The organism is Halorubrum ejinorense, from assembly GCF_055389685.1.
This window is the reverse complement of record NZ_AP043777.1, coordinates 893,603-947,400: the sequence shown is the minus strand read 5'-3', so window position 1 is coordinate 947,400 and position 53,798 is coordinate 893,603. Positions and strand designations below refer to the sequence as shown.

The following is a 53,798-nucleotide window of genomic DNA, read 5'->3' as shown; positions in this document are numbered from 1 at the left end:
TCCCGGGCGTGAACTTGACGAGTTCGACGTCGCCGTCGAGGTCGGGTGCGACGCCGACGGCGTCGGCCGTGTCGGCGCCCTCGTCGCTCCCGTCGGTTCCGCCCCGCGGGAGCGGCTCGCGGCGCCACTCGATCGCGGCGTCGGCGGCGTCGCCGTCGGCGCCCGCCTCGGCGGCGGCCTCGTAGTGGACCAGTCCGAGCGGTCGGGCACCGACCGTCTCGAACGCGTCCCGGCGGGACGTGTGGTTCTTGCGGACGCGCGTGCCGCGGTGGAGCGCGCAGGCGTCGTCGGAGGGGGCCGCGTGCATACAGACCAGCGTCTCGGCGTGGTCGGCCTTCGCGGCCTCGACCGCGCAGACCGCGTTCATCACGTTGTCGGAGGAGGGGCGGTCCGCGGAGCGCTGGCTCCCCGTGAACACGACCGGCACCGGCGAGTCGAGCATGAAGGAGAGCGCGGACGCGGAGTACTGCATCGTGTCGGTGCCGTGCATCACGACGACGCCGTCGGCGCCCGCCTCGACCTCCTCGGCGACCGCCTCGGCGAGCTCGCGCCAGATGGACGGATCCATGTTCTCCGAGAGGATGTTCGCGACGACTCGACCGCGGTAGTTCGCGCGGCCGGCGAGCTCCGGGACGGCCCGGAGGACGTCCTCGGCGTCGAACTGCGCCGTGACGGCGCCGGTCCGGTAGTCGACGGTGGAGGCGATGGTCCCGCCGGTCGAGATGAGCGAGACCGTCGGCAGGTCGTCGTCGAAGGTGATCTCGGAGGTCGCGTCGCCCGCGTCGTCGGTCTCCGCCGCGGGGTCTACCTCGCGGACGCCGGACTCGACTACCTCGACGTCGGCCGCCTCGCGGTCGACGCCGACGTTGTAGCCGCCGTCGAGTTTGACGACGAGGTGGTCGCGCGTCGTGGAGGGGAGCAGTACGCCCTCGTTGGTGACGCCCCCGCGCTCGACGCGGACGCGATCTCCCGGTTGCATACGACCGGGTTCCGCCGGGGCGGACTTGAATCCAACCGTTCGCGGTCGGTTCGGCGGACGCGGCCGAAACGGAGCGGTCGAGCGAGGCGCTTTGAGGACGCGACGACGGTGCGGGAACGGGAAACAGAGAAGGGGGGACAGCCGAGCCGGCGGCTATCGGCTGGGTGCGGGGGTGGCGGCCGGCCGCGTCAGTGCTCGATGTACTCCGCTTCCCAGTCGGTGCGCGCCTCGATCTCGCGGCGGCCGCGACGGGTCAGCGTGTAGTAGTTGGTGCGGCGGTCGCGTTGGCCCTTCTCGACGAGTCCCTTCTCGACGAGCGTGTCGAGGTTCGGGTAGAGGCGGCCGTGGTGAATTTCCTTCTCGTAGTACTCTTCGAGTTCCTCTTTGATAGCGAGCCCGTGCGGCTCGTCGAGCCCCGCGATCACGTAGAGCAGGTCACGCTGGAAACCTGTGAGGTCGTACATACAACTGTCGAGACATACCTTTCGAGAATAAATAAATATACCGTTATATCAGTCTCCGTACGACCAAACAGCGGGTTGTGCGTCGTCGTAACAGACGGGTTCGTTCTGTCAACTCCGCAACTGTCACGGGAGAGCGGGGCCGTCTTCGGCGGTCTGAGGTTGTTACTCTCAACTGAGATATGTGTGTCGAGTCGGCGGTCAGTACGCGTGTGTCGGGGCCGGTCACCGAAGGCGCGCGGCGCGCGGTCGAACGACGCGACGAGCGATAAGCCGTCGCTACCTGGTCGAGTATCGGAAGAAGGCACGCCCGACGCGGAAAAAAGCCGCGTCGGGCCTGCCAATTGGTCCCCGCTGACGCTTCGGCCCTCCAGACGAAGCGTCACCCGACGATACACCGTCGGGAGTGATAAACGTGTCGTACGCCGCTCACATGTGTTCTTCTTCTAACACCCAGCCGAGCGCGCGCTTGTAGTGAGTGAACAGCTCCTCGACGCCGCGGTGATTCATTTCCTCGTCCGCTAACTGCTCGCGGAGGAACTCGTACTGCTCTCTGATCTCCTCTTCGGAGCGCATGTGAAGTGATACGGAGCCGTCCCCGATAGTGTTGTGGCCGAGGGGATCGGGGCGGTTGAGAGTTATCGGTACCACGCGACGAGCACGCCGGCTGTTAGCAATACGCCGACGGCGGTCAGGACGCCGCCGAGACGCACCGACCCGTCGAGCGTCGTCGTTTCGAGTACCATCGCCACGCCGATCATCGCCGTCAGGGCGCCGGTTATCAGGAACACGGCGCCCCACACGACGTCGGGGACCAGCTTGGCTACCTCGCCGATGAGCACGTCGAATATCTCGTCGAGCATGGGGATCAGCCGTGTGAGGCGGACGATCCCGGCGGGCAAAATACCGTCGACGGTCGCCCGCGAACGGTAACGTTGATACGTCGACCGCGGGTACGAAGGGAGACGATGAACGACCGGACTCGCGAGTACCTCCGGGGGCGGTTCGGCGACTACTACCGGTCGGTCTCGCTGTCGCTCCCGCCCGACGCGAACCTCCGCGAGTGGGGCCACATCCCGTGGACGCCCGGGTCCGGAACGACGATGGTCCGCCACCAGTCGCTGTTCGACCTCGGCGACGTCGACACGTTCTTCGCGGACAACGCGCCCCGCCACGCCTACTTCTCGGCCGCGCGCTACGACGATCCCGGCGCGGCGACGATGGGGCAGAAGGGGTGGCGGAACGCCGACCTCGTCTTCGACTTGGACGCCGACCACCTCCCGGGCGTCGACCCCGAGACCACCTCCTACCCGGAGATGCTGGCGGCGTGCAAGGACGCCCTCCTGCGGCTTTTAGACTTCATCGACGACGACTTCGCGTTCGAGGACGTGACCGTCGTCTTCTCCGGTGGCCGGGGATACCACGTCCACGTCCGCGACGAGAGCGTCCGCGAGTTGGACAGCGACGCGCGCCGCGAGATCGTCGACTACGTGCGCGCCATCGACCTCGACACCGACGGCCTGATCCGGACCGTCTCCGACCGCGGGACGACGAAGCGCGTGCTTCGGACCGAGGGGGGCTGGGGCGCGCGCGTCCACGACGCCCTGATCGAGTACGCGGACGACCTCCGCGAGATGGACGACGAGGAGGCGCGCGAGCGACTGACGGAGCTCGACGGGATCGGCGACGGGCGCGCGAAGACGATCCGCGGCGCGTTCGAACGGAACCCGACCGCGGTCCGCGAGGGCAACGTCGAGGCGGGCGGCCCGGGCGTGCGCCGGCTCGTCTCCGCGCTCGCCGCCCGCGTCGCCGCGGAGGACGCCGCACCGATCGACGAGCCGGTCACCACCGACACCCGTCGGCTCATCAGGCTGCCCGGAACGCTTCACGGCGGCTCGGGACTCGTCGTCACGCCGCTCGACCGCGAGGAACTCGACGACTTCGAGCCGCTGCGCGACGCGGTCCCGGACCGGTTCGTCGGCCGCGAGATCCGGATCGAGACCGAGGCCGACCGGACGGTAGAATTAAACGATGAGCGCGTTACAGTCCAATCCGGTAGAAACACCGTGCCCGAGTACGCGGGGGTCTTCCTGATGGCCCGCGGCGAGGCGCGGAAAGCCCCCGAACCATGACCGACGAATGAACCTCGACGAACTCCGCTCCGCGCAGGCGAAGGAACGCCGGAAGGACAGCCTCCAGCACCTGCGAGACTCGTTTTACGACGACGTGGGCGCGTACGTCGCGGACCTGCGCGCCGCCCGCGACCGCCGGGCCGAGCAGGTGGAGAACCCCTTCGAGGACGACGACATCCGCCGGCTCTCGGACGAGGTCGAGACCGCGGAAGAGGTCGCCGAGGCGCTCTACGAGCGGCGCGTCGGGAAGGTGGTCAAGCTCGCCTCCTTCGCCGCGGCAGACATGTCGGTCGACGAGGACGGGATGACGGCCGAGGAACGCCGGCTGTTCGACGACCTCGTCGAGCGCATCACGGCGAACAAATCGCAGGTGCTCGACGTGCTCGCCGGCGAGTCTCCGGTGTCGGACGATACTCCAGTGCCGGACGATACCCCGGTGTCGGACGAGCCCGGAACGGCGGACGCCCCGCCCCTCGCGGAGGAGTCGGCGCAGGCGAGCGGGGCGGAGGCGGACCGCGCGGGTTCGGAGCCGACACCGGCCGCCCGGGAGTCGGCGTCGACCGACCGGCAGCCGACGAGTGCGGGCTCGCAGACGGCTGACGCAGAGGGCGCGTCCGCCGACGCGAGCGCGTCCGCCGACGCGGGCGCGCTCGCCGGTGCGATGGGCGGCGACGGAGGAGACCCGACCGGCGGCGACGGCTCGACAGACCTGGCCGACGGCGACGCGGTATCCAGCGCTCCGGACCCGGACGACGCCGAAACCGGCCCCCGGGAGACGACACGGGACGGGGCCTCGGACGGGGAGGCGGAAACGCCGGTCCCCCCCGAACCGGCACCGCCGGGAGCGGTCGGCGTCGGCGACGAGACCGACGACACCGGCGAGGCCGACGGGCTGACGGCCGACGCTCCCGCGGACGACGCGGAAGAGGGCCCGGGAGCGACCACGGACGGTGGCTCGATGCCCGAATCACCGGCGGGCGCCGCTCCGGGCGCCGGGTCCGACGCGTCGACCGACCGGACGACCGTGCGGATCACCCGCGACGTCGGGGCCATCTTCGGCGTCGACGAGCGGGAGTACGACCTCGCGAGCGAGGACGTCGTGTCGCTCCCGGTCGAGAACGCCGACCCGCTCGTCCAGCGCGACGCGGCCGAGCGCATCGACTGAGCGCGGTCGATGCCGCCTCTTCTCGGCGGTGATCGGTCGGACTCCGGCGGCAGCGCCGGTGACCGCGAAATCGAGCGCGTCGCGGCCCTGCTGGGCGCCGCGGCGACGCTCCTCGCGCTCGGCGGGATCGCGCTCGCTGTCTCGCTCGACCCGACCTTCTCGTGGACGACCGACGCGCTCTCCGATCTGGGGGTCCGCGAGCGGAGCGCCGCGGCGTTCAACCGAGGGCTGATCGGCGGCGGGGCCGTCGGCGCGTGCTACGCGGCGGGTCTCGCGTTCGCCGAGACGAGCGGCCGCGGCGACGGGACGATGGAGCGAGTCGGCGGCGCGGTCCGAACGCTCCTCCTCGCGCTGTCGATGGTCGCGATGGCGGGGGTCGGCGTCTTCGATCTCACCGAACCGCTACACGGACCGGCCGCGGTCGGGTTCTACGGGCTCATCACGCTGGTTTTCGCGGTCGACGGCTGGCTCAGGCGAGACCGGACGACCGGCCGCGTCGCGCTCGCGTTCGCCGTCGCTCACGTCGCGGTCTGGGCGACGTTCGCCGCCGGGTGGTGGCCGGTGACGGGGCTCGCGCTGCCGGAGCTGCCCGGCGCGCTCATGCTCGCCGCGTGGGTGTGGGTCGTCGGACCGGCGCCCGTCGTCGAGGCGGTTCGGCCCCGTCAGAGCGCGTCACAGGGCCCGACCGACGAACACTAACCGCGCGGGTGGCTACGGGCGATCGATGGAGTTGGAGTTCCTCGGCGGTGCCCGCGAGGTCGGCCGGAGCGCCCTCCTGGTCGACGGCGCGCTACTCGTAGACTACGGACTCATGACCGCCGAGCCGCCGCAGTACCCCGTCCGAGACCCCGAGCCGGAGGCGGTTGTCGTCTCGCACGGGCACCTCGACCACGTCGGCGCCGTCCCCGCGCTGTTGAAGGGCGACCGGCGGCCCGCGATCCACTGGACGCCGCCGACCGGCGAGCTCGCGCGGACCCTCGCCGAGGACACGCTAAAGCTCCACGGCAACAGCCCGCTGTGTCCGTTCGGCGCCGAACACGTCGCTCGGCTGGGCGAGGTGGAACGCCGTCACGGATACGACGAGCCGTTCGCGGTCGCCGGCGGGGTCGACGACGGGGGCTACGAGGTGACGCTGTTCTCGGCGGGTCACATCCCCGGGTCGGCACACGTCCTCGTCGACGACGGGGAGACGCGGCTGCTGTACACCGGCGACTTCCACACCGACGACCAGCGCCTCGTCGCGGGGACGACCGCGCGGCCCGACGCCGACGTCGTGGTGTGCGAGTCCACCTACGCCGACGTGACCCACGAGGACCGCGCCGCGGTGGAGTCGTCGTGGGGCGACCGCGTCGAGCGGACGACGTGGGAGGGCGGGACCGTCGTCGCGCCCGCGTTCGCCATCGGTCGGACGCAGGAGCTCCTCCTCGTCGCGGCCGCGAACGGGCTCACGCCGTACGTCGACGGGATGGGCGTCGGCGTGACGAAGATGCTCCGGCGGTACCCCTCGTTCCTGCGCGACCCGGAGGCGTTCCGCGAGGCGATGGGGCGAGCGCGGTTCGTCACGGGACGCGACGGCCAGCGGAAGCGGATCGCGGCCGAGAACGCGCTGATCGTCACCACGTCCGGGATGCTCGCCGGGGGCCCCGTCCACACGTATCTCCCCGAGATCCGCGCGAACCCGACGAACCTGGTGACGCTGACGGGGTACCAAGTGGAGGGGACGCCGGGACGCGAGCTACAGGACCGCGGTCAGTTGGAGTTGAACGGGCGGGTTCAGCCCGTGAGCGCGCGGGTCGGGTCGTACGACTTCTCCGCGCACGCGGACCGGGGTGGACTGGAGTCGTTCCTCGAGGAGTACCGCGACGCGCGGGTGCTCGTGAACCACGGCGACCGGTGCGAAGCGTTCGCCGCGGACCTGCGTGCGGACGGGGTCGCGGCGAGCGCGCCGGAGATCGGGGAGCGGATCGAGGTGTGAGGCGGGTCACACTGGCGAGAACCGAAGACAGTCGATACGAACGTCGCGCGACGGCCGACGCTCGAGCAACAATGACCGGGGATCCCGATTTCGAAAAAACTGGGTCCTCAGACCGGTTTAGCGGGGCCGGAAGCCGCTACTCCCCGCCGTCGGTGTACGCCCAGTCGTCGAGCACGCGCTCGGCGACCGCGTTCGCTTCCGCGGGCGTGGGGCAAGAGCCGTCGACGACCTCCTGAGAGAGCTCGCCCGCGAGGTCGTACACGACGCTTCCGTCCGCGCGCTCGGCCACGCGCTCGAACGTGGGCCGGTAGCCCGCGGCGGCGCGCTGACCGATCTCGTCGAGCGAGGCGTCGATGGTGTACTCGAGCTGACGGACCGCTTCCTGAGGTTCCATATACGTCTCATCAGGTTGGAACTACTTATAGGTACTCGGATTCGGAACTGAGTTAATTCCGACTCGCGCCCGGTCGCGGATCGACGTTTATACGCCGTCGGAGAGCCGACCGGGGGCATGACCGATCCAGACGAGTCCGACGCCGACGCGGCCGGACGGGACGCCGAGGCGGCCCCGCCCGTCGCGGACCGTGCGGACGACGTCGCCGAGCGCGCCGCGGTCGCGAGACGCGCCGCGGAGGCGGGCGCGGCCGTCGCCCGCGAGAGCTTCCGCAGCGACATCGCGGTGGAGACGAAGGGCGAAGACGACGTGGTGACGGAGGCCGACCGCGCCGCCCAGCGCACCGTCATCGAGTCGATCCGCGAGTCGTTCCCCGACGACGCGGTCGTCGGCGAGGAGGAGGACGAGCGCAAGACCGTCCCCGAAGCGGGAGCCGCGTGGGTGATCGACCCCATCGACGGCACGAACAACTACGTGCGCGACATCCGCGTGTGGGCGACCGCGGTCGCGGCCGTCGTCGACGGCGAGCCCGTCGCGGCCGCAATCGTCGCGCCCGCGCTCGGTGACACCTACACCGCCGACGCCACGGGCGCGTACCGCAACGACGAGCCGATCTCCGTCAGCGACACCGCTGACCCGCGACGCGCGACCGTCGACCCGACGATCTGGTGGGACTACGACGCCCGCGACGAGTACGCGGCCGCCTGCGAGGCGATCGTCACCCGCTTCTCGGACATGCGTCGGTTCGGCGCCGCGCAGGTCGTCCTCCCGACCGTCGCGGCCGGCGGGCTGGAGGGAACGCTCACGAACCTCCGCGCGAACCCGTGGGACACGGTTGCGGGGGTCTTCGTCATTCGGCAGGCGGGCGGTCGCGTGACGGACTTGGAGGGGGACCGCTGGCGCCACGACTCGACGGGGCTCGTCGCCTCGAACGGGACCCTCCACGACGAGGTGCTCGCGGCCGCGAACGAGATCGAATCGGACTCGTAAGCGATTTTCGGGGCGGTCGCGAGTCGACTTCGTGTCGATGGGAACCAAGCCGAGGCTGGCGATCGGTCGACGGTGAAGACCTCCGAATCCCCAGCCGCTCGTTTATAAATATCTGACAGCGGATCGGTGGAGAACGCCTCCAAAGCCCCAGCCGCGTGGAGGGGGGGCAGGCGACGTAAGCACCGCAAGGAGTGAGCGAAGCGAACGACTGAGGAGCGTGGTTCGAGAGAGCGGAGCTCTCTCGTCATCACGAGACGCCGAAGGCGTCTCGAACGACAGCGAGCGTGCCCCCTCCACGCGGCTACCCCTTTGAGTCCCGCCCGACCGCACCGCAACCGCAGCCTCACGCCTCCCCAACCTCGTCGGGCGCATCCTTCGGGCTCCCTTCGGTCGCCCTCGGAGCGCCCGACTCCCTCGCGCGTGCGACTCGCGCCCTTCGAGCGCTCGTCGGCACGCGCCGCGGCATGGTGTTGGGTGGTTAATGGAGCGGTCGTATTCCGGAGCCGAGGGTTCAAATCCGGGGCCGGCGAACCGGGGCGTATGTACGCGGTCGTCGGCTGCAACGAGTGCGCCAACATGTGGCTGGTCACGGACCCCGAGACGAGCGAGACGGCGAAGTGCTCGCGGTGCGGGAAGACCCACCGGACCGCCAAGCTCAAGCGCTTCTTCGAGTCCGAGGACCGGGCGGCCGCCCGCGAGGCGCGGTCGGCGCTGCTCGCGAAGAAGCGCGGCGACAGCGCGGCGTTCGCCGAGGTCGACCACGTCGCCGACCTCGAGGCCGCCGTCGACGACGCGGGCGTCAACGACCGGGAGTACCTGGAGGCGTCGGGCATCGACGCCGACGCGGTCGACGAGGCGGGCGACCGGGCGGCGGGCGGCGGCGGCGACTCGCGGAGCCGGACCGAGGTCGTCCGCGACGCGGTCGACGCGGTCGACGAGCCCACCGAGGCGGCCGTGGTCGACCGCGCGAGCGAGGCGGGGGTCCCCGCGGAGAAGGCCCGCGAGATCCTGACCCGCCTCGCGCGCCGCGGCGAGCTCACCGAGTCGAACGGCCGGTATCGCGCCCTCTAAGCCCGGTTTCGCGGGGCCCGGACCGGCGACTGGACAAAGCACTTATATTACGCTCGTAACGGGTCGCACATGGACACCCGCACGGCCCTCCTGACGGCCGCGGTCGCCCTCCTCGTCCTCGGGGCGGTCGGCGCCGTCGCGGCGCCCGACGCGCTCACCGACCCGCGCGAGACGGACGAGCCTCCCGGACGGATCGACATCGCGGGCGCGACGGTCGCGCCCGGCGAGGTACGCGGCGAGACCGCGGAGCTCCGGCTCGGGACCGACCTCCGGCACCGGGGCGGAGCCGTCGAGAACGTCACCGTCCGCCACCGCGCGATCGGCAGCGAGTCGGGGCTCCTCGTCGACGAGACGACCGTCACGGTCGGCGACGTCGACTACGAGGGCGAACGCACCGTCAACGGCACCGTCGACATCGAGCGCGAGGGCGGCTACCGCATCGAGACCGTCGTCTTCGCCGACGGCCAGCGCCGGGAGGAGCAGACGACCCGCATCGCGGGCGTCGCGGCGCTCACCCCCGACTACGCGGACACGCAGGTCGGCTTCACAGATGGGACGGTCTGGCCCACTGTCGCGGTGAGCGTCGTCGAGGCCGACAACCGGACGGCGACGCTGTCGGCGTCGGTGTCCGTGACGAACCGGGGCGACGAGGCCTCCGAGGACGTCGACCTCCGCGTGCTCCTCCGGCAGTCGGAGTCGAACGTGATCGCCGCGGAGGCGACGGAGACGGTCGGCACCGTCCGCCCCGGGCGCACCGACACCGTGACGGCGACCGTGGAGGTCCCCGCCGGGTACAACTACTACGTCGACGCCGCGCTGTTCGACGACGACGTGCTCGTCGACGAGACCCAGGGCGTTGCGAACCTGAACCCCCGCGAGACGATCACCGCGGACGAGACGGTCCGCGACGTCGAGTTCTCCGTGGAAGACTTCGAGCGCGAGGACGGTGAGGCGGGAGACGACGGGGCCGGCGACGACGGCTACCAGAGCCCGGACGCCAGCGACGACTCGACGCCCGGGTTCGGTCCCGTCGTCGCGCTCGTCGCGCTCCTCGCGGCGGCGCTGACCGCACGGAGGCGACGATGACCGCCGACCCGCCCGCGGACAACGCGAGCGAGGACCCGCTCGGATCGAGCGGCGAACCGACCGACCGCAGTCGAGACCGCGACCCATCACAACACATGACGGACGACACCGACGCGACCGACCGCACGGCGACCGCCCCCGGCCGCACCGACACCGACGAAGAGCGAGAGGCCGCCGACTCGTCGGGGGTCACTCGCCTCTCGACCGACCGCCTCCGGGGACTGCTCGACCGGGTCGGCCTCGCGGCGCTGTCGCTGCTCGCGGTGGTCGCCGGCTGGGGGTTCTACAGCCAGTCCGGGAACGCGATCCGCATCTGGTTCGACTCGGCGTACCAGTCCGCGGCGCTCGCGGTGTTCAACCTCGCGGTCCTGCTCGTCGCGCTGGCGGGCGTGGCCCACCAGCTCCGTCGGATCCGCGCGACGGAGTCCGGCGGCTCGGGCGAGTAGCCCTCACGGCAAGCGGTCGGCGGCTATTCGTCGGGGATCTGGTCGGTGTCCGCGGGGATCTGTTCCACCTGTCCGGCGAGCGTCGCGGCGTCGCCGGCGACGGTGGAGGGCTCGACGCCGGCCTCGGCGGCGACCAGTCGGACGTGGGCGGCGAGCAGCGCCAGCGCCCTGAGCCCGGCGCCGTCGGGCTCGTCGTCGGTGCGCTGGGCGAACGTGGTGTCGACCTCGCCGTCGCGGACGACGCCGACGTGGACCGCGTCGATCCCGTCGCCGTCGAGGAGGTCGCGGGCGCGGGCGAGTTCCGTCTCGAACTCGTCGTCGCTGGCGTCGTCGTCTCCGGAGGTGTCGTCGCTCATACCCGCGACTCGGACGGGCGGCGGTAAAAGCGCCGTGGCGACGGCGAGTCGAGTGAAGGCCCGTACAGGGGTCGAACTCGGGTTCGAACGGTGAAAGAGCAGAGAAGGGCGGGGACCGGACCGGTCGGCGAGCGCGACGCGGCGCTACTCCTCCGGCCGGGGGCGGGCGATGAACAGCGACTCTTCCAAGGTGAACGGGTCGTACACCGACTGGTGACAGACGCAGTAGGTCCCGTCGGCCGCGTCGTAGCGGGCGGACTCGCCTAACACCTTGTAGCCCGGGATGCAACAGAAGTGGGTACAGACGTTGAGGTACGCCAGGAATCCCTGATCGGTCGAGGCCTGGAGCCACTCGTCGTTCTTGGCCGCCTCCTCGATCTGCGGCGAGCGGATGACGACCGCGTTGAGGTTCGTGTCGGCGTCCTCGGAGCGCCACGTGACGGAGGCCGGCTTACCGACGCCGTCGCTGCCGATCCCGTTGCCCCACTCGGTGTAGTCCTCGAAGTCGTCGACGTGGATCTTGTCGCCGGCCGAGTACGTCTCCGACTGCCAGTCGTACGGCGGGCCGCTCGCGGACCGGAACACGTTATCGGACTCGAAGTTCGGCTGGACGTTCTCCTGAGACTCGACGCCGCAGTACTGGAACCACGCGCCGGCGTAGGTCTTGCCGCCGAGGTCCTGTTGGGCGACCTCGATCTCCTGTCCCTCTTGGGTGACGGTCGTCGTCTCGGGCCAGATGCCTTCGATGAACCCGTCGTCGTTGACCTGAAGCGGGATCTGCGGGAGGCCGCGGGGCGCGGGACCGCCGGTCTTCGCGATGGTCGTCGCGATCGTCGACCCGCCCCCGACGCCGCCGGCGGTCGTCAGGGTGTTCACGGTCGCCGACCCCATCGCGCCGACCCCCGCGAGGGCCGCGCCGCCGACGACGCCCTTCACGAAGCGGCGCCGGCCGGACTCTGACGGATACTTGTCGGACGCACTCATGGCCGGAACTGAGGGTGGATCGGTAAAAAGGGTGACGAACCCTCCATCGCGGCGGGAATCGACGCGCCGCGACCGCTCCCATCGAAGTAGCGGCCGGGTTCACCGACGGCCGTACGGTCGGCGCGTCACCGACCCACAGGAACTTTCGTGCGGAATTTACTCGGCGCCGAGGCAAACATTCGTCTAGACCGCGGTTTTTAACCCCCGGCACCCGGAGACGTGTGGTATGAAGTTGCACAATCGGAACGTGCGGACGGACGTTCGAGAACTCGGGGCGCTGGTGGGGGATGTTCTCGCCGCACAGGCCTCGACCGATGCGTACGAGACCGTCGAGGCGCTCCGCAACGCAGCGATCGGGTACCGACGCGGGGACGCCTCGGACCGCGACGCCCTCCACGAAACTGTCGACGGCCTCTCGACGACCCGCGAGGAGGTCGTCGCCCGGGCGTTCACGACCTACTTCGAGCTCATCAACCTCGCGGAGGAACGCGAGCGGGTCCGCGCGGTCCGGAACGCCGACGACGGTTCCGCCCTCCACGACTCCTTCGACGCGACCATCGCCGAGTTCGCCGAGGCGGGCGTCGAGGCCGACGAGTTAGAGGAGCTGCTCGCGGACGTCCTCATCGAGCCGACGTTCACCGCCCACCCGACCGAGGCGCGGCGGTCGACCGTGAAGTCCAAGCTCCGCTCCATCGCGAACCACCTCGAGGAGCTCGACGAACGCAACCTCACCGAACGCGAGCGGCGCGCCGTCTGGCGCGACGTCTCCGCCGAGGTCACCAGCCTGTGGGGCACCCGGCAGGTCCGGCAGCGACCCCCGGAGCCGGAAGACGAGGCGCGTAACGTCCAGTGGTACCTCGAGAACACCCTGTTCGATGTCGTCGGCGACGCCTACGAGGAGTTCGAGGAGACCATCTCGAAGGAGTACGACGACATCGACTGCCCCAAGCTCTTCGAGTTCCGTTCGTGGGCGGGCTCCGACCGCGACGGCAACCCGTTCGTCACGCCCGAGGTGACCGACGAGACGCTCGAACGCCAGCGCGAGGTCGCCGTCGAGAAGTACCGCGACCGGTGTAAGCGGCTCTCGGCCGTCCTGAGTCAGGACGGCGACCGGTACGCGAAGGGCGACGCCCTGGCGCGGTCGCTCGCGGCCGACGCCGAGCGGTTCCCGACCGTCGTCGAGGAGGCCCGCGAGCGCTACCCGGACGAGCCGTACCGCCAGAAGCTCCGGCTGATGCGCGAGCGGCTCGACCGCGTCAACGACGTGCGCCCGGGCGAGTACCCCGACGGCGACGCGTTCCTCGACGACCTCGACGTCATCGCCGAGTCGCTGCGCGAGGACGGGCAGGAGTCGGTGCTGGAGTCGTTCGTCGAGCCGTTCCGTCGGCAGGTGGACACGTTCGGGCTCACGCTGGCGTCGCTCGATCTGCGCGACCACCGCGAGAACCACACCGAGGCCGTCGCCGAGGCGGTCGCCACGGAGGGCGTCGACTACGGGGAGATGGACGAGTCCGAGCGCGTCGATTTCCTCACGGAGGCGATCCTCCAGGACGAGCCGGTCGTCGACGTGGACGAGCCCGGCGACGTCTCGGAGACGACCGAGCGCGTCCTCCGGCGGTTCGCGTCGTTCGCGGAGTGGCAAGAGGAGTACGGCCAGCAGGCGATAGACACTTACTGCATCTCGATGACGGAGGAGCCCAGCCACGTCCTCGAGGTGCTCTTCTTGGCCGACCAGGTCGGCGTCGTCTCGCTGCCCGACCACTGTGCGGTCGACGTCGTCCCGCTGCTCGAGACCGAGTCGGCGCTCAACGGCGCCGAGCGCATCCTCGGCACCCTCTTCGAGAACGAGGCGTACGCGACCGCGCTGGAGGCCCGCGGCGAGGTCCAGGAAGTGATGCTGGGCTACTCCGACTCCAACAAGGAGAACGGCTTCCTCGCGGCGAACTGGGACCTCTACGAGAACCAGCGTCGGATCGCCCGGTTCTGTCGCGAAGAGGAGGTGACCCTCCGACTGTTCCACGGCCGCGGCGGTTCCATCTCGCGCGGCGGCGGCCCGATGAACGAGGCGCTGACCGCGCTCCCGAACGAGACCGTCACCGGACAGGTGAAGTTCACCGAGCAGGGCGAAGCGATCGCCGAGAAGTACGCCAACCCGCGGATCGCCGAGCGCGAACTGGAACAGATGCTCGACGCGCAGATCCGCGCCCGGAAGGAGGCGAACGAGGAACCGGTCGAGAACGTCCCCGACCGCTGGGTCGAGGCGATGGAGACCATGGCGCCCGCCGCCCGCGAGACGTACCGCGACCTGCTGAACACGGACGGGTTCGTCTCCTACTTCGAACAGGCGACCCCGATCTCGGTCGTCGAGGATCTCAACCTCGGCTCGCGGCCGGCCTCGCGGTCGGGCGAGCGCAGCGTCGAGGACCTCCGCGCCATCCCGTGGGTGTTCTCGTGGACCCAGACCCGGCTGATCCTCCCCGGGTGGTACGCGATCGCCTCCGGCATCGACGCCTACCTCGACGAGGTCGGCGAGGACGAGGGGATGGAGACGCTCCGCGAGATGTTCGACGAGTGGCCGTTCTTCCGGACCACGCTCGACAACGCCTCGCTGGCGCTCGCGCGCACCGAGCCCGAGATCGCCGCCGAGTACGCCGACCTGGCCGACGAGGAACTCCGGGAGCGCTTCTTCCCCGAACTCGTCGGCGAGTACGAGCGCGGCCGCGAACTCGTCTTGGATATCAGCGGGCGCGACCAGCTCCTCCGGCGCGAGTGGCTCGAAGAGAGCCTCGACCGGCGGAACCCCTACGTCGACCCGCTGAACCTCCTGCAAGCGAACCTGCTCGGCCGGACGCACCGCACCGACGAAGAGGAGCGAACCCTGCGGCTCACGGTCAACGGCATCGCCGCCGGAATGAAGAACACCGGATAGTAGGGGTCGAACGAGGTCGGCCGCGTAGCCTTCCACGGCGTCACGACAGCCGTCGGCGCCGACCCCGAAACGGCCCCCGTTACCGGATCACGTCGTCGTCGACCGCCACGGTCCCCGACTCGACGATGCGGGCGTCGAGCCCGCCGCGACCGTCGAGCGCGGTCGCAGCGTCCGACTGGTCCGCGAGCGACGCCATGTACCCGCAGGGCTCACAGCGGCCGACTCCCTCGAGCACGGCCTCACCCACCCGGAACCGCTCGCCGACGAGCTCGTCGAGCGCGACGCCGCGCGTCGTGACGTTGCGCCGATGGGCGCCCGCGCCGAGGTCGACATCGAACTCCGCGGCCGCCGCCGCGAGCGCCTCCGCCTCGATCAGCGTGACGTCGCTCGGCTTCAACTCCTCCCGTTCGTTGTAGATCCCGTCGCCGTCGAAGTAGCTGTCACCCCGGAGTCCGCGGTCCGCGACCGCTTCGACGGCCTCCCTCGGTTCCGGATCACCGCCGGTCCCCGAGGCGGTGTGGATGCGCTCGACCGCGCCGACTCGGTTCCCGTTCGTCGCCGTGGCTCCCCCTGCGTCATGGACGCCGACACGCGTCGGAGCGCGAAGAACCTGACTCCCCGGTGGCGGGCCACGCCGCGGCGTGCGGTCCACTGAGCGACGGAACGCCGACCGGCAGCGACCCCGACGCTCCGACCGGTCCGGTCCGCAGACGAGATCGCCGCCCCGACAGCATTTGATATAGCGATATTCAATGTACAAGGTGAGAGCGGCCGATCACCGCCGCAGCGAGGAACAGCGGTCGCTAAGCGGGTGAGACAGCAGAAACCGAACAATAAACCGTCGGTTCAGCGGGAGAACGAACGTCGGAGGAGAGACCGCGTTACGCGTAGCGTTCGAGTTCCGGGCGGTCGAGATCCTCGAAGACCTCGGTCGCGACCTCGGAGAGGAACGCCTCGCCCTCGTCGGAGACGCGGCGACCCTCGCCGGACGCGATGGTGACGAGCCCGTCGTCTTCGAGCGCCTGAAGCGCCGAGCGGATGAGCTTTCGGGAGCCGCCCTCGTGTTCGCCGGGGCGGACGGAGTAGCGGTTCGAGCCGCGCTTCTTCGAGCCGTACTCGGTCGCGAGCCGCTCGATGCCGACCGGCTCGTTCTGGGCGACCTTCCGGAGGAGGCTCGCGGAGCGGACGTACCAGAAGTCCTCTTGTTCCGGCGGGAGCTCCTTGCCGGCGCCGCTCTTGGTGAACTCGACCCAGTCGGGCTCGTCGATCCGGTCCTCGAGTCGCGCGGCGACGGCCTCGATGAGGTCGTCCGCCGGCACGTCGTAGATGGTTACCATTGGGTGTCGATTCACGCCAGCGTCGTTTAAAACCATCGTATCGGCCACACACCGTGTGAGCCGTTTTCACGGGGTTGCGGGCCGCTGCGGGGGACTCGCGGATCGCGGAAGGGGCGGCGAGACCGCTCAGCGAGACGCGGCGGCGACTACTCCACGTAGTCGTACATCCGCTCGTTCATCCGGCCCCAGCCGGTGAAGACGAACTCCCCGTCCGGCTGGGTGAACTCCTCGATTTCGCGTTCCACGTCCATGTCGTACTCGTGGACGTCGTGGACGTCCTCGTACTCGTCCCACGAGAGGTCGTAGCGGTCGTCGAGCTGGTCGTCGATGTCGAGGCCCTCGATCTCCTCGCGCCACCCCTCGCGGATCGTCTCGGCGTGGATCTCGGCCTGCGCGCCGGAGCCGTAGGAGGCGACGAGCAGGGTGTTCCCGACGAACTCCCGGTCGCGGGTGAGCGCGTCGCGCAGCGCGCTGACGCGGGCGATGTGGACGGAGCTCGTGTACCAGTTTCCGACCTCACGGGAGAGTTCCAGGGTCGGCTCGACGGCCGTGTCGTACCACGTCTGGTACTGTTCCGTCGTCTTCAGGTCGTCCATGTACCCGCGGATAGCATCCTCGTACGCCTCGCGGTCGTCGAACTCCTCCTCTCGGGGCTGTCGGCCGATCTCGTCGGCGAGCGCGTCCTCGTGAGCGGTGTCGCGGATGACGTGCCGGTACGCTAACAGCGCCGCCTTCCGAACCATCCCGGGGAACGGGGTGTGGAACGGGGCGTACACGAAGTCCTCCAGTTCGATGGCGTCCGTGACCGACTCGTAGTCTTCGAGGGCCTCGCGCATCCGGGAGAGGTACACCTGAACCGACCGCTTCCCGTCGACGCTGGGGAACTGCTGGTTCGGCTTGAGGAAGTCCGTCTCGTCTTTCGACCCGTAGCCCTGATCGGTCGACAGCTCGACGATCGAGGGGTCCTCGTCGATCAACATCGCGACGGCGCCGGCGCCCTGCGTCGCCTCGCCGGGGTCACCGCGGGCGTACAGCGCCGTGTCCGTCGTGATAACGATCGCGGGTCGGTCGCGGTTCCGGCCGGCGCGGATCCAGTTGTACGCGTCGTCGATGGCCTGCGTGCCGGCGAGACAGGCGAACTTCCGCTCGCCCTTGTTGGCGTGGGTGAAGTCGCCGTCGTACACCTGTTCGAGGCAGCCGGCGATGTACGTCGACACCGGCTTGGAATGGTCGAACGCCGACTCGGTGGCGACGTCGATCCGCCCGATGTCCTCGGGAACGAGCCCCTTGCGGTCCATCAGCCGCTTCGCGGCGTTCGCGCCCATCGTGACGATGTCCTCGTACACGTCGGGGAACGAGGAGTTGGTGAGTCCGAGCCCCTTCGTGTACTTCTCGGGGTCGTCGCCCTTCTCCGGCGCGAACGTGCCCGGCAGGTCGAGTTTGAGCTTCCCGGTCCAGATCTCGATGCCGTCGATCCCGACTGCGGTCATACACGGTCGTTCATACGGCCGCCATATGGCTTTGTCGATGGTGGTTTACGTCGATCGTGGAAAGTTGAGAGGGACCGGCCGTCAGGCGAGTTCGGGATCGAACGGTACACCAACCGCTCGAAAATGACCGTCAGCTGGTGAACTACCTCGTCCGCGCTCCTCGTCAGTAAGCCGCCAGCATGAGTTTCTACGACCGGTACGGTCGCTGCGACCGGACTTTGACGGTCGTCGTGGCTGGACGTTCTCTCTCGATTGTTCGGTCAGGTTCACGCGTTATTTCCGGGCAGAGGCGTATTAGTCATGAAAACGGTCGAGAACGCCCCTGATTCGAACTGTGGATGGTACATTCAGGGAGGGTCGTTATCGTCAGCGGAGTCGTCAGTGATGCGACTGTCGACGACAACTCCATCTGTGTCTAATACAAGGACCGAGATCTTATACGGACTATTCGTCCCGTCGCCCGGATTAACGTCGATATTGTTCGCACTACGCTGCGTGCGAGTCGTCGAACCGGACGCACCACTACCGTCGCGACTGAGCACGTCGAACCTAATTTCGGAGAATGACCCGCCGGGAGAGACATCGTATGTAAACCTGTAACGAACTTTATTGCTACTCGGATTCGAACGGTCCTCGATGTCTAAGGCGTCGATGGTGGCGCTTCCCGAACGCGATAGATCGTCGTTTTCTGTCGGGTTTTGTGTGTCAGCAGATGTGAATATGGTTCGCTGAGCGACTGTGCTTCCTCCATCGATCGCTCTGACGATTACGGCGAATTCTTCGTCGTCGCCGAAGCTAGGAGTAAGCGAGACGCCACCTCTGGTGTCCGGAGAGGTGACGGAGTCGCTTGCGGTTGAAGAAGTACTAGACGCAGAGATCTCAACGGTGTCGGCTTGCCCACTAAACTCGTACGAGACGTAGAATTCGGGGTTGTTGTCCCGTCGGTTGCTGAGGTCGTCAACCCGCATTGAGATCTGTGAGTCAGGCTCACTAGGGTCTGTGACAGTGGGTGACTGGATGTTTGCTTTTGCCCCACCTTCGTTGGGTTTCGTCTGTATACCGACTGTATTCACTCGGACTTCGCTCGAGTTTGCTTGGAGAGTAAGCGCGTGGACCTCACTGTCGTAGTGGTCGTTCTTGACGCCGGTGTAGACTGGCTCATCACCGATTGCCCCATCCCAGTACTCCGAACCGTTGATCCGGGTAGGGAGCGTTATATTGAGATCTCCGGCCGGAATGTCCTCTGAAGATAGCGTATCGGTCGGGTAGAGTTCGACATTTACCTGCTGTGTGCCACTGCGTCGAAATTCATTTTGTAGCAGTGTGAGTCGAACGGTTGAGTTATCGACGATACTTTGCTCTTCGATGACGGCAATATTTCCACCGTTTTCGCGAGCGTCGAGGTAGAGAACGGAATTATCGTACCGTATCGGAGAGCGTGACAACTCGTTGTATCCGGGTTGGTATCGAACGAATCGAGAGGGAATTGAGACATTGGTGGATCCGTTAGTTATCGTTACGTTGTACGAGTCACTAGTTCGAAGCGTTCCGCTCGGTGGAGGCGGATTGATCGCGAAGAGACGAACTGGATAGTTCGTTCCCAACTCGACTGATTTGAATTGAGGGGTATCAGCTTGACCCGCAGTCAGGATACCGGCCCGCAGATCAACCAGATCGTTTCGTACCTCCTCGAAATGCTGGAACTCGACTTCCGCGTTCTCCTGCGGAACGATCTGTACCTGATACAACGAGAGCGCGACGATCAGGAACCCGAACAGGATCACCGTCCCGACCACGACCGACTGGCCCCGACGGTCGCGACTGAATCGCATTGTGCGGTGTCGACGGCGGGTAGGTATAAATGCCACCGTCGGACTCTCAGTCCCGATATTCGCTCACCCGCGGCCGGAACGCGGGGCGGCTGACGGGTTCAGTCCGCGTCCGCCCGCCGAGCCGTCAGCCACGCCGACGCGGCCGCGACGACGGCAGCGATCCCGCCGAGCAACACCGCCTGCGTCCAGTTGAAGCCGAGCAGCGTCCCGGCCGCGGCAGTGACGAGCAGGAACGCCGCCGTGAGGGCAGCAAGCGTCGAGCCGAGGTCTGCGGAGGCGTCTGGCATACCGAGACCTGACGGAGTCGGCGGGTAAAACGGTCGATCGACGGGACCGACCGGCGAAACGAGGGCGCTGACGACACCGTTTCGGACCGCTCGTAAATCTCATACCGCGATATCAAAATGCGCTGGTGAGCCTCACCGCGCCCGCCGACCGGTCGGTTTTTGCGCGCGGCGGCTGTTGCCGCGCGTATGGCGAAACAGCCGCACCTGCTGGTCGAAGAAGGCGACGTCCACGATATCGCGGTCATCCCCGGGGACCCCGGCCGCGTCGACCGGATCGCCGGCCTCTGTGACGACAGCGAGGTCGTCGCGGAGAACCGCGAGTACAAGGTCGTCAACGCGAGCTACGAGGGGACCGACCTCACGATCTGCTCGACCGGGATCGGCTGCCCCTCCGCCGCCATCGCCGTCGAGGAGCTCTCGCGGGTCGGCGTCGAGACGTTCGTCCGGTGTGGCACCTGCGGGGCGCTGCAGGCCGACATGGAGGTCGGCGACATGGTCGTCGCGACGGGCGCGGCCAAGGAGGAGGGGACGAGCAAGCGGTACGAGTCCGCGAACTACCCCGCGGTCCCGGACTACGACGTGCTCACCGGACTCGTCGGGGCCGCGGAGGACAACGACGAGGAGATCCACGTCGGGCCGATCGTCTCGGACGACGCCTTCTACAACGAGAGCGACGAGTACGTCGACGACTGGAACGACGCGAACCTGCTCGCGATCGAGATGGAGGCCGCGACCGTCTTCTCGCTCGCGCGGCGCAAGGGCCTCGCCGCGGGCGCTATCTGTACCGTCGACGGCAACCTCGTGGCGGGCTCGCAGAAGGGCGCGGACTCCGACGACGAACTGCCGGAGAAGGCGAAGGACAACGTCGAACGCGCGATCCGGATCACGCTGAACGCGGTCGCGTCGCTGTAGCCGACCCGGACGCGACCGGAACGGCCGCTACTCCTCGGCGCGGAACTCCACGAGCGTCAGGTCTCGGTCGAGCGCGCACGTCTCGTGTGGCGGCTCGCCCAGCACCTGGTCGATGACACGCTCCTCGTCGAAGTCGGCCCCGTCCGGGACGCAGTACCCGTGGCTCGGACACTCGGTGTGCGGGCAGGGGCCCGCGAGCGAGGCCTTACTTCCGGCGTACGCGCGCTTCGACGGGACGTTCACCGGGACCGACGCGGGTTCGACCTCAACCGCGCGGACGCCGGCGTCGTGGACCGCGCAGTCGAGCGTCTGCGCGTTCTCGCGGATGCCGGTCACCCGGTAGCGGGTCCCCTCGGAGAGGTTGAGACACTGCCCGCGGTAGGGACACCCCTCGCAGTCCGTCGATTCGCCCTGGTAAACGAACTCGCGGCCCACGTCGGCGAGCCGGGTCCCGATGAGCGTGACCGTCGTCATGTCCGAGGCGACGCGCCGAGCGGCCGTAAGCCTCCCGCCTCCACCGGGCAGGGGAAACTGACCGAGCCGGCTGTCGTCGTCCGGAGCGCGGCGCGCCCGGAGGGGAAGACACATGACCGCCCCTCGGCAACCACGAGGGAGATGATCGCGGAGGTCACGCGGGAGCTACGCGCCGAGGCCCGGCGGACGAACGAGCGGCGCGTGCTCGTGCTCGCCGGCGGCCGCGACCGCGGCGTCGACGCGGCGTACGACGCGGTCGAGTCGCTCGGGGTCGACGACGAGGCGGTCTCGCTCGTCTCGACGCGCGAGGGGTTCCGGTTCGACGAAACGCGCCCGCGGAACGCCGACGAACTGCTGGGGCGCACCCGCGAGGCGGTCGTCTTAGACTGCCACGAGCGGTTCGTCCCGAACGCGCTCGGCCGCGCGGTCGGCGCGGTCGACGGCGGCGGCCTCCTGATCCTCCTGACGCCCGCGCTCGACGAGTGGCCGGCGACCCGCGACCGCTTCGACGAGTCGCTCGCGGTCCCGCCGTACGGCCGCGACGACGTGACCGGTCGGTTCCGCGAGCGCCTCGTCGAGACGCTCCGGACGCACCCGGGGATCGGGATCGTCGCGCTCGGCGACGGTGGCGCGGCGGACGTTCTCGAACGCGACGGGCTCACCGGAGCCGACGGTGGGGACGCGGAGAACCGAGGCGCCGACACGGCCGCGTCGCACGGAGCGCCGCCGGACGCGGCGTTCCCCGCGACCGCGTACGAGTCGTGTCTCACGGGCGATCAGGCGCGAGCGCTGCGGGCCTTCGAGACGCTGACCGAGCCCGGCTCCGCCGTGGTCGTCGAGTCCGACCGGGGGCGCGGGAAGTCGAGCGCGGCCGGGCTGGCGGCGGGCGCGCTCGCGCTCGGGGGCGACGACGTGCTCGTCACCGCGCCCGCGTTCCGGAACGCCGCGGAGGTGTTCGCGCGAGCGCGAGAGCTGATCGAAAGCGAGGCCGACGAGGGCGACGACGAAATCGGGGGGGACGACGGGCGCGAGCTTCGCACCGCCGCGGGCGGCCGAGTCCGGTTCCTGACCCCGGCGGCGGCCGCGGACGTCGCCGGCGAGGTCGACGCCGTGATCGTCGACGAGGCCGCGGCGCTGCCGGTTCGCCTGCTGGAGGCGTTCCTCGACGCCCCGGCCGTCGCGTTCTGTACGACGGTCCACGGCTACGAGGGCGCGGGCCGCGGGTTCGCGGTCCGGTTCCACGAGCGGCTCCTCGACTCGTCGTTCGCGGTCCGCGACGTGCGGCTCGACGAGCCGATCCGCTACGCACGCGACGACCCGGTTGAGGCGTGGGCGGCGCGCGCACTGCTGTTGGACGCCCGCCCCGCGGTCGACGCCGCGGTCGCGGACGCGACGGTCGAGGCGGCGACGTGCCGACGGCTCCCGACCGAGGACCTGCTCGCGGACGAGACCCTGCTCTCCGAGGCGTTCGGACTGCTCGTCGCCGCTCACTACCGCACGGAGCCGAACGACCTCGCGCGGCTGCTCGACGCCCCGAACCTCGTGGCGCGCGCGCTGCTCGTCGAGGGGCGCGTCGTCGCGGTCGCGCTGCTCGCTCGCGAGGGCGGGCTCGACGCCGAGACCAGACGGCGGATGTACGAGGGCGAGCGCGTCCGCGGGAACATGGTCCCCGACGTGCTCACGAGTCAGCTCCGCGACGAGAGCGCCGCCGAGCCGCGCGGGCTGCGGACGGTCCGGATCGCGACCCACCACGCGCTCCGGGACGCGGGGTTCGGCTCGCGGCTGCTCGACGAGGTCCACGCGGAGTTCGGGGCAGAGGGGGGCGAGACCGATCCCGTCGACTACTTCTCGGTCGGCTACGGCGCGACGCCGCGACTGCTCCGGTTCTGGGGGCGCGCGGGCTACGGGACGGTCCACCTCTCGACGACGCGCAACGACGCCTCGGGCGAACACTCCGCGGTCATGCTCCGCCCGGAGACGGCGGCCGGACGGGACCTGCTCGACCGTCACGCCGTCGCCTTCCGCGACCGCGAGCGCGACGGCCTCTCCGACGCGCACCGCGGCGTCGACCCGGACGTGATCCGGGGAGCGCTCCGGGCGTGTCCCGCGCCCGTCCCGGTCGATCTCACCGAAACGGAGTGGCGCTCGGTGGTCGGCGCCTCCTTCGGCCCGGGGATGTACGACACGGCGCCCGGCGCGTTCCGCGACCTCGCGCTCGCCGCGCTGATAGAGGGCCCCGAGGGCGACGACGACCCCCTCAGCGAGCGCGAGGAGCGCCTGCTCGTCGAGAAGGTGTTACAGGGACGCCCGTCCGAGGCGGTCGCCGCCGACCTCGGATTCGTCTCGACGGGCGCGTGTCTGCGCGCGCTCGGCGACGCCTACGTCCCGCTCGTCGAGCGCTACGGGACCGAGTTCGCGCGGGGGGAACGGGAGCGATTTATGAATGAGTGAGCGAACCGGCGACGACTACTTATGAATAGATCTGCGGTGGCGTCGCCGGCGGCGTAGCCACCGGCGACGAGGCTGGGGAGGCGTGAGGCGCGGGGCAGTGCTGTGCGGGGCGGGACTCGAAGGGGCAGCCGTGAGGACGGCGCAGGCGACGTTAGCACTGGAAGGAGAGCGGAGCGAGCCACTGAAGCGCGTGGTTCGAGAGAGCGAAGCTCTCTCGTCATCCCGAAAATCGAAGATTTTCGGGCGACAACGAGCGTGCGCCGTCCTCACGGCTGGGGCTTCAGCGGTGTTCACCGCCGGTTCTCAGTCAGAGCCGTATAGCCGAGCTGCTGGGACTTTGGCGGGGTTGGCCGTCGATCCGCGGTCGACTCTTTATAAAAGAACAACTCGGACGTGAGAAGTCGACACCACGCCGCCAACGGCGATTTATAACCGGTTTTCGCGCCCGGGGTCGACGTCGATGGCGTCGACCGGACAGACGTCGACACAGAGCATACAGTCGATACACTGGTCTTCGTCTATCGGGTTCGCCTTGCGCTCGGACTCCGGGTGGCCGGGCGTGTCGACCCACTCGAAGACGTCGACCGGGCAGTCTTCCAGACAGGCGCCGTCGGCGAGACAGATGTCGAAGTCGACCGCGACGTGGGTGCCCCGAATGCCCTGCTTCTCCGGGGGTTCGACGGGCCCCCACACGGCGACGCCGTCCTCTTCGCCCACCCGCTCGCGGTTCGCTTCGAAGTTCGAGTCGATGGCCATCTTACCCGTCGTTCGCCGGTCGCGGGTTTAAACTCCGCGGCGAACGAATTCGGTCGGTCGGAGGGCGAGACACCGCGCTACGAGTGCGCGTAGTACGCCAGCAGGTCCTCCTCGCCGTTCGGCCCGTCGGGCTCGTCGGTCGCCTCGGGGTCGAACCCGTCGATCCGGGCGAACCCGACGCGCACGAACTGGACGACCGTATCGGGATCGACGTCGGCGACCGCGGGTTCGGCGACGCCACGCACGTCGCCGGAGACGGTGCGGAGGAGCGTGTCGAGCCCCTCGTCGACGGGCGCCCAGTGGATCACGTCCACGTCGCCCTCGCGGACCACCTCGATGTCGGCGTCGAGGGCCGCGAGCTCGTCGCCGTCGTACCGCACGCAGCCGTACCCCTTGAGCCAGACGCGCTCGCCCTCGCTCGGAAGGTCCGAAGACTCGACCGCCACCCGGCCGGCGGGGACCTCGCGCTCGCCCCGTTCAGGGTGTTCGGGGTGGAACCGCGGATGACCCGCGTCGGGCGCGGGCACGTCGCCGTCGACGATCGGGAGTTCGACGGCGGGATCGTCCTCGCGGTCGCGAACGAGGAAGTAGCGGTTCGCCTCGTCGTCGACGAGATCGCGGTTGTTCGCGTACACCGACGACATCGCGAGGTCGACGTCGGAGGTGGACATCCCGAGTTCGGTCATCGAGTCGACGAGCGCCTGCCCCTGAATGCCGCGGCGGCGCATGGACTGGATCGTCGGGGCGCGCGGGTCGTCCCAGCCAGTCAGGTCGCCGCGCTCGATGAGCTCCTTGATCGTCGACGTGGAGAGTTTCACGTCGTACTCGTCGACCTGGACGTGGCCCCAGTGGAGCACCTCGGGGTACTCCCAGCCGAAGTAGTCGTAGACGAAGCGCTGGCGCTTCGCGGAGTCTTGCAGGTCGATGCCGCGGATGATGTGCGTGACGCCCGTGAGGTGATCGTCGACGCCCGACTGGAAGTCGAGCATGGGCCAACAGCGGTAGTCGGCGGCCGCCTCGCGCGGGTGCGGGGTGTCGATCATCCGGAACGCGACCCAGTCGCGCAGCGCGGGGTTCTTGTGTTCGATGTCGGTCCGGACTCGGAGGACCATCTCGCCGGAGTCGTACTCCCCGGCGACCATCGCCGCGAACTCCTCGCGGACCGTCTCGGCGTCCTTGTCGCGGTGCGGGCAGGCCTCGCCGTCGTTTTTGAGCGCGGAGAACGTCTCGCCGGAACACGAGCAGGTGTAGGCGCCGCCGGCGTCGATCAGCTCGCGGGCGTGATCGTAGTACGTCTCCAGCCGGTCGGACGCTTTCAGCACGCGGTCGGGCTCGAAGCCGAGGTACTCGATGTCCTCCAAGATGGCGTCGTACGCGTCCAGGTCGGGCCGCTTCGTCTCCGGGTCGGTGTCGTCGAACCGGCAGATGAACTCGCCGTCGTAGCGCTCCTTGTACGTCCCGATGACGGCGGGCATCCGCGCGTGACCGACGTGCCACGGGCCGTTGGGGTTCGGCGCGGCGCGCATCACGACCTCGCCGTCCTCGGCGTTCGGCAGGTCGGGGAGGACGCGGTCGTCCGCCTCGTCGTCCGCCTCCAGCTCCGCAAGCCGCTCGGGCGCGAGCTCGCCGAGCCGGTCGCGGCGCTCGGCCTCGTCCATCTCGCCGACCTCGTTGACGATCGGCGCGAGGACGCCCGGAATCTCGTCGCCGTGCGGGCGGAACTCGGGGTTCTCGCCCATGATCGGGCCCATGATCGCGCCCACGTCCGGGTCGCTGCCGTGTTTGAGCGCGTTGAAAAGCGCCGCGGCCTCGCCGGCCGCCGCGACGCGCTCGCGGAGTTCGTCGTCCATGGGCGTGGCTTGTCGGGGTCGGGTCAAAAACGCCGCGAAACGGCGGTCAGGGGTGTCCCGGACCGACGCACGGCTCGGTTCGGCGCGTCCGCCCGGCGGCCCGGGACGGCGGGTAGGGGTAGTCGGAGGAAACCGTCGGACGGACTTAAACCGCCGAGACCGTTCACGGCGGTAATGTTCCGATACCACCGTGAACGGTCGCGAGACTTATTACCGCGAAGAGGCGAACGGCGCGGTTCGTCGGTCGCGACCGCGACGGGCCGAACCGGTTCGCCGGGTTGATGGTCGCCGGGGTCGTGGTTCGGCCATGAGCGTAGCGTCGACGGTCGTCGGAACGCGGTCGAGGGGGTCGCGGTGGTAGGACCCATCTCCGAAGCGGAGCGAGACGCCGGGAACCGGAAGATCAAGCTCGTACTGCTCGCGATCGTCACCGCCTCGCCGCCGCTGCTCGCCCTCCAGTTGGACCCCTCTCCGCTCCAGTTGCTCGCCGCGCTGGGCGTCGGGTTCGGTATCGGACTGGTGGTGGTGTGGTACCTCGGGCGGCTCGCCGCCGAGTTCGCCGGCGGTCAGCGGCGACCCCGACGGCGTCGCTGACCCGTTTCTCCGGTCCGTGGGGTTTCGTCGGAGCTAATCGGCGCCCGTCTCGGCGCCGCGAACCGAGTCGACGAGGTCGCCCGCCCGCTCGCCGGCGACCGCGCGCGAACTCGACAGCGGCGAGATGCTCACCTCGCCCTCGACCGCCGCGCGCCGGTCCGACCCCGGATCGTCGGCGACGTCGCCGCGGAGGAACTCCCGCCAGAAGCGGTCGCGGAGCTCCATCCCCATCTCGCCGCGGCGCTCGCCGAACTCCCAGCCCTCGGGGACGTTCTCGTCTTCCGGTCCCTCCTCGCCCGGGCGGAACTCGATCACGTCGAAGCCCCGGGCCGGCTCGGTCAGTCGGTAGGTCGGCTCGACCGCCGCCTCGTCGTCAGCCGCGGGGACGTTAACGTTCAACACGTCGGCGCCGAACGGGAGTCGACCGTCGTCGATCCGGTCGAGCAGGTCGCCGACGACCTCGCCGGCGACCGCGAAGTCCCCGGTGTCGAGCGTCGGCGGCACGGGGAGGTTTCCGCGGTCGTACAGCGAGACCGCGACGGCGGGCGTTCCGAGGAAGGAGGCCTCCATCGCGGCGCCGACGGTCCCGGACTGACCGAGGATGTGGGCGCCGATGTTCGGCCCGTGGTTACAGCCGGAGACGACGACGTCGGGGTCGAGTTCGAGCGCCACGTCCGCGACCGCCACGCAGTCCGCGGGGGTCCCCTCGACCGCGTAGCCGCGGTCCGTCTCGGTGTACTCGACCGTCGTCTCCCACCACGAGCGCGCGCCGCCGACGCCCGACTGGTTCGTCGCGGGCGCGACGACCGTCACGTCGTACTCGCGCGACAGCGCGTCGGCGAGCGCCCGGATCCCGACGGCGTCGATCCCGTCGTCGTTGGTGAGCAGGATCTCGGTTGGCATACGCGACCGTGCGAGGGGACGAGAGAAAACGTCGCCGGTCTCCGGCGACCGCCGGGTGAGTCGAGGGCCGGGTGAGGCGAGGGACGCGAGCGGCGCGAGGACAGCGAACGTCGGCCGGGTGGTACTCCGATTGGTCAGCGGAGGGAACCGGGGAGCGGGGCCGAACGGCGGGCGTGGCGAGGAGTCAGTCGGCGGCGATTCGACGCGAGGACGACGCCATCGCCAGCACCTCGTCGAAGAAGCCGAGCGAGTCGTGCGGACCGGGGTTCGCCTCGGGGTGGTACTGGCGCGTGATGACGTCGAGTTCCTCGCTGTCGAGCCCCTCGACGGTGTCGTCGTTGACGTTCACCTGCGTGACCTCGAGCGGGCCGGTGTCCGCGACCGTGTAGCCGTGGTTCTGGGTGGTCATCACGACCTTGTCGCTGCGGAGGTCCTTGACCGGCTGGTTGACGCCGCGGTGGCCGAACGCCATCTTCTCGGTCGAACCGCCGAGCGCGCTCGTGATCACCTGCTGGCCGAGACAGATGCCGGCAAGCGGGAGGTCGCCCGCGAACGCGTCGACGACCTCCTGGGCCGCGACGAAGTTCTCGGGGTCGCCCGGGCCGTTCGAGACGAAGAGTACGTCGGGTTCGACGGCGGCCACGTCCTCGGGGGTCGCGTCGTACGGGAGGACGTGAACGTCCGCGCCGCGCTCGGTGAGCGAGGAGATGATAGAGCCCTTCGCGCCGCAGTCGAGCAGCGCGACGGTGGCGTCCCCGTCGCCCTCGTGGACGGTCGGCTCGGTCACCGAGACCTGCGCGCCGATGTCGACGTGGTCGCTCATCGGCTTACACGCCTCCATCTCCGCGACCGCGTCCTCGGGGGTCGCGTCCGGGCCGGCGGCGATCCCGCAGGCCATCGCCCCCTCCTCGCGGACGGTGGTGACGATCTCGCGGGTGTCGACGTGGTCGACGGCGGGCACGTCCTCGTCGGCGAGCCAGTCGGCGACGTCGTCGGTCAGCTCGCGGGCGATCGCGGCGCGCGGCTGGACCGAGTCGGACTCGAATCGCTCGCTTCGGACGCCGTAGTTCCCGATCAGCGGGTACGAGAAGGTGAGGATCTGTTCGGCGTAGGAGGGGTCGGTGAGCGACTCCTCGTAGCCGGTGTACGCGGTCGTGAACACCAGTTCGCCACGGGTGCGCCCCGGCGAGCGGGCGCGCGCTTCGAGCACGCGTCCGTCGGCCAGCGCGATGTAGGCGTCCGACATTACGAGAAACGTACGCTCAAAAGGTAATAAATGCGTCGTTCGAAGTTGCGTTACGATATTCGTAACGGGTAAGACGCCGGACCGAGAGAGTCGAGTATGGACGACCTCGATCGACGCATCCTCTCGATCCTGCGACGGGACGCGCGGACCCCGTACACGGAGATCGCGGACCGGGTGGGGACCTCCGAGGGGACCGTGCGCAACCGCGTCGACCGGATGACCGACGAGGGGATCATCGAGCGGTTCACCGTCACGACCCGCACCGGCAACGTGAAAGCGATGATCGAGATATCGGTGGAGATGAACGTCGACACCGCCGCCGTCGGCGAGCGGATGGTCGACTGGGAGGAGGTCGACTTCGTCTGGCAGGTCTCCGGCGAGGAGGACATCGTCCTCGTCGTCGACGCGGTCGACACGCGCGCGGTCAACGAACTGATCTCGCAGGCCCGCGAGATGGACGAGGTCAAGTCGACGAAGACGCGGCTCATCCTCGACGAGCGGCTGGGCTGACCGGGCCGAACGAGAAGACCGCGCCGGACGAGACGGTCTGGGTCCGGCTCCGCCGAGAACCGAAACCGCCCGAGCGAGTCGCTTACGCCGACTCGGAGTCGGCGGCGGAGTCGGCCGAGCGGGTCGCGTCGGTCCCGGTCGCTCGCCCGTCCTCGCGGTCGAACGCCCGGCGGTTCCGGAGGGCGAACAGCGCGAACAGCGCGAATCCGATCCCGCGCAGCGTCAGGTCCAGCAGGAGCGCGTCGACGGAAACGGTCACGTCGACGAGCCCGAGCAGGTCGAAGACGGAGTCCGAGAGCATCCCCGGCGCCATCAACAGCAGGGCGCTGAACGCGAACGCCGTCCGAGCGGGCCGGCCGACCCGGGTGTACAGCGTCCCGATGACGGTGGCGCCGAGCGCGATCACCCCGAGGAACACCCCGACGACGGGAATGAGTATCTCGGGGACCGAGTAGGACAGCTCGGCGAGGTCGGAGAAGCCGACCACGCGGTACCGCTCGCGGATGGGGAGGTCCGCCGCGTTCGCCTTCTCTCTGAGCAGGACGATCCCCGGCACGAACACGAACGCGAACGGAACGATCGCCTTGTTCAGCGACAGGGAGAACGCCTTCACCCCGGTCTGGAACGGGTCGGACTTCGCCACGCCGCTCGCGGCGTACGCCGCCACGGCGACCGGCGGCGTGATGTCGGCGATCACGCCGAAGTAGAGGATGTACAGGTGCGCGGCCAACAGGGGAATGCCGAACTCCACGAGCGGCGACGCCAGCATCGAGATGAGGATGATGTACGTGACCGTCGTCGGCATCCCCATGCCGAGGACGACGCTCGCGAAGGCGGTCACGAGCAGCATGACCACCTTCGAGCCGCCAGAGAGCGCCAACAGCAGCGAGGTGAGGTTCGGGCCGAGCCCGGAGACGCTGATGACGCCCGGGATGATCCCCGCGGCCGCGACCGCGATCACGACCGGGACCGCGGTCCGAGCCCCCTCGTCCATCGATTTGACGACGAACGTCCCGAGCTTGAACGGCTGGCTGTCGCCGAGGTCCCGGCCGGTGCGCTCGCCGATGTCCTCGGCCGTGTCCCGAATGGCGGGGTTGAGTTCCAAAAGGGACGCGTCGAGGTCCGGCTTCGACAGCAGCGTCAACACGCCCGCGAGCATCACGTACCACTCGAGACCGGCGGTCACGGCGGTGAGCGCGTCCGCGATCGGCAGCCCCGCCCCGCCAGAACCGGTCACGAGACCGGTAAGCGGGACGCCGGCGACGACGTGGCTCGCCGCCTCGACGCCCACGATCGCCGCGAGGATCCCGGCGAGTCGGAGCCGGGTCTCCTCGCTGTACGCCGCGATGAAGGCGATCAGTGCGACCAGCGCGACCAGCGTGAACCACGCGGAGCGGGAGACGGAGAGCCGCTCGATGATGAGGTAGTACAACAGCAGTCCGATCGGCACCAGGTAGAACCAACCGCGCTTGAGGTGGCTCCAGAGGCTCACGGTGTCTTCGCCCTCGACGCCGCCGATCCCCTCTTGGACCGCTTTGAGATGGACCATCACCCAGACGCCGAAGAAGAAGACGATGGCCGGGATGGTCGCGAGGATGATGATGTCCGCGAACGGCGTCGCAGTGTACTGCACCATCAGGAAGGCGGCCGCGCCCATCACCGGCGGGAGGATCTGCCCCCCGGAGGAGGCGGACGACTCGACGGCCCCGGAGAACTCGGGCGAGTAGCCCGACCGCTTCATCAGCGGAATGGTGAACGCGCCGGTCGTGACCGTGTTGGCGATCGACGAGCCGGAAATCGTTCCCATGAATCCGCTGGCGAGGATGCTCGCCTTGGCCGGACCGCCCTTTCGGCCGCCGGTGAGCGCGTACGCGAGGTCGATGAACCACTGACCGGCGCCGCTCATCTCGAGGAACGAACCGAACAGGATGAAGATGTAGATGAAGCTCACCGAGACGGTCACCGGGATCCCGAAGACGCCGTTTTCGGTGTTGTACCAGAGGTTCTGAACGATGTCCGGCCAGGTGAGCTCCGGGATCGCGAGCAGCCCGATGAAGGGCGTGCTCCCGCTGATGAGGTACCCCCACCGCGCGTAGACGATGAAGCTGGCGACGATGATCATCAGCGGGAGGCCGAGCGTTCGACGCGTCGCCTCTAACACGAGCAGGACGCCGATCGCGCCCAGCGCCATCGCGTAGGAGTACTCGCTCACGAACGGAACGCTGCCGAGGAAGAGGTCCAAGAACCCGTACACCTCCGTGATCGGCCGCCCCGAGTCGATGCCGAAGACGCGCATGTTCTGGATCTCGGAGAACTCGGTCAGGAAGTACAGCGCCGCCAGGCCCGCCGCCGCGATACACAGGAGGTCGAACGGCGTCACCCGCTCGCGGTCCGGATCGAGGAACGCCCACCGGAACGCCGACCGGACGCCCGCGGCGACTCGGGTGAGCGGGTTGTCTTCGCCGAACTGTCGAGAGAGCGCCGGCACGACGCGCCCGAGGTTCCCGGCGACGATACCGTCTCCAGTGCTCCCCGGGAACATCAGGAAGGTGAGTACGAGCGCGAAGACGACGTGGATCGCGTTCGCCTGGAGCAGCTGGAGCGACACCTGAAACGGGGCAAGCGAGATCCCGGCGAGCTCGACGGTCGGCAGCCACACGGTGAAAGTGAAACTGCGGGCCGCGAGGAACATCTGGAACGTCGAAAACAGGATGCCGATGGCCGCGACCGCGACCACCGCGACGCCGCGGAGCGAGCGCCGACGCTCGATCTCCTGTATCAGCTCGTCGGCTTCCTCGCGGGAGATCGCCTCGTCGTCGTCCGACGGCGTACCTCCGCCGGGGCCGTCCGGCCCCCCGTCGGGTCCGGGGTTACCCGGGCCGCCGTCGTTCGGATCGTCGGTGCCGCCGTCGGTTCGGTGCGTGGTAGTCATAGGATCATCTCGAGAAGCGACCGTCGTTCGATGTGAAGCGTGACGTCGTTGGCGTCGGTTACCGCGACGAGGTCGTGCTCTCGGCCGTCGACGATCAGGGTGTGGCCGGCGATTCGCCCCGGCGAGACCGAGAGCCGTTCGAGTTCCGTGATCGGTTCCGATGGCTCGTACACGAGGGTCCCGTTCACGTTCGTGACGTTGACTCGCGCGGGGAGCCCCCAGCCGTACGACTCGAACTCCATCCGCGTGTTCACCAGCGTCCGCCCGTCGACGCGGTACTCGTCGTACACGCGTGACTTCTCGACGCTGTGCGTGTACTCGAGCGCCACCGTGCTCCCGGAGTCGACCGGCTCCGAGAGGTAGCGTTCGCCCGTCTCGATGTCCTCGACGACGAGGACGGCCCCGACGGGCGCCGTCGCCGCGACGCCGACCAGCGCCACGGCTACGAGGAGCGCGGCGCCCGCCGCCAAGCGAGAACGGTTACCCATGGTTTCGGGTGGTTATCGTGGGATCTGGTGTGAAATAGTTGGTGAGTCAGACACGGACGGTCCGGGCGGACCGACCGGGACGCGAGCGGTCAGGCGTCGAAGTACGCCGCCGCGCCCTCGTGGAGTTCGATCGACATCCCGTCCTGGGCGCTGTCGACGGTGATGAAGTCGGTCTTGATCGTGAGTTCGCCGAGGTTGTCGAAGATGGCCGCGGTGACCGCCTGAACGGTGTCCGCCGGCACCTCGGCGTTCGTGGCGATCATCGCCTGCACGGCGACGGTCTCGACGGCCTCGTCGACGCCGGTGTACGTGCCGGCGGGGATGGTGTCGTTGGCGAACCAGGAGGCGTCCTCCTTGACCGCCTCGCGGTTGTCGCCCGCGATCGGGACGATCTCGAGGTCGTTCGTGTTCGCGAGGTCCTCGATCGCGCCGACCGGCCAGCCGCCGACGACGAAGGCGGCGTCGATGTCGCCGTTCGCGAGCTGTTCGGACGCCTGCGAGAAGCCGGCGTTCTGCTCGCTGTACTCGGAGATGCCGAGCGACTCCAGGATCTGTACGGCGTTGACCTGCGTGCCCGACCCGAGGTCGCCGGTGTTGATCGTCGCGCCGCTGAGGTCGTCGACCGAGGAGATGTCGTTGCCCGCGAGCGTGACGAGGGTGATCGTCTCGGGATACAGCGTCGCGACGCCTTGGAGGTTCTCGATCGCGTTGTCCTGGAACGCGTCGATACCCGTTCCGTTCTTCGCGAACGAGGCGATGTCGTTCTGGATCAGCGCGAAGTCGGCCGACCCGTCGGCGAGGCTGCCGACGTTCTCGACGCTCGCGCCCGTCGACTGGACGTTCAGCGAGAAGTCGGTGTTGGCCTCGACGACCGTCTTGAACTCGTTCGAGAGCGGGAAGTAGGTCCCGCCGGTTCCCCCGGCGTGCCAGGTCAGACGGCTGCTGTCGCCGCCGTCGCCGCCGTCGCTTCCGTCGCTTCCGTCGCCGCCGTTTCCACTACAGCCAGCGAGTGCGACCACGCCGGCGACACCCGTCGCTTTGACGAATCTGCGTCGTGTACGGTGTGAAGACATACGCTATGAAATTAGATTACGGATATATATAACTAAGCATGTGGTGTGTTAGCGTCTGAGTTCGCAGAAACACCTCAAAAACCGACAGAGAGCCCTTCAAACGTCGTTCGAGTAGATTCACCCCGACGGACGACGAGGTTTCGACCGGCCGGAACGGGAACCGCCTGAACGTTTCATTCTTTTGACGAGTCGGCGTGTGCTTCGAGCTCGGCCGGAACCGCTCGTCGCATCTCGTCGCGCCAGCGCGTCGGCGTTCTCGAAGGCGCGTCGGCGTTCCCGGAGACGTATCTTCGTCCGGGCGCGCGAAACGCTCGTTCAGGCGAGTTCGTCGATCTTGTCGACGACGGCGTCCGCGAACTCGCTGGTGGCGAGCTTCTCGCCGCCCTCGATCTGCCGGTGGAGGTCGTAGGTGACCTTCCCGGAGGCGATGGTCTCCTCGACGGCGTCGCGAACGAGGTCCGCGGCGTCGCCCCAGCCGAGGTACTCGAGCATCTCGCGGCCCGAGAGGATCATCGCGGTGGGGTTCACCTTGTCCTCGCCGGCGTACTTGGGCGCGGAGCCGTGGACCGGCTCGGCGAGACAGCGACCGTGGCCGCGGTTGATCCCGGGCGCGATGCCGAGGCCGCCGATCTGCGCGCCGGCGGCGTCGGACATGTAGTCGCCGTTGAGGTTCATCGTCGCGATGACGGAGTACTCGTCGGTGCGGGTCAACAGCTGCTGGAGCATGTTGTCCGCGATGCGGTCCTTAACGACGAGCGTGCCCTCGGGCCGCTCGCCGTCGTGCTCCTCCCAGAGCTGGTCCTCGGTGATGACGTCGTCGCCGTACTCCTCTTCTGCGACCTCGTAGCCCCAGTCACGGAACGCGCCCTCGGTGAACTTCATGATGTTCCCCTTGTGGACGAGCGTGACCGAGTCGCGGTCGTTCGCGAGCGCGTAGTCGACCGCCTCGCGGATGAGGCGCTTCGAGCCGAACTCGGAGATGGGTTTGACGCCGATGCCGACGGGGCCGTCGTGGATCACGTCGGCGACTTCCATCTCCTGTTCGAGGAAGTCGCGTACCTGCTCTGACTCGTCGGTGCCGGCCTCCCACTCGATGCCGGCGTAGACGTCCTCGGTGTTCTCCCGGAAGGTGACCATGTCCATCTCCTCCGGGTTCTTGACGGGCGACGGGACGCCCTCGATGTAGTAGGTCGGGCGGACGTTCGCGTAGAGGTCGAGCGTCTTCCGGAGCGCGACGTTCAGCGAGCGGAAGCCGGCGCCGACGGGGGTCGTCAGCGGTCCCTTGATCGCGACGCGGTGGTCGCGGATTGCGGAGACGGTGTCCTCGGGGAGGTTCTCGTCGTACTTGTCGCGGGCGCTGGCGCCGGCGTAGACGCGCATCCACGCGATAGAGCGGCCCGTGGCCTCCGCAGCGGCGTCGAGTACCTGCTGTGCGGCCGGTCCGACGTCGGTGCCGATCCCGTCGCCGTGGATGATCGGGATGATCGGGTTCGACGGAACGTTCAGCTCGCCTGTCTCCTCGTCGGCGAGCGTGATCGCTTCGCCGTCTTCGGGGACGTCGACCTTATCGTAGCTCATGAACGTTCGTGGATTCCTGTGCCCCCCTAAAGTGCCTGCCGTTTTCGGCGGGAGCGTCGCGCTCGCAGCGTTTGCCGGTTCTCCTCCCGGTCGATTTCCGGGGTGCTCGGGGGCGTGCCGGACTCAGACCGGTTCGACCTCGACGTCGAACATCGACCGCCAGCGGTAGCGCCGCCCGCCCCAGACGAACGTCCGGCGGGCGAACGCGTACGCCATCAGCGGCGGCGCGATCAAGACGCCGGGCGCCGCGAGCAGGAACGTCGCGCGCCGGATCCCGAACCGGGCGTACGCGGCCCCCGCGAGCCCGGTCACGAGCGCCACGCCCGCGACCGGCGCGAGCAGACAGAGCGCGGCCATGGCGACGCCGAAGAGGACGTTGAACGCGGTCGCCAGCGGGGCGTGGTACCGAGTGATCGTCAGGAAGCGGACGAACCGCTCCAGCGACCCGCGGAGCGAGCCGCCCGCCCGGACGTGCCGCGTGCGGTCGGCCGGGGTCACGTCGAGGTGTTCGGTGAGCGTCCCGTCGTCGCTGACGGTCCGTCGCAGGTCGCGCAGGAACGCCGCCTCCCCGTCTCGGAGGTCGTCGCGCTCGAAGATCACCGCGCCGCCCCACGCGACCCCCGCCGCGAACACCGCGAGCGTCCCGCCGATGACGTACGCGGGCTCGAACAGACGGGCGAGGGGGTCACGCCCGACGAACACCGGTATCTCGGTGGTCGGTCCCTGCCGGTCGTAGTCGGCGTCGAGCGTCGCCAGCCACTCCGGCGGGTGGCGGAAGTCGTCGTCGGTCCAGGCGATCCGGTCGTTCGCGGCCGCCTCCATCCCGACGGCTATCGCGTTCGCCTTCCCCGAACACCCCTCCGGCTCGCCGGCGACGACGATCCGCACCCGCGGCGGGAGGTCCCCGCGACGGTCGGCGACGGGGTCGTCCGGGGAGTCGCAGATAACGAGCAGTTCGTCGGCGGGGTGGGTCTCGGCGTCCCCGTTGGCGGGGTCGGTCTCGGCGTTCCCCTCGTCGAAGGTCGCCGGGCCGCGAAGCCGGTCCGCCACCTCTTCGCAGGCGTCCGTCCAGCGAACGGTCGGGAGCAGCACGGAGACCGGCGTGGGCGTCGAGGCCCGGGACGGTTCCGAAGCGGTCACGTCGGGCGCTTCGAGCGGTCGAAACATAAACGCGGGCATCGGTTGAGTGATTCCTCAGCTCGCCGGACACGAGCGCGACCCGAGTTCGACGACCCGCGTCTCTCCGTCTTCGACGTTGACCCGAACCGCCGAGAGTGAAACCGAGTCGACCCGCCCTTCGTCGTCCGCGAATCCCGCAGCGCGGTCACAGAGGTGCCCGAGAACCGGTTCGACGCGGTCCGGGTCGGGGTCCTCCGCGAGCAGCGTGAGGAGTTTCCGCCAGCGCGCGGTCGGGTATCCGCGGGCGTCCGACGGAGGGCGGTCGCGCGCGACGCGGTCGCCGTACAGCGCGTCGATCCGGCCGCCGTCGGCCGTCGTCGCGGTCGCGAACGCGAGCGCGTCGGTCGCCGGCGGGTTCGGCGCGAACATGTCCCAGCCGCTCTCGGTCGGATCCGACACCGAGGCGACCGGATCGGGCGTCTCGACGAGCCCGAGCGCCATCCCGTTCCACGCGACGAGCGCGACGAGGAGGAGCGCGGCGACGGCTGGGGCGGCGGCCGCAACCCGGTCCCGAAGGGTTCCGATCGCGGCGACGGCGAGCGAGGGGGCCGCGAGCGACGCCGACGGGGGGTTGGCCGAGACGAACCGACGGTCCGCGAATCGGCGGAGGCGGTCGGCCGGGTCGGTGACCGCCCGCTCGGTCCGGTCCCAGACGAACGGGGGGAGGAAGGGAAGCAGTGCGGCGGCTGAGATCGCGGAGAACACGCCGATCTGAAGCGTGAACGCCATCGAGAGGTGGGCCGCGAGGAGCGTCCCCGCGAGCGCCGCCCGGACCCGTCCGGCGGCCGCGACCAGCAGCGGCGAGGCGACGAGCAGCGCGACCCAGCCGTAGGTGGCGGCCGCGAGCAGTGCCGACCACTCGGGGACGAACCCGCCGAGCGGCCCGTGGAGGTAGGTGAGCCGGAAGACGCGCGCTATCGCCTCGCCCTCGAGCCACGCGGTCCCGCGAGACTTCACGACGGCGTTGGAGACGTACACCACGACCACGCTCGTCAGGAGCAACGCCGAGGCGGGACCGACGAAACGCCCGTTCCCCGGGTCCGAGACCGACTCGGAGGGCGCACCCGACGCCCGCGAGCCGCGACGCCGGACCGCGTCGACCGACCAGCGAGCGCCGAGGGGGCACAGGAGGCCGGCGCCGAGCAGTTGGAGGAGGAGCGTGTCGCCGGCGTTGAGGACGAAGGGATTGCGTGCCTGAAGCGACGCGAGCAGAATCAGCGAGGCCGCGGTCGCGACTCGGGTTCGGTGGCCGAGCGCGAGCGCGAGCGCGGCGATCGCGGCGACGGTGAACAGCGCCGCGACGGCCCACGACCCGCCGGAGACGGCGTGGAGCGAGAGCCGGGCCGCGAGGGGGTACGTCTCCGCCAGCGTCGACCGCGGGAGGACGCCCGCGTCCGTGTAGAAGGCCGTCAGGTTGCGGGCGCGGAGCGCGAGGTCGACGAGGAGGACGGCGCCGAGCGCGATCCGGAACGACGCGAGCGCGCGGGCGTCGATCCCGAGCCGGCGGCGGAGCGCGAACCGGAGGCGAGGGCGAGGACCGAGGTCGCCGCGCGAGGGATCGACTGACGTCACGGTGGTCCCGAGTCGCCCAGCGGCGGGAATAGGTCTTGCGGCGTCGTGTGAGGCCGCGAGGGGCGGCGAGGACTTGCCCCCGTCGCCGGGTTCCGGGCGTTTATGTGGCCGCCGCGGAAGCCACCGATATGCGAATCATCGCTCACGGCGGCGCCGGCGGCGCCCCGGACGACCCGGAGCCCAGACAGGCGGTCCTCGACGAGGCGGCCGCGCGCGGCGCCGACGCCGCGACGCCGCTCGACGCGGTGGAGTCGGCCGTCGGCGTCTTAGAGTCTGATCCCCGGTTCAACGCGGGCGTCGGCGGCGCGGTCCAGTCGGACGGCGTCGTCCGGACCGACGCGGGCGTGATGACCTCGGACCGCGAGGTCGGGGCCGCCTGCTCGATGCCGGGGGTCGAACGCGCGGCGAGCGTCGCTCGCGTCGTCCGCGACGAGACGCCGCACGTCTTCGTCTCGGGCGAGCACGCGGTCGAACTCGCCGACGAGTTCGGCGTCGAGACCGGCGTCGACCTGCTCACCGACGAGACGCGCGAGCGCTACGAGGAAGAGGACCCGCCCTGCGGCGGCCCCCGCGAGCACCTCGACTGGCTCGCCTCGCGGTTCGGCTCGGGCGACGATCAGGCAGGAGAGCGGTCCAAAGACGACGCCCCCGACCACGACACGGTCGGCGCGGTCGCGACCGACGGAGACGCGTTCGCCGCGGTGACCTCGACGGGCGGCCGATCGTTCGCGCTCGCCGGGCGCGTCGGCGACGTGCCGCAGGTCGGGTCTGGCTTCTTCTGTACCGAGGCCGGCGGCGCGAGCGCGACGGGCGCCGGCGAGGACATCGCTCGCGTGACGCTCTCGCGGCGCGCCGTGGGGCACCTCGAAGACGGCCTCGGCGCGCAGGCGGCGGCCGAGCGGGCGATCGACGAGTTCGAGGAGCAGACCGGATCGGGTGCGGGCGTTATCGTTCTCGGGGACGACGAGGCCGGAAGTTCGTTCAACACCGAGGGGATGCAGACGAGCGTGGCCGAGCGCTGAGATCCGGCACGGAATCGAGGCCGACGACGGTGGAATCGAGGCCGACGACGGTGGCCGCGCCGCCAGCGGAGGCGAGGATACAAATCCGCCCGCCGCCTTGCGCCGGTATGGTAACTTTCCTCGCCGGGGGGACGGGCACGCCGAAGCTCCTCGACGGCGCGGCCCGAGTGTGGGACCCGGCCGATACCGCGGTCGTCGCCAACACGGGCGACGACGTCGAGATCGGCGGCCACCTCGTCTGTCCCGACGTCGACACCGTGCTGTTCGCGGGCGGCGGGGTCTTAGACCGGGAGACGTGGTGGGGGATCGACGGCGACACCACCGCGACCCACGAAGAGCTCTCCCGGCTCGCGTCGGCCGCCGGCGACGCGATCGACGGGGACCCGGGGACCCCGCGCTACCTCGACGACGCGGCCCAGACCGCGGGCCGCGAGATCGCCCGATGGCGGCGGTTTTCGGGGGTCGGCGAGTTCATGGAGATCGGCGACCGCGACCGCGCGGTCCACGTCACTCGCACGGGCCTGCTCGACGAGGGGAAATCGCTCACGGCCGCGACGCGGGCGCTCGCCGCGGCGTTCGACCTCGACGTCGACCTCCTCCCCATGTCCGACGACCCGGTCGCGACGCTGATTCACACCGAGGACGGCGAGACGATCCACTTCCAGGAGTACTGGGTCGCGCGCCGCGCCGAGCCGGCGGTCGCCGACGTGGAGTTCCGCGGGTCCGAGGACGCCGAACCGACCGAGGCGGTGCGCGAGGCGCTCGCCGAGCCGGTCGTTATCGGCCCCTCGAACCCGGTGACGAGCCTCGGACCGATGCTGGCGCTCCCCGGGTTCGAGCGCGCGCTCCGGGAGACCCCCGTGGTCGCCGTCTCGCCGTTCGTCGGCGACGAGGTGTTCTCCGGGCCGGCCGGGGCGCTGATGGCCGGCGTCGGCCGCGAGCCCTCGACCGCGGGCGTGGCGGCGGCGTACCCCTTCGCGGACGCGTTCGTCCTCGACGAGGCGGACCCGACCGACATCGCGCGCCACGTCGAGCGCACCGACACGCGGATCGACGACGGCGACGACGCCGAGCGCGTCGCCCGGGCCTGCGAGCGAGCGTTAGAGGCGGTCGAGGGCGACGCGGCGGGCGCGTCGACGCCGCGGGAGGGCGCGGGGTGACCCCCTTCCTCGTCGCCGCGAGCCTCAGCGGTGCGGCGGACGCCGAGTGGGCGAAACGGGCGGCCGACTGCGTCGACGTCGCCCTCCTCGGCGGCGTCGCGCTCGACCCGCCCAGCCGCGCCGCGGCCCGCGACCTCGTCGCCCGCGGGCGCGAGGAGTTCCTCCCGGCCGACCCCGTGGCGTTCGTCGCGGACCAGTTCGACGCGCTCGCGGACGCTCCGGTCCGACCCGGGATCAACGTCCGGAGCGCGGCGGTCGAGCCCGTCCGCGAGGTCGCGGCGGTCTGTGCCCGCCGGGGCGCGGTCTGTGAGATCAACGCCCACTGCCGGCAGCCGGAACTGCGCGCGGTCGGCTGCGGCGAGTCGCTCCTGCGCGAGCCGGACCGCCTCGCGCGGTACGTCGCCGCCGCGGCGGAGACGGGCGCGACGACGAGCGTGAAGGTCCGCGCGGGGGTCTCCGGCGTCGACCTCGTCGCCGTCGCCGAGGCGGCGGCCGCGGCGGGCGCCGACTGGCTCCACGTCGACGCGATGGACTCGGTGCCGGTGATAGCGGCCCTCTCGGCGAGGACACAGGGCGGAGCACCGGCCGGCGACGGCCCGCTCGCCGACCTGACGCTCGTCGCCAACAACGGCGTCCGCGGCCGGGAGACGGTGGCCGAGTACGCGGCCCGCGGCGCCGACGCGGTGAGCGTGGGACGGCCGACGGAGGACCCGCCGGTCCTCGGGCGCGTCGCGGACGCGGTCGAAGCGTGGCGGCGCGGGACGCTGCGTGAGCGCGACGCCGAGACGGAGTCCGGACCGGAGGCGCGGCCGTGATCCCTTCGGACACCGAGACCGACGCTGAAGCCCGGAGGGCCGGCGTCGTCGACGACGCGACGCTCGCGCTCCTGCTGGAGGTCGCCGGCACGCCGAAGCCGGGGAACGTGGACCGGCACCGCGACCTCGCCGACCTCCGGTTCGAGTCGTTCCTCGGCGGCGCCGTCGGCGCTCGTCCCGGACTCGAGCGGGCCGCAGGCGTGACGGTCCCGGAGGGACCCGCCTCTGTCGGCGAGGCCTTCGAGCGGGCCGTCGCCGGAATGGCGACGCGTGCGGGCACGAACACGCAGTTCGGGTGCCTGCTGCTACTGGTCCCGCTGGTCCGGGCGGCCGTCGACCCCCGCCGCGGCCTCTCGCCGGACGGCGTCGACGCCGTCTGCCGGGCGACGACGGTCGACGACGCCGTCGCCTTCTACCGGGCGTTCGAGGCCGTCGACGTCGCGGTCGACGACCCGCCGCCGGGAGCGGACGACCTCGACGTGCGGCGCGGGAGCGACGCCGAGTCGGCGATTCGCGAACGCGGGGCGACGCTGCGGGACGTGCTGGCGCTGTCCGCCGACCCGGAGGATCCTGACCGCGTGCCCGACCTGAACGCCGCGGAGTGGACCGAGGGGTTCCCGCGGACGTTCCGCGCGGCCGAGTGGCTCCTGACCGACGAGGGCCCGCTCGCGGACCGGGCCGCGCGGGCGTTCCTCGGCCTGCTCGCCGCGGAGCCCGACACCCTCGTCGCGTCGACCCGAGGGGCCGAGGCGGCCCGCGATGCGAGCGAGCGGGCGGCCGCGCTGCTCGGGACGGAGCCGACGGACGGGGCCGGAACGAGGCCCGGGGTCGAGGGGGTCGACGCGGCCTCGGTCCACGGCGCCGACCTCGACGCCGCCGAGTCGCTCGCCGACGCGTTCGTCGCCGAGGGGATCAATCCGGGGACGACCGCGGACCTCACCTGCGCCGCGCTGTTGGTCGCGCTCCGGCGCGGCGCGGAGGTGGCGCCGTGACGACGGACCCGGAGGACGGCCGCGACCGCGACGACGCCGGTCCGGCGGGCGTCGTTCCCGACGGCTGGCCGGTTCCGCTCCGCGGCGTCACCGAGTCCGTCGTGACGACGCGCGGGCCGAACGACCGGTGGAACGTCGCGGCGCTGGGGCTCCACGCGCCGGTCGAACCGGGGGATCCGGTCACGGCGAGGACGTACGGGCGCACCCGCACGTGGCGGAATTTCACCGAGCGCGGCGGCGGCGTGGTCCAGTTCACGGTCGACCCGCGGACGTTCGTCGACGCCGCGCTGACGGTCAGAGAGGCCGACGACCCGGTCCTCCCGAGCGCCGACGCGTGGGCGGAGGTCCGGGTCGAGGAGACGGACGCGACGACCGAGGGGGACACGACGATCCGAACGTGGGAACTGGAGCCCGTCGAGTCGGCGGTGGTGACCGAGCGCGTTCCGACCGTGAACCGGGGGTTCGGCGCGGTCGTCGACGCCACGGTGGCCGCCTCGCGGCTCGACGTGCCGGCGTTCGACACGTCTGAGCTGCTCGACCGGCTCCGGTACTTCGCCGACGTGGTCGAGCGGTGCGGGGGGCCGGCGGAGCGCGAGGCGTTCGACCGGATCGACGAGGCGGTCGGCTGGCGGGAGCGGACGGTGGACTCGGGCCCCGCCGGCGGAGCCTCGGCCGACGAGGGCGTCGGCGGCAGTGACGCCGACGAGCGCGGGTCGTGACGAGAACCGCGACCGAGCCGCCGCGGTGACCGCGCCTCGCGGCCGCTCGCGGCGGAACGAACCCTTTTAGTTCGGGCCGCCGGTACCGCTCGGTATGGCCATCAAACCCAAGTACATCAAGCAGCTCGGGAACGCCCTGCTGGAGCGGTATCCCGACTCGTTCAACACGGACTTCGAGACGAACAAGGAGAGCGTCACGGCCCTGACCACCGTCGAGTCGAAGGGCGTTCGCAACCGAATCGCGGGCTACGTCACGCAGAAGAAGTCGCAGGCGGCACAGCACGCGTAAACGAGTTCTCTACCGATTCGTTCTGTCGCCGGCGAGCGACGGCTCTCGCGGTCGCCCCCAGCGCCGGTTAACCGACGCCCCCGACGCCGGTTGCCGGACACCTCCGACGCCGGTTTCCGGACGCCCCCGACCCTTATCTCGGAAGCCGCGGCCATCCCGCCTCGATGGACGCGCTCGTGCGGCCGGTGGTCGACCCGACGTTCGCTGCGGGCGCGCTCGGGTTCCTGCTCGGCGGCGTCGCGCTCGGCACCGCGAGCGGGTTGGTCCCCGGGCTCCACGCCAACAACTTCGCACTGCTTCTGGCCGGGTTCGCGCCGTCCGTGCCTGCCGATCCCCTGTTCGTCGGCGTCGCGATGATCGGCGCCGGCGTCGTCCACTCGTTCCTCGACATCGTCCCCGCCCTCGCGCTGGGCGTGCCCGACGCCGCGACCGCGGTCGCAGCGCTCCCGGGTCACCGGCTTGTGATCGCGGGCCGGGGGCGCGAGGCCGTCCGACTCTCCGCGGTCGGGTCCGGGCTGGCCGTCGCGCTCGCGGTGCCGCTTGCGGTCCCGATCACGTGGCTCATGCTGCGGTGGTACCCGCCGATGCGCGCGCACCTGCCGGTGTTACTCGCCGGCGTCGTCGCGGTCCTCGTGCTCACGGAGTCGTCGCGCCGGGCCGCGGTCGGCGGACTGGTCGCGTTCCTCGCGAGCGCCGCGCTCGGACTCGCGACGCTCGACGCCGACCCCGCGGCGCCGCTGTCGGTCGGCGGCGTTCTCGCGCCGCTGTTCGCCGGGCTGTTCGGCGTGCCGGTCCTCGTCGACGCGCTCGGCGGGGAGGGCGTGCCGCCGCAGGCCGATCCCCGGATCGCGATGGACGCGCGCGACCTCGGAACGAGCGCGGGCGCCGGCTCGCTCGCCGGCGCCGTCGTCGGCTACATTCCGGGCGTGTCGGCCGCCATCGCCGCCGTGGCCGCGATGCCCGCGGTGCCGCGCGAGTCGGCCGACCGCGGCTTCGTCGTGGCGACGAGCGGCGCGAACACCGCGAACACGGTCTTCGCACTGTTCGCGTTGGTCGCACTCGGAACGCCGCGGACGGGCGTGACCGTCGCCCTCGACCGGGCCGGCGTGCCGTTCGCGCTCCCGATCCTGATCGTCGCGGCCGCGACCGCCGCGTGCTTCGGGTTCGCGCTCGTCCTTCTGGTCGGGGACCCGTACCTCCGCGTCGTCGGCAACGCCGACTACACTCGACTCTCGGTCGGCGTGTTGGGGCTGCTCGCGCTGCTCTCGTACGCGTTCGCCGGGGGGTTCGGGGTCGGCGTCCTCCTCGTCGCCGGGGCGTTGGGACTGTTCCCGCCGCGGGTCGGCGCGCGGCGCGTCCACCTCATGGGCGTGCTCATCGGGCCGCTGATCGTCGGGTGAGCACGGGCACGGACCGCCTCGGCTTCGGTCGGCGAGGGGCACGGTACCGGGCCGCACGGCCCGCTGGGGGAAAGAACAACGGTTAAAAGTCGCGCGCTGGTGAGTAGGTGTATGAGCCAGAGCGACTCTCAGAGCACTCCGCAGTGCGTCTCCTGTGGGATTCAGGTGTCCGGCATGAACGCCGCGCGGTTCTCCTGCCCGGACTGCGGCACCACCATCTACCGGTGTTCGAAGTGCCGGAAGCAGAGCAACCTCTACGAGTGCCACGACTGCGGCTTCCGGGGGCCCTGAGATGGGTGACGTTGCCGCGAAGATCAAGGTCATGCCGAACAGCCCCGAAGTCGACCTCGACGACCTTCAGGACCGTCTGGAAGAAGTCCTGCCCGAGGGCGCGAAGATCCGCGGCTTCGAGCGCGACGACGTCGCGTTCGGCCTGGTCGCGCTCCTGCCGACCGTCATCGTCCCCGACGGCGCGGGCGGCACGGAGGCCGTCGAGGAGGCGTTCTCGCAGGTCGACAACGTCGAGTCCGTCGCGGTCGAGAACGTCGGTCGCCTCTGAGGCGAACCGAGCGGCGCCTGCGGTCCCGGTTTTTTGCGGTTCGGCCGTCTCGAACAGCGGCGGGCTTCGCGAGGGGGGGTGAGACGCCGAGCCGTCACGCTCGCAGTTGAACGGTGGAACTCGTCGCCGGTCGCGGTCGAGAAAAACCCGCTACCGGCCGGACTCGTAGAACTCCTCGCGGTACACGCGCCCGAACGCGTTGCGCCGGAGGGTGCTGGCGGCCGCGTCCGGCTCCTCCTGATACGTCGCGGCGATAACGGTGTCGGCGAAGGGGATCGGGTGCCAGACGACGTTGTCGACGTTCTCGGAGCCGATCCGCACGACGTCGTCCTCGTCGAAACCGCTGTCGGCGAGCCAGGCGTCGAACTCGTCGGCGTCCCCGACGTGAACCGCGAGCAGCTCCGCGAACGTCGCGTCTCGGGCGGTCCGGATCACCTCGGGGGTGACTCGCTCGTCGTACTCGTCGGCGCCGAATGACATCGCCTTGGTCGCCTCGCGGACGACCACCTGCGCGACGGGGCCGACCTCCTCGTACCGTTCGAGCGCCTCGGCACGCGTCTCGGGGGCGAAGGTGCCTCTGGTCTCCATACTCGGGGTTGGCCGGGGTCCGGGAAGGGCGTTCCGCTACGGATCGCGGTCGGCCGCGGCCTCGTCGTTCGCGTCGTCGGTGTCGGCGACGGCGGGGTCGGCGTCGTCCGCCTCTCGGGTCAGCTCCCGCGCCTCGCGGATCGCCTCCGCGACGGCGGGGTCGTCGACCGATTCGGGGTCCGGAACACCGGCTCCGGGAGAGGGATCGCCGTCGTGGGCGTGGCCGTGACCGTGGTTGTGGCCCGAGGCGGCTCCCCCCGATCCCATGCCGACGTCGGGGCGCCCGCGCGCGACGGTGTCTTCGAACACCTCGTTGTACTCGGCATCGTCGGCGTGCGGCGTCACGTCGGCGGCGAGTCCGGCCGGGTCGCGCTCGCTCCAGTCGGTGACGCGCTCGTCGAGCCACGCTTCGTGGTCGTCGCCGTGGAGCATCGCCGTGAACGCGAGGTGGTGCGCGAGGTGTTCGCCGTCGCGCTGCGGGGTGTCACAGACGGGGCACGCGTATCCCATGTCGTGACTAGCTACGACCGTGGGCCGTAAAGTGGCGTCGAACCGGTCGCCGCGCCGGGAGTCGGCGGGGCCGTCGGCGCGTCTCTCGCCGCTATAACAGCAACTTTATCACTCGCACGAAGCGAATTTCGGGTAAGACTACTCCGTTAGGAGGTCCAACAGTGACTGAAGCCAACACACAACCGGAGGTGAACATCGGTCTCGTCGGTCACGTCGACCACGGGAAGACCACGCTGGTGCAGGCGTTGTCCGGCTCGTGGACCGACCAGCACAGCGAGGAGATGAAACGCGGTATCTCGATCCGGCTGGGGTACGCGGACGCGACGTTCCGCCGCTGTCCCGGCGTCGACGAGCCCGAGTGTTACACCGTCGACGAGGAGTGCGAGGACGGGTCCGCGAGCGAGCCGATCCGAACGGTCTCGTTCGTCGACGCGCCGGGCCACGAGACGCTGATGGCGACGATGCTCTCTGGCGCCTCGATCATGGACGGGGCGGTCCTCGTCGTGAGCGCGACCGAGGACGTCCCCCAGGCCCAGACGGAAGAGCACCTGATGGCGCTCGATCTCATCGGGATCGAGAACATCGTCATCGCACAGAACAAGGTCGACCTGGTCGACCGCGACCGCGCCGTCGACAACTACCGGCAGATCCAGGAGTTCGTCGAGGGCACGGTCGCCGAGGACGCGCCGATCGTCCCCGTCTCGGCCCAACAGGAGGTCAACCTCGACCTGCTCATCGACGCGATCGAAACGGAGATCCCGACGCCGGACCGCGACCCGGGCGAGAGCGCCCGGATGTACGCGGCCCGCTCGTTCGACATCAACCGTCCGGGCGCGACCGCAGAGGACCTCAAGGGCGGCGTCGTGGGCGGGTCGCTCGTCAGCGGCGAGCTGTCGGTCGGCGACGGGCTGGAGATCCGCCCCGGCCGCGAGGTCGACGAGGAGGGACAGACCGAGTGGCGGCCGCTGGAGACGACCGTCCGTTCGCTACAGGCCGGCAACCGCGACGTCGAGACCGCCCACCCCGGCGGGCTCCTCGGCGTCGGCACGGGACTCGACCCGAGCCTGACGAAGGGCGACGCGCTCGCCGGGCAGGTCGCGGGCGAGCCGGGGACGCTCCCCCCGACCCGCGAGGAGTTCGAGATGACGGTCGACCTGCTCGACCGCGTCGTCGGGAAGGAGGACGACGAGAGCGGCGAGAGCGACATCGAGGATATCAGCACCGGCGAGCCGTTGATGCTCACGGTCGGCACGGCGACGACGGTCGGCGCCGTGACGAGCGCGCGCGACGGCGAGTGCGAGGTGAGCCTCAAGCGACCCGTCTGCGCCGACGAGGGCGCACAGATCGCGATCAACCGACGCGTCGGCGCGCGCTGGCGGCTCATCGGCGTCGGGACGCTCGCGTAGCGTGGCCGACGACGCCCGCGCGGACGGTCCGGAGTCGACCGCCGCGGGCGACGCCCGGGCCGAGGACCTCGCCGGAGACGAGTCGGACGGCGTCCCGGTCGTCGCACTCGACGCGAGCGCCCTGATGGCGCCGGTCGAGGCCGGCCTGCGGCTGTTCGAGGAGCTCGATCGGCTCCTCGGGGGGTACGAGACGGTGGTTCCGGCGCCGGTGGTCGCGGAACTCGCCGACCTCCAGAGCGGCAACGGCGCGGAGGCGACCGCAGCGAGCGTCGGTGCGGACCTCGCCGAGCGGGCGGAGACGGTCGAGACGGACGAATCGTACGCCGACGACGCGCTCGTCGCCCTGGCCGCGGCCGGCCGGGTCGACGCCGTCGTCACCAACGATCGACCCCTCGCGAACCGGGTACTGGCCGCGGACGCACCAGTAATCGGTTTAAGGGGTCGGAACACACTGGCGATAACGGAACCCTAGCGGCCGCGGACAACCAACAACATGTACAAACGAGTTCGACTCAAGGACACGGTCGAGGTCCCGCCGAAGCACCTGGCGGACGTCACCGACGAGCGGGTGAAAGCTCTGCTCCAAGACAAGCTGGAAGGACGGATGGACGAGGACGTCGGCAGCGTCGTGAGCGTCATCGAGGTTCACGACATCGGCGACGGGGCGGTGTTACACAACCGGCCGGGCGTCTACTACGAGGCGGAGTTCGACGCGCTCACCTACGACCCCGACATGCAGGAGGTCGCCGACGGTACCGTCGTCGAGACGGTCGAGTTCGGCGCGTTCGTCGGGATCGGTCCGGTGGACGGCCTGCTCCACGTCTCGCAGATCACCGACGAGTACCTCACGTTCGACGGCGCGAACCAGCAGCTCGCCTCGTCCGACTCCGACAAGACGCTCGGCGTCGACGACGCCGTGCGCGTCCGCGTCGTGACGAAGAGCATCGACGAGCGCAACCCTCGCGACTCGAAGATCGGGCTCACGGCGAAACAGCCCGGCCTCGGCAAACACGAGTGGCTGGAGGGCCAACGGCTTCACCGCGAGCAGACCGGTGAGGAGGCCGACTGATGGCAGAGGACCGCCTGGCGTGTCGGGAGTGCCACCACGTCAACGACCCCGACGCCCAGACCTGCGAACACTGCGGGTCGTCGTCGTTGACTGAGGACTGGGCGGGATACGTCATCATTACCAAGCCCGCCGACAGCCAGATCGCCGAGGAGATGAACGTCACCGAGTCGGGCGCGTACGCGCTCAAGGTCCGGTAACCGTCCGCGTTCGGGGAAGAGACCGATGACGGAGCCGCTTCTCACGCTGCCCGAGTCCCTTCGCGACGCGTTCAAGGAGCCGCTGGGGCCGGCGACGACCGACGTCGCCGCCCTTCTGGACGCCGTCGACGAGACCCGAGAGCGGTACGGCTCGACCGCCGGAGACCCCGCACCGCTGATCGCGGTCGGCGACGTGGTCACCTACCACCTCCGAGAGGCGGGTCGCGTTCCGGACGTGGCGTTCGTCGACGGGAAGACGGAGCGCGAGGCGGTCCGCACGGAGATAGAGACCGCGCTCGCGGCCACGGAGGAGCGACGGATCGCGGTCGAGAATCCGGCTGCCGGGCTGTCGACGGCGCTGCTCGACGCGCTCGCCGAGGCGCTCGCGGCCGGGGAGCCGGTGACGATCGAGGTGACCGGCGAGGAGGACCTGGCGGCGCTGCCGGCGATGCTCGCGGCGCCGGTCGGATCGACCGTCGTCTACGGCCAGCCCGGTGAGGGGATGGTCCGCGTCGCGATCACGCCCGAGGCCCGGAGGGAGGCACGGGAGCTGTTCGAGGGGCTGTCGGGCGACACGGCGGCCGCGTGCGACGCGCTCCGGGTCGATCCGAGCGGGTTCGACGAAGGAGAGTCGGCCTAGCGGCCGGGACGGCGACGAACCATTTCGTTCTGTCGAGCGACCTCAGTCGCGCTCGACGACGACGCTCGCGCCGAGGACGGCCAGCCCGGCGACGAGGCCGACCGCGCTCACCAGCCACGGCGTCACGGGAGCCGCCGAGAGCGAGAGGTACGGTTCGATCCCGTTGCGCCGGAGGCCGTCGAGCGCTTCGAGCCCCCAGTGACCGCTCGCCAAGAGCGAGACGCCGCCGACGACGCCGAGGCCGCCGGTGACGAAGCCGACGCCCGTGAGCGCGTCCTCCGCGGCGAGGAGGGTCCAGATGTCGTCGTCGCTCGGCTCCGGACCGCGGGCGAGGCGGCGCTGGAGCGTGACGAGGCCGAGACCGGCGCCGGCGGCCGCGACCGTGCCGAACAGGGCGACCGCCGCGACGCCGAGCGAGGTCGACGCCGGTGGGCCGGTGAAGGCCGCCTCCCGGACGGGCGCCGGCAGCGTCGCGACGAGCGGGGCTGCGAGCGCGGCGATCAGCGCGAGGCCGCCGCAGATCCGTGCCTTCCGGATCGGGGACATCGGGACGACGATGTTCGCCGCCCGCTTGAGTTCGTATCGCGATCGGTCGGCCGGATCGAATCGGGTGTCGTCGTCGGGCATCCGTGTGATAACGTGAATCACGGTCCGGAGCGGTGAAACCCTGACGCCGAACCGCACGGTCGGTCGACCGCCGGCGAGCAGTTCGGCGGCGACACCCCCGCTTCGAAATCCTTTTACAGCTTTCGAGGGGATATACGCTTAACTGAACCATGGACGTCGATATCATCTCCGAGGACGAGAATCCGATGCTGCACCGTACCGATATCCGCTTCGAGACGACCCACGAGGAAGCGACTCCCTCGCGGCTCTCGGTCCGCGACTCGCTCGCGGCCAAGCTCGACAAGGACTCCGAGGAGGTCGTCGTCCACGAGCTCGACACGAAGTTCGGCATGCGCAAGACGGTCGGCTACGCGAAGGTGTACGACTCCGCGGCCGACGCGTTAGACGTCGAACAGGACCACATGCTCGAACGCAACAAGATCGGCGACGAGGACGCGGACGCCGAGGAAGCGTAACGCCGCCGGATGCGGGTTCTCGGCATCGAAGGTACCGCGTGGTGTGCGAGCGCCGCGCTGTACGACGCCGAGACCGACTCAGTTCTCATCGAATCCGACCCCTACGAACCGGACAGCGGCGGCATTCACCCGCGCGAGGCCGCCGAACACATGTCCGAGGCGATCCCCGAGGTCGTCGACCGGGTGTTGACCGCGGCCGAGGCGGAACACGGCCCGGACGCCGTCGACGCGGTCGCGTTCTCGCGAGGTCCCGGGCTGGGCCCCTGTCTCCGGATCGTCGGGACCGCGGCGCGGTCGCTCGCCGGGACGCTCGACGTGCCGCTCGTCGGGGTCAACCACATGGTGGCGCACCTGGAGATCGGTCGCCACCGCTCCGGCTTCGATAACCCCGTCTGTCTGAACGCCTCGGGGGCGAACGCGCACCTGCTCGGTTTCCACGACGGGCGGTACCGCGTCCTCGGCGAGACGATGGACGCGGGCGTCGGCAACGCGATAGACAAGTTCACCCGGCACGTCGGCTGGAGCCACCCCGGCGGGCCGAAGGTCGAGGCGGCGGCCGCGGAGTACACCTCCGAGGCGGAAGCGGACGCTGATGGAGCTGATCTCCTCGATCTGCCCTACGTCGTCAAGGGGATGGACTTCTCGTTTTCCGGGATCAGCTCGGCCGCCAACGACGCCGCGGACGCCGGCGTCCCGACCGGCGAGATCTGCTTTTCGCTCCAAGAGCACGTGTTCGCGATGCTCACCGAGGTGGCGGAGCGCGCTCTGTCGCTGACCGGCGCCGACGAACTCGTCTTGGGCGGCGGCGTCGCCCAGAACGACCGGCTGCGGGAGATGCTGGCCGCGATGTGTGACGCTCGCGACGCCGACTTCCACGCGCCGGAGCCGAGATTCCTCCGCGACAACGCCGGGATGATCGCCGTGTTGGGCGCGAAGATGGCCGCGGCCGGCGACACGCTCCCGATCGCCGAGTCCGCGGTCGACCCGAACTTCCGACCGGACCAGGTGCCGGTGACGTGGCGGTCGGGGGAGTCGGTCGCACGGGTCCCCGGGGATACCGGAGCAAACTCGGGAGGCGCGCCGACGGCCGATCACCGCGGCGCGGAGGCGACCGTCACGGTCGACGGGGACGGCGGCGACAGTCGCGTGATCAAGCGCCGCGTCCCGAAGTCGTACCGGCACCCCGAGTTAGACCGCACGCTCAGACGCGACCGGACCGTCGCTGAGGCCCGGCTGACGAGCGAAGCGCGCCGCGCGGGGGTCCCGACGCCGCTCGTGTACGAGGTCGATCTCCCGGCCGGAACGCTGACCCTTCAGCACGTCGGCGAGCGCGACCTCGCGGCCGCGCTCGACGAGCGATGGACCGAGGCGGTCGGCCGCCACCTCGGACGGCTTCACGGCGCCGGCATCGTCCACGGCGACCCGACGACCCGGAACGTGCGAGTGGGGTCGAGCGGCGCGGGGGACGCGGAGACGGACGGCGAGTCGAGCGACGCCGCGGACGCGGGACCGAGCGCGAGGCCGGACGCCGCGTCGCGGACGTATCTCATCGACTTCGGACTCGGCTTCCACACCGGCCACGTCGAGGACCACGCGATGGACCTCCACGTGTTCGAGGGGTCCGTCCGCGCGACGGCGACGGATCCCGAGCCCCTGATCGCGGCGTTCGAAGCCGGGTACGAGGCAACCGGCGACGGCGAAGTCCTCGACCGACTTCGGGACGTGGCGAACCGTGGTCGCTACCGCTGACGGCGGGGGATCGGCCGATCGGTCGTGTGGACGTCCGCGGTTCGATCGCCGATCGGTGGCGCCACGATTTATGGTGCCGGCGGATAGACGTACGGATATGGCAGACAAACCGTCGTCCGGAGAGGTTCTCGGGATCCCGTACAACTTCGAGCGTCCGAGCCTCGGGCGGCTGCTCTCGTCGTACTGGCAGCCCGACAAGGGAATGCTCGTCGAGAAGCCGTTCGGTATCGGGTACACGCTGAACCTCGCCAACTGGCGCTCGTGGATCGTCCTCGCGGTCGCCGGCGGGCTCTACTACCAGCAGCAACAGTCGGGCGGAGCGGCCGCCGTCGACGAGTCCGCGGACGGGGACGACGACGGGCCCGTCGAAGTGATCGTCGACGACGACTGATCTTAACCGCGAGGGGGTGCCGGCCTCGTCCGCGTCGTGGTCGGCGGTCTCAACGTTGATTCCGCATCGGTTTCTTTTAAATACGAGTAGACTGTATTTCGGGTAATGAAAGTAGAGTTCGAATGCTCGTGTTCGGAGGAGATCTCCGAGTTCACTCGGGGTCAGACCAGCCGCGGGGTCCACGTCGAATGCGGGAACTGCGGCGCGGTGTACGCCGTGACGATCACCGAGTTGGACTAGCGGGCTCGGACGCCGACTCGAACCGGAGGCGGACCGTGGTGCCGTCGTCGTCCGCGGCGAACCGGACGGTGCCGCCCTGCGTCTCACACAGCCACTTGACGAGCCACAGTCCGATACTGCTCGCGTGCGAGAGGGGCGTCTCCTCTTCGGCCTGTAACACCGCGCGCTCGTCCGGCGGGATCCCCGGCCCGTTGTCGGTGACTTCGAGGCAGGTGGTCGTCCCGTTCTCGCGGACCGTCGCCTCCACGCGGCGCGTCGCGCCGTCGTTGTGCGTCACCGCGTTCTCGAACACCTCGCGGATCGGGTACGCGACGGAGTCGTCGGCGCGGATCCACGCCTCGGAGGGTGCCTCGACGCTGACCGAGGCGCTCCCGGCGTCGACGACGCCGACCGCCTCGTCGACCGCGTCGACGAGGTCGACGCGGCCCTCGGGGTGGTCGGGGGACGCGTCCTCGATCGCTCGGAGCTTCTCGCTGATGGCGACGACGTCGTCGGTCGTCTGTCGGATCGTCTCCAGACACTGCTGGCTCCGGTCGTC

At 70.0% G+C, this 53,798-nt stretch carries 58 protein-coding genes (2 of these 58 running past the window's edge); 31 read left to right on the top strand and 27 right to left on the bottom strand.

Going from position 1 to position 53,798, the window contains the following annotated elements; all coding sequences use genetic code 11:
• From gatD to ACZ5KW_RS05755, 4 genes are all read right to left on the bottom strand, one after another.
• On the bottom strand, positions 1-979 hold the 5' portion of the coding sequence (gatD, locus tag ACZ5KW_RS05770) for a Glu-tRNA(Gln) amidotransferase subunit GatD (protein ID WP_343775453.1). 347 nt of this gene lie to the left of the window's left edge; only the first 979 of its 1,326 coding nucleotides appear in the window; it begins with the start codon at positions 977-979; the stop codon falls past the left edge of the window.
• Positions 980-1,167: 188 nt separating this feature from the next.
• Entirely contained in the window at positions 1,168-1,443 is a 276-nt protein-coding gene (locus ACZ5KW_RS05765) for a PadR family transcriptional regulator (RefSeq protein ID WP_004597247.1), read from the bottom strand.
• A gap of 426 nt (positions 1,444-1,869) precedes the next feature.
• Complete coding sequence (locus ACZ5KW_RS05760; protein WP_343775456.1) at positions 1,870-2,016, bottom strand: hypothetical protein; 147 nt, start codon at positions 2,014-2,016, stop codon at positions 1,870-1,872.
• Positions 2,017-2,078: 62 nt separating this feature from the next.
• Positions 2,079-2,303 carry a hypothetical protein gene (locus ACZ5KW_RS05755; protein ID WP_343775458.1) on the bottom strand — a complete coding sequence of 75 codons (225 nt, stop codon included), beginning with the start codon at positions 2,301-2,303 and terminating at the stop codon, positions 2,079-2,081.
• Between the two features lie 105 nt (positions 2,304-2,408).
• Here ACZ5KW_RS05755 and priS point away from each other — a divergent pair, with 105 nt between their 5' ends.
• From priS to ACZ5KW_RS05735, 4 genes are read left to right on the top strand one after another with little or no spacing between them, the layout of a single operon-like run.
• Complete coding sequence (priS, locus tag ACZ5KW_RS05750) at positions 2,409-3,572, top strand: DNA primase small subunit PriS (RefSeq protein ID WP_343775461.1); 1,164 nt, start codon at positions 2,409-2,411, stop codon at positions 3,570-3,572.
• Positions 3,573-3,579: 7 nt separating this feature from the next.
• Positions 3,580-4,737, top strand: coding sequence for a DNA replication complex subunit Gins51 (locus ACZ5KW_RS05745; protein WP_343775463.1), 1,158 nt, complete (start codon positions 3,580-3,582; stop codon positions 4,735-4,737).
• A gap of 9 nt (positions 4,738-4,746) precedes the next feature.
• Positions 4,747-5,436, top strand: coding sequence for a DUF998 domain-containing protein (locus tag ACZ5KW_RS05740; protein ID WP_343775465.1), 690 nt, complete (start codon positions 4,747-4,749; stop codon positions 5,434-5,436).
• A 25-nt stretch (positions 5,437-5,461) separates the two neighbouring features.
• The gene (locus tag ACZ5KW_RS05735; RefSeq protein ID WP_343775467.1) at positions 5,462-6,712 is read left to right on the top strand and encodes an MBL fold metallo-hydrolase; all 1,251 of its coding nucleotides are present in this window, start codon (positions 5,462-5,464) and stop codon (positions 6,710-6,712) included.
• Positions 6,713-6,848: 136 nt separating this feature from the next.
• On the opposite strand, the gene ACZ5KW_RS05730 is transcribed toward ACZ5KW_RS05735, so the two are convergent.
• Complete coding sequence (locus tag ACZ5KW_RS05730; RefSeq protein ID WP_343775470.1) at positions 6,849-7,106, bottom strand: hypothetical protein; 258 nt, start codon at positions 7,104-7,106, stop codon at positions 6,849-6,851.
• A 117-nt stretch (positions 7,107-7,223) separates the two neighbouring features.
• On the opposite strand from ACZ5KW_RS05730, the gene ACZ5KW_RS05725 reads away from it, so the two are divergent.
• From ACZ5KW_RS05725 to ACZ5KW_RS05710, 4 genes are all read left to right on the top strand, one after another.
• Positions 7,224-8,096, top strand: coding sequence for an inositol monophosphatase family protein (locus tag ACZ5KW_RS05725; protein ID WP_343775472.1), 873 nt, complete (start codon positions 7,224-7,226; stop codon positions 8,094-8,096).
• A 540-nt stretch (positions 8,097-8,636) separates the two neighbouring features.
• The gene (locus ACZ5KW_RS05720) at positions 8,637-9,167 is read left to right on the top strand and encodes a DUF5817 domain-containing protein (RefSeq protein WP_343775474.1); all 531 of its coding nucleotides are present in this window, start codon (positions 8,637-8,639) and stop codon (positions 9,165-9,167) included.
• Positions 9,168-9,236: 69 nt separating this feature from the next.
• Entirely contained in the window at positions 9,237-10,253 is a 1,017-nt protein-coding gene (locus tag ACZ5KW_RS05715) for a DUF7490 domain-containing protein (RefSeq protein ID WP_343775477.1), read from the top strand.
• The gene (locus ACZ5KW_RS05710; protein WP_343775480.1) at positions 10,250-10,699 is read left to right on the top strand and encodes a hypothetical protein; all 450 of its coding nucleotides are present in this window, start codon (positions 10,250-10,252) and stop codon (positions 10,697-10,699) included. The genes ACZ5KW_RS05715 and ACZ5KW_RS05710 overlap by 4 nt, the downstream gene beginning before the upstream one ends.
• 23 nt (positions 10,700-10,722) lie before the next feature.
• Here the strand turns inward: ACZ5KW_RS05710 and ACZ5KW_RS05705 are convergent, their stop codons facing one another.
• Both ACZ5KW_RS05705 and ACZ5KW_RS05700 read right to left on the bottom strand, forming a co-directional pair.
• A complete protein-coding gene (locus ACZ5KW_RS05705; RefSeq protein ID WP_343775482.1) occupies positions 10,723-11,055 on the bottom strand; it encodes a hypothetical protein in 333 nt (110 codons plus the stop codon).
• Between the two features lie 144 nt (positions 11,056-11,199).
• Positions 11,200-12,039, bottom strand: coding sequence for a ubiquinol-cytochrome c reductase iron-sulfur subunit (locus ACZ5KW_RS05700; protein ID WP_343775484.1), 840 nt, complete (start codon positions 12,037-12,039; stop codon positions 11,200-11,202).
• Positions 12,040-12,265: 226 nt separating this feature from the next.
• On the opposite strand from ACZ5KW_RS05700, the gene ppc reads away from it, so the two are divergent.
• Entirely contained in the window at positions 12,266-14,968 is a 2,703-nt protein-coding gene (gene ppc, locus ACZ5KW_RS05695; protein ID WP_343775487.1) for a phosphoenolpyruvate carboxylase, read from the top strand.
• A gap of 79 nt (positions 14,969-15,047) precedes the next feature.
• Here ppc and ACZ5KW_RS05690 read toward each other — a convergent pair whose 3' ends face one another.
• From ACZ5KW_RS05690 to ACZ5KW_RS05670, 5 genes are all read right to left on the bottom strand, one after another.
• A complete protein-coding gene (locus ACZ5KW_RS05690) occupies positions 15,048-15,491 on the bottom strand; it encodes an MOSC domain-containing protein (RefSeq protein WP_343776231.1) in 444 nt (147 codons plus the stop codon).
• Positions 15,492-15,849: 358 nt separating this feature from the next.
• A complete protein-coding gene (locus ACZ5KW_RS05685; RefSeq protein ID WP_343775489.1) occupies positions 15,850-16,305 on the bottom strand; it encodes a 30S ribosomal protein S19e in 456 nt (151 codons plus the stop codon).
• Positions 16,306-16,451: 146 nt separating this feature from the next.
• Complete coding sequence (gene hmgB, locus ACZ5KW_RS05680; protein ID WP_343775491.1) at positions 16,452-17,795, bottom strand: hydroxymethylglutaryl-CoA synthase; 1,344 nt, start codon at positions 17,793-17,795, stop codon at positions 16,452-16,454.
• A gap of 347 nt (positions 17,796-18,142) precedes the next feature.
• A complete protein-coding gene (locus ACZ5KW_RS05675) occupies positions 18,143-19,627 on the bottom strand; it encodes a PKD domain-containing protein (protein ID WP_343775494.1) in 1,485 nt (494 codons plus the stop codon).
• Positions 19,628-19,725: 98 nt separating this feature from the next.
• Entirely contained in the window at positions 19,726-19,914 is a 189-nt protein-coding gene (locus ACZ5KW_RS05670) for a hypothetical protein (RefSeq protein WP_343775497.1), read from the bottom strand.
• Between the two features lie 186 nt (positions 19,915-20,100).
• Here ACZ5KW_RS05670 and ACZ5KW_RS05665 point away from each other — a divergent pair, with 186 nt between their 5' ends.
• The gene (locus ACZ5KW_RS05665) at positions 20,101-20,826 is read left to right on the top strand and encodes a nucleoside phosphorylase (protein WP_343775499.1); all 726 of its coding nucleotides are present in this window, start codon (positions 20,101-20,103) and stop codon (positions 20,824-20,826) included.
• A gap of 27 nt (positions 20,827-20,853) precedes the next feature.
• Here ACZ5KW_RS05665 and ACZ5KW_RS05660 read toward each other — a convergent pair whose 3' ends face one another.
• Positions 20,854-21,300 (bottom strand): UPF0179 family protein, encoded by a 447-nt coding sequence (locus ACZ5KW_RS05660; protein WP_343775501.1) that lies wholly within the window; start codon positions 21,298-21,300, stop codon positions 20,854-20,856.
• Between the two features lie 141 nt (positions 21,301-21,441).
• On the opposite strand from ACZ5KW_RS05660, the gene tmcA reads away from it, so the two are divergent.
• Positions 21,442-23,751: a tRNA(Met) cytidine acetyltransferase TmcA gene (gene tmcA, locus ACZ5KW_RS05655; RefSeq protein ID WP_343775504.1), complete on the top strand. Its 2,310-nt coding sequence runs from the start codon at positions 21,442-21,444 to the stop codon at positions 23,749-23,751.
• A gap of 426 nt (positions 23,752-24,177) precedes the next feature.
• Here tmcA and ACZ5KW_RS05650 read toward each other — a convergent pair whose 3' ends face one another.
• Complete coding sequence (locus ACZ5KW_RS05650) at positions 24,178-24,507, bottom strand: 4Fe-4S dicluster domain-containing protein (protein WP_343775506.1); 330 nt, start codon at positions 24,505-24,507, stop codon at positions 24,178-24,180.
• Positions 24,508-24,584: 77 nt separating this feature from the next.
• Entirely contained in the window at positions 24,585-26,357 is a 1,773-nt protein-coding gene (locus ACZ5KW_RS05645; RefSeq protein WP_343775508.1) for a glutamate--tRNA ligase, read from the bottom strand.
• A gap of 354 nt (positions 26,358-26,711) precedes the next feature.
• On the opposite strand from ACZ5KW_RS05645, the gene ACZ5KW_RS05640 reads away from it, so the two are divergent.
• Positions 26,712-26,951 carry a hypothetical protein gene (locus ACZ5KW_RS05640; RefSeq protein ID WP_343775510.1) on the top strand — a complete coding sequence of 80 codons (240 nt, stop codon included), beginning with the start codon at positions 26,712-26,714 and terminating at the stop codon, positions 26,949-26,951.
• A gap of 33 nt (positions 26,952-26,984) precedes the next feature.
• On the opposite strand, the gene surE is transcribed toward ACZ5KW_RS05640, so the two are convergent.
• Together surE and carA are read right to left on the bottom strand one after the other, a co-directional pair.
• Entirely contained in the window at positions 26,985-27,854 is an 870-nt protein-coding gene (gene surE / locus ACZ5KW_RS05635; protein ID WP_343775514.1) for a 5'/3'-nucleotidase SurE, read from the bottom strand.
• A gap of 184 nt (positions 27,855-28,038) precedes the next feature.
• Positions 28,039-29,100, bottom strand: coding sequence for a glutamine-hydrolyzing carbamoyl-phosphate synthase small subunit (gene carA / locus ACZ5KW_RS05630; RefSeq protein WP_343775516.1), 1,062 nt, complete (start codon positions 29,098-29,100; stop codon positions 28,039-28,041).
• Between the two features lie 96 nt (positions 29,101-29,196).
• Between carA and ACZ5KW_RS05625 the strand changes: the two genes are divergently transcribed.
• Positions 29,197-29,610: an Lrp/AsnC family transcriptional regulator gene (locus ACZ5KW_RS05625; protein ID WP_343775519.1), complete on the top strand. Its 414-nt coding sequence runs from the start codon at positions 29,197-29,199 to the stop codon at positions 29,608-29,610.
• 82 nt (positions 29,611-29,692) lie between these two features.
• Here the strand turns inward: ACZ5KW_RS05625 and ACZ5KW_RS05620 are convergent, their stop codons facing one another.
• From ACZ5KW_RS05620 to ACZ5KW_RS05595, 6 genes are all read right to left on the bottom strand, one after another.
• Positions 29,693-32,542, bottom strand: a complete 2,850-nt coding sequence (locus tag ACZ5KW_RS05620) for a TRAP transporter permease (RefSeq protein ID WP_343775521.1) — start codon at positions 32,540-32,542, stop codon at positions 29,693-29,695.
• Positions 32,539-33,030 carry a DUF1850 domain-containing protein gene (locus ACZ5KW_RS05615; protein ID WP_343775523.1) on the bottom strand — a complete coding sequence of 164 codons (492 nt, stop codon included), beginning with the start codon at positions 33,028-33,030 and terminating at the stop codon, positions 32,539-32,541. Before ACZ5KW_RS05615 ends, ACZ5KW_RS05620 begins: the two co-directional genes overlap by 4 nt.
• A gap of 89 nt (positions 33,031-33,119) precedes the next feature.
• Entirely contained in the window at positions 33,120-34,103 is a 984-nt protein-coding gene (locus ACZ5KW_RS05610; protein ID WP_343775525.1) for a TAXI family TRAP transporter solute-binding subunit, read from the bottom strand.
• A gap of 315 nt (positions 34,104-34,418) precedes the next feature.
• Positions 34,419-35,681, bottom strand: a complete 1,263-nt coding sequence (gene icd, locus ACZ5KW_RS05605) for an isocitrate dehydrogenase (NADP(+)) (protein ID WP_343775527.1) — start codon at positions 35,679-35,681, stop codon at positions 34,419-34,421.
• 123 nt (positions 35,682-35,804) lie between these two features.
• A complete protein-coding gene (locus tag ACZ5KW_RS05600; RefSeq protein ID WP_343775530.1) occupies positions 35,805-36,821 on the bottom strand; it encodes a glycosyltransferase family 2 protein in 1,017 nt (338 codons plus the stop codon).
• 54 nt (positions 36,822-36,875) lie between these two features.
• A complete protein-coding gene (locus ACZ5KW_RS05595) occupies positions 36,876-38,432 on the bottom strand; it encodes an HTTM domain-containing protein (RefSeq protein WP_343775531.1) in 1,557 nt (518 codons plus the stop codon).
• Positions 38,433-38,560: 128 nt separating this feature from the next.
• On the opposite strand from ACZ5KW_RS05595, the gene ACZ5KW_RS05590 reads away from it, so the two are divergent.
• The 9 genes from ACZ5KW_RS05590 (at position 38,561) to ACZ5KW_RS05550 (ending at position 45,388) form a co-directional block, all read left to right on the top strand.
• Entirely contained in the window at positions 38,561-39,454 is an 894-nt protein-coding gene (locus ACZ5KW_RS05590) for an isoaspartyl peptidase/L-asparaginase (protein WP_343775533.1), read from the top strand.
• A gap of 107 nt (positions 39,455-39,561) precedes the next feature.
• Positions 39,562-40,614, top strand: a complete 1,053-nt coding sequence (gene cofD, locus ACZ5KW_RS05585) for a 2-phospho-L-lactate transferase (protein WP_343775535.1) — start codon at positions 39,562-39,564, stop codon at positions 40,612-40,614.
• Complete coding sequence (locus ACZ5KW_RS05580) at positions 40,611-41,429, top strand: beta/alpha barrel domain-containing protein (protein WP_343775538.1); 819 nt, start codon at positions 40,611-40,613, stop codon at positions 41,427-41,429. The genes cofD and ACZ5KW_RS05580 overlap by 4 nt, the downstream gene beginning before the upstream one ends.
• Positions 41,426-42,421: a triphosphoribosyl-dephospho-CoA synthase gene (locus ACZ5KW_RS05575; protein WP_343775541.1), complete on the top strand. Its 996-nt coding sequence runs from the start codon at positions 41,426-41,428 to the stop codon at positions 42,419-42,421. Before ACZ5KW_RS05580 ends, ACZ5KW_RS05575 begins: the two co-directional genes overlap by 4 nt.
• A complete protein-coding gene (locus ACZ5KW_RS05570) occupies positions 42,418-43,140 on the top strand; it encodes a DUF447 domain-containing protein (protein WP_343775544.1) in 723 nt (240 codons plus the stop codon). Before ACZ5KW_RS05575 ends, ACZ5KW_RS05570 begins: the two co-directional genes overlap by 4 nt.
• A 94-nt stretch (positions 43,141-43,234) precedes the next feature.
• Entirely contained in the window at positions 43,235-43,429 is a 195-nt protein-coding gene (locus tag ACZ5KW_RS05565; RefSeq protein WP_006630244.1) for a 30S ribosomal protein S17e, read from the top strand.
• Between the two features lie 164 nt (positions 43,430-43,593).
• Positions 43,594-44,829: a tripartite tricarboxylate transporter permease gene (locus ACZ5KW_RS05560; protein ID WP_343775548.1), complete on the top strand. Its 1,236-nt coding sequence runs from the start codon at positions 43,594-43,596 to the stop codon at positions 44,827-44,829.
• A 111-nt stretch (positions 44,830-44,940) separates the two neighbouring features.
• Positions 44,941-45,120, top strand: a complete 180-nt coding sequence (locus tag ACZ5KW_RS05555; RefSeq protein WP_343775550.1) for an HVO_2753 family zinc finger protein — start codon at positions 44,941-44,943, stop codon at positions 45,118-45,120.
• 1 nt (position 45,121) lies between these two features.
• Positions 45,122-45,388, top strand: coding sequence for an elongation factor 1-beta (locus tag ACZ5KW_RS05550; RefSeq protein WP_343775552.1), 267 nt, complete (start codon positions 45,122-45,124; stop codon positions 45,386-45,388).
• 150 nt (positions 45,389-45,538) lie between these two features.
• Here ACZ5KW_RS05550 and ACZ5KW_RS05545 read toward each other — a convergent pair whose 3' ends face one another.
• Positions 45,539-45,976, bottom strand: a complete 438-nt coding sequence (locus ACZ5KW_RS05545) for a DUF5809 family protein (RefSeq protein WP_343775555.1) — start codon at positions 45,974-45,976, stop codon at positions 45,539-45,541.
• 36 nt (positions 45,977-46,012) lie between these two features.
• Positions 46,013-46,486, bottom strand: a complete 474-nt coding sequence (locus ACZ5KW_RS05540; RefSeq protein WP_343775558.1) for a DUF5810 domain-containing protein — start codon at positions 46,484-46,486, stop codon at positions 46,013-46,015.
• Between the two features lie 161 nt (positions 46,487-46,647).
• On the opposite strand from ACZ5KW_RS05540, the gene ACZ5KW_RS05535 reads away from it, so the two are divergent.
• Genes ACZ5KW_RS05535 through ACZ5KW_RS05515 form a run of 5 tightly spaced genes read left to right on the top strand, consistent with a single transcriptional unit; the run spans position 46,648 to position 49,798 of the window.
• The gene (locus ACZ5KW_RS05535; RefSeq protein ID WP_343775561.1) at positions 46,648-47,892 is read left to right on the top strand and encodes a translation initiation factor IF-2 subunit gamma; all 1,245 of its coding nucleotides are present in this window, start codon (positions 46,648-46,650) and stop codon (positions 47,890-47,892) included.
• A 1-nt stretch (position 47,893) separates the two neighbouring features.
• Complete coding sequence (locus tag ACZ5KW_RS05530; RefSeq protein ID WP_343775563.1) at positions 47,894-48,364, top strand: PIN domain-containing protein; 471 nt, start codon at positions 47,894-47,896, stop codon at positions 48,362-48,364.
• A 21-nt stretch (positions 48,365-48,385) separates the two neighbouring features.
• Positions 48,386-48,961: a DNA-directed RNA polymerase gene (locus ACZ5KW_RS05525; protein ID WP_050026201.1), complete on the top strand. Its 576-nt coding sequence runs from the start codon at positions 48,386-48,388 to the stop codon at positions 48,959-48,961.
• Positions 48,961-49,158, top strand: coding sequence for a transcription elongation factor subunit Spt4 (gene spt4, locus ACZ5KW_RS05520; RefSeq protein WP_343775566.1), 198 nt, complete (start codon positions 48,961-48,963; stop codon positions 49,156-49,158). The genes ACZ5KW_RS05525 and spt4 overlap by 1 nt, the downstream gene beginning before the upstream one ends.
• Positions 49,159-49,183: 25 nt before the next feature.
• Positions 49,184-49,798, top strand: coding sequence for a GTP-dependent dephospho-CoA kinase family protein (locus tag ACZ5KW_RS05515; protein ID WP_343775568.1), 615 nt, complete (start codon positions 49,184-49,186; stop codon positions 49,796-49,798).
• Positions 49,799-49,840: 42 nt separating this feature from the next.
• On the opposite strand, the gene ACZ5KW_RS05510 is transcribed toward ACZ5KW_RS05515, so the two are convergent.
• Complete coding sequence (locus tag ACZ5KW_RS05510) at positions 49,841-50,425, bottom strand: hypothetical protein (RefSeq protein WP_343775570.1); 585 nt, start codon at positions 50,423-50,425, stop codon at positions 49,841-49,843.
• A 149-nt stretch (positions 50,426-50,574) separates the two neighbouring features.
• Here ACZ5KW_RS05510 and ACZ5KW_RS05505 point away from each other — a divergent pair, with 149 nt between their 5' ends.
• From ACZ5KW_RS05505 to ACZ5KW_RS05490, 4 genes are all read left to right on the top strand, one after another.
• Positions 50,575-50,880: a 30S ribosomal protein S24e gene (locus ACZ5KW_RS05505; protein ID WP_343775572.1), complete on the top strand. Its 306-nt coding sequence runs from the start codon at positions 50,575-50,577 to the stop codon at positions 50,878-50,880.
• A 9-nt stretch (positions 50,881-50,889) separates the two neighbouring features.
• On the top strand, positions 50,890-52,629 hold the full coding sequence (locus ACZ5KW_RS05500) for a bifunctional N(6)-L-threonylcarbamoyladenine synthase/serine/threonine protein kinase (RefSeq protein WP_343775574.1): 1,740 nt from the start codon (positions 50,890-50,892) through the stop codon (positions 52,627-52,629).
• 97 nt (positions 52,630-52,726) lie between these two features.
• Positions 52,727-53,020: a DUF5808 domain-containing protein gene (locus ACZ5KW_RS05495; RefSeq protein WP_343775576.1), complete on the top strand. Its 294-nt coding sequence runs from the start codon at positions 52,727-52,729 to the stop codon at positions 53,018-53,020.
• 105 nt (positions 53,021-53,125) lie between these two features.
• The gene (locus ACZ5KW_RS05490; RefSeq protein WP_343775579.1) at positions 53,126-53,260 is read left to right on the top strand and encodes a hypothetical protein; all 135 of its coding nucleotides are present in this window, start codon (positions 53,126-53,128) and stop codon (positions 53,258-53,260) included.
• On the opposite strand, the gene ACZ5KW_RS05485 is transcribed toward ACZ5KW_RS05490, so the two are convergent.
• Positions 53,244-53,798: the 3' portion of a sensor histidine kinase gene (locus tag ACZ5KW_RS05485; RefSeq protein ID WP_343775581.1), read on the bottom strand. It continues 357 nt past the right edge of the window; 555 of the gene's 912 nt are visible here — the last part of the coding sequence; its start codon lies off the right edge, out of view; its stop codon occupies positions 53,244-53,246. The genes ACZ5KW_RS05490 and ACZ5KW_RS05485 overlap by 17 nt on opposite strands.

What these genes read in the sequence shown, in the direction of transcription:
- ACZ5KW_RS05765 (WP_004597247.1), bottom strand. Translation starts at nt 1,443, where the DNA reads ATGTACGACCTCACAGGTTTCCAGCGTGACCTGCTCTACGTGATCGCG.
- ACZ5KW_RS05760 (WP_343775456.1), bottom strand. Translation starts at nt 2,016, where the DNA reads ATGCGCTCCGAAGAGGAGATCAGAGAGCAGTACGAGTTCCTCCGCGAG.
- ACZ5KW_RS05755 (WP_343775458.1), bottom strand. Translation starts at nt 2,303, where the DNA reads ATGCTCGACGAGATATTCGACGTGCTCATCGGCGAGGTAGCCAAGCTG.
- priS (WP_343775461.1), top strand. Translation starts at nt 2,409, where the DNA reads ATGAACGACCGGACTCGCGAGTACCTCCGGGGGCGGTTCGGCGACTAC.
- ACZ5KW_RS05745 (WP_343775463.1), top strand. Translation starts at nt 3,580, where the DNA reads ATGAACCTCGACGAACTCCGCTCCGCGCAGGCGAAGGAACGCCGGAAG.
- ACZ5KW_RS05740 (WP_343775465.1), top strand. Translation starts at nt 4,747, where the DNA reads ATGCCGCCTCTTCTCGGCGGTGATCGGTCGGACTCCGGCGGCAGCGCC.
- ACZ5KW_RS05735 (WP_343775467.1), top strand. Translation starts at nt 5,462, where the DNA reads ATGGAGTTGGAGTTCCTCGGCGGTGCCCGCGAGGTCGGCCGGAGCGCC.
- ACZ5KW_RS05730 (WP_343775470.1), bottom strand. Translation starts at nt 7,106, where the DNA reads ATGGAACCTCAGGAAGCGGTCCGTCAGCTCGAGTACACCATCGACGCC.
- ACZ5KW_RS05725 (WP_343775472.1), top strand. Translation starts at nt 7,224, where the DNA reads ATGACCGATCCAGACGAGTCCGACGCCGACGCGGCCGGACGGGACGCC.
- ACZ5KW_RS05720 (WP_343775474.1), top strand. Translation starts at nt 8,637, where the DNA reads ATGTACGCGGTCGTCGGCTGCAACGAGTGCGCCAACATGTGGCTGGTC.
- ACZ5KW_RS05715 (WP_343775477.1), top strand. Translation starts at nt 9,237, where the DNA reads ATGGACACCCGCACGGCCCTCCTGACGGCCGCGGTCGCCCTCCTCGTC.
- ACZ5KW_RS05710 (WP_343775480.1), top strand. Translation starts at nt 10,250, where the DNA reads ATGACCGCCGACCCGCCCGCGGACAACGCGAGCGAGGACCCGCTCGGA.
- ACZ5KW_RS05705 (WP_343775482.1), bottom strand. Translation starts at nt 11,055, where the DNA reads ATGAGCGACGACACCTCCGGAGACGACGACGCCAGCGACGACGAGTTC.
- ACZ5KW_RS05700 (WP_343775484.1), bottom strand. Translation starts at nt 12,039, where the DNA reads ATGAGTGCGTCCGACAAGTATCCGTCAGAGTCCGGCCGGCGCCGCTTC.
- ppc (WP_343775487.1), top strand. Translation starts at nt 12,266, where the DNA reads ATGAAGTTGCACAATCGGAACGTGCGGACGGACGTTCGAGAACTCGGG.
- ACZ5KW_RS05685 (WP_343775489.1), bottom strand. Translation starts at nt 16,305, where the DNA reads ATGGTAACCATCTACGACGTGCCGGCGGACGACCTCATCGAGGCCGTC.
- hmgB (WP_343775491.1), bottom strand. Translation starts at nt 17,795, where the DNA reads ATGACCGCAGTCGGGATCGACGGCATCGAGATCTGGACCGGGAAGCTC.
- ACZ5KW_RS05675 (WP_343775494.1), bottom strand. Translation starts at nt 19,627, where the DNA reads ATGCGATTCAGTCGCGACCGTCGGGGCCAGTCGGTCGTGGTCGGGACG.
- ACZ5KW_RS05670 (WP_343775497.1), bottom strand. Translation starts at nt 19,914, where the DNA reads ATGCCAGACGCCTCCGCAGACCTCGGCTCGACGCTTGCTGCCCTCACG.
- ACZ5KW_RS05665 (WP_343775499.1), top strand. Translation starts at nt 20,101, where the DNA reads ATGGCGAAACAGCCGCACCTGCTGGTCGAAGAAGGCGACGTCCACGAT.
- ACZ5KW_RS05660 (WP_343775501.1), bottom strand. Translation starts at nt 21,300, where the DNA reads ATGACGACGGTCACGCTCATCGGGACCCGGCTCGCCGACGTGGGCCGC.
- tmcA (WP_343775504.1), top strand. Translation starts at nt 21,442, where the DNA reads ATGATCGCGGAGGTCACGCGGGAGCTACGCGCCGAGGCCCGGCGGACG.
- ACZ5KW_RS05650 (WP_343775506.1), bottom strand. Translation starts at nt 24,507, where the DNA reads ATGGCCATCGACTCGAACTTCGAAGCGAACCGCGAGCGGGTGGGCGAA.
- ACZ5KW_RS05645 (WP_343775508.1), bottom strand. Translation starts at nt 26,357, where the DNA reads ATGGACGACGAACTCCGCGAGCGCGTCGCGGCGGCCGGCGAGGCCGCG.
- surE (WP_343775514.1), bottom strand. Translation starts at nt 27,854, where the DNA reads ATGCCAACCGAGATCCTGCTCACCAACGACGACGGGATCGACGCCGTC.
- carA (WP_343775516.1), bottom strand. Translation starts at nt 29,100, where the DNA reads ATGTCGGACGCCTACATCGCGCTGGCCGACGGACGCGTGCTCGAAGCG.
- ACZ5KW_RS05625 (WP_343775519.1), top strand. Translation starts at nt 29,197, where the DNA reads ATGGACGACCTCGATCGACGCATCCTCTCGATCCTGCGACGGGACGCG.
- ACZ5KW_RS05620 (WP_343775521.1), bottom strand. Translation starts at nt 32,542, where the DNA reads ATGACTACCACGCACCGAACCGACGGCGGCACCGACGATCCGAACGAC.
- ACZ5KW_RS05615 (WP_343775523.1), bottom strand. Translation starts at nt 33,030, where the DNA reads ATGGGTAACCGTTCTCGCTTGGCGGCGGGCGCCGCGCTCCTCGTAGCC.
- ACZ5KW_RS05610 (WP_343775525.1), bottom strand. Translation starts at nt 34,103, where the DNA reads ATGTCTTCACACCGTACACGACGCAGATTCGTCAAAGCGACGGGTGTC.
- icd (WP_343775527.1), bottom strand. Translation starts at nt 35,681, where the DNA reads ATGAGCTACGATAAGGTCGACGTCCCCGAAGACGGCGAAGCGATCACG.
- ACZ5KW_RS05590 (WP_343775533.1), top strand. Translation starts at nt 38,561, where the DNA reads ATGCGAATCATCGCTCACGGCGGCGCCGGCGGCGCCCCGGACGACCCG.
- cofD (WP_343775535.1), top strand. Translation starts at nt 39,562, where the DNA reads ATGGTAACTTTCCTCGCCGGGGGGACGGGCACGCCGAAGCTCCTCGAC.
- ACZ5KW_RS05565 (WP_006630244.1), top strand. Translation starts at nt 43,235, where the DNA reads ATGGCCATCAAACCCAAGTACATCAAGCAGCTCGGGAACGCCCTGCTG.
- ACZ5KW_RS05560 (WP_343775548.1), top strand. Translation starts at nt 43,594, where the DNA reads ATGGACGCGCTCGTGCGGCCGGTGGTCGACCCGACGTTCGCTGCGGGC.
- ACZ5KW_RS05555 (WP_343775550.1), top strand. Translation starts at nt 44,941, where the DNA reads ATGAGCCAGAGCGACTCTCAGAGCACTCCGCAGTGCGTCTCCTGTGGG.
- ACZ5KW_RS05550 (WP_343775552.1), top strand. Translation starts at nt 45,122, where the DNA reads ATGGGTGACGTTGCCGCGAAGATCAAGGTCATGCCGAACAGCCCCGAA.
- ACZ5KW_RS05545 (WP_343775555.1), bottom strand. Translation starts at nt 45,976, where the DNA reads ATGGAGACCAGAGGCACCTTCGCCCCCGAGACGCGTGCCGAGGCGCTC.
- ACZ5KW_RS05540 (WP_343775558.1), bottom strand. Translation starts at nt 46,486, where the DNA reads ATGGGATACGCGTGCCCCGTCTGTGACACCCCGCAGCGCGACGGCGAA.
- ACZ5KW_RS05525 (WP_050026201.1), top strand. Translation starts at nt 48,386, where the DNA reads ATGTACAAACGAGTTCGACTCAAGGACACGGTCGAGGTCCCGCCGAAG.
- spt4 (WP_343775566.1), top strand. Translation starts at nt 48,961, where the DNA reads ATGGCAGAGGACCGCCTGGCGTGTCGGGAGTGCCACCACGTCAACGAC.
- ACZ5KW_RS05515 (WP_343775568.1), top strand. Translation starts at nt 49,184, where the DNA reads ATGACGGAGCCGCTTCTCACGCTGCCCGAGTCCCTTCGCGACGCGTTC.
- ACZ5KW_RS05510 (WP_343775570.1), bottom strand. Translation starts at nt 50,425, where the DNA reads ATGCCCGACGACGACACCCGATTCGATCCGGCCGACCGATCGCGATAC.
- ACZ5KW_RS05505 (WP_343775572.1), top strand. Translation starts at nt 50,575, where the DNA reads ATGGACGTCGATATCATCTCCGAGGACGAGAATCCGATGCTGCACCGT.
- ACZ5KW_RS05500 (WP_343775574.1), top strand. Translation starts at nt 50,890, where the DNA reads ATGCGGGTTCTCGGCATCGAAGGTACCGCGTGGTGTGCGAGCGCCGCG.
- ACZ5KW_RS05495 (WP_343775576.1), top strand. Translation starts at nt 52,727, where the DNA reads ATGGCAGACAAACCGTCGTCCGGAGAGGTTCTCGGGATCCCGTACAAC.
- ACZ5KW_RS05490 (WP_343775579.1), top strand. Translation starts at nt 53,126, where the DNA reads ATGAAAGTAGAGTTCGAATGCTCGTGTTCGGAGGAGATCTCCGAGTTC.